This is a genomic window from Burkholderia sp. Cy-637, assembly GCF_011753175.1.
In the GTDB taxonomy this organism is placed as follows: Bacteria; Pseudomonadota; Gammaproteobacteria; order Burkholderiales; family Burkholderiaceae; genus Burkholderia; species Burkholderia gladioli.
Genome location: NZ_VWWC01000021.1, coordinates 1 through 55,483, shown reverse-complemented (window position 1 = coordinate 55,483; position 55,483 = coordinate 1). Strand labels below are relative to the sequence as shown.

Sequence of the window (55,483 nt, the reverse complement as noted above, 5' to 3'; positions counted from 1 at the left end):
TCGAGGCGCGTTTCGGCGAGCAGTACAGCATCCCGGCCTCGAACGTGTCGCCGTGGCGTCGCACCGTGTGCGGCAACCTGACCAGCGCCTTCGACTTCCGCGATCCGGACGCGCGCCTGCCGCAACTGCCGGACACCAGCGGCTACGCGCCGCCCGATCGCAACACGCACCCGAGCTACACGCCGATCCCGCCGAGCACGCAGGCGGTGCCGAAGCAGGAATCGGGGCTGCGTCCGGCGCGCGCCCTGCCCTACGAGCTGTTCGTGTTCGGTCGCGTCGATTCCACCACCGGCAAGTTCAAGCTGTGGTTCGCCAACACCGGCCGCGCCGGCGCGGCGTTCCAGGTGCAGGCCGCCAATCGCACCGACGGCCCCTGGGCCTACACGGTCGACGCCTATCGTCGCTTGTCGGACAGCTGGAGCACCGCCGCCACGCTCGGCCTCTACGACCTGTCGGTGTATGGCCCGAACGGCTTCTTCTGCCAGTTCCGCGGCACCACCTCGGCCGGCGAGGGCCGCACGCCGAACCCGGAAGCGCTGTACGGCTACGACGTGATCAACGGCAACCTCACGCTGCGCCTGTCGAACCGCGGCCGCACGGCGGTGCGCCTGACCGTGTCGAACGGCTATGGCGGCCATACGCGCACCTACGAGCTGTTCCCGGGCCAGCGCATCGACGACTACTGGGACCTGCGCGGCAGCCACGGCTGGTACGACCTGACGGTCAGCGACGGCACCTCGGCGGGTTTCCTGCGCCGCTTCGCCGGCCACGTCGAGACCGGCCGCGCGAGCACCAGCGATCCGGCGATCGCCACGCTGTAAACGGCGACGGCGAGCGTCGCGTGATGCGAGGCTCGCCGTCTGCCGGGTCTCTCGCGCCGCCGCGGCGATCGTGCTGTCGATCGATCGCCGCGAGCGCCGCCCCGCTGCCCCGCCGGCCCATCGATGGCCGCCGGGGCAGCGGCTTTTCCGCGGTCCTTACCGGGTGATCTTCGGCTCGCCCATCGGCTCGCCGACCACGAAGGCGCCGCCCTGGTAGCGCTGCGCCGGATCGTCGAGATTGCGGTCCGGGCCGCTGGCGGGGAACAGGTGCTCGAACGGCGCCGAGCTGTCCTGCGGACGGAAGCCGAGGAATTGCGCCTTGCCGTTGTCGATCCACTTGGTGCGGTTGTCCGACACGCCGTAGACGATCGCATGGCCGACGCGGTTGGTCATCAGCGAGCAGCGCACCAGCTCGATGAAGTCGCGGAAGCTCAGGAAGGTCACCAGCATGCGCGGGTTCTTCGGCACGTCGAACGAGGAGCCGATCCGCAGGCACACCGTCTCCAGGCCGAAGCGGTCGTAGTAATAGCGCGACAGCGATTCGCCGAAGCACTTGGTGACGCCGTAGAGCGAGTCGGGGCGCATCGGCGAATCGATGTCGACCACCTCGGTGACGGGGTGGAAGCCCACCACATGGTTCGAGCTGGCGTAGACCACGCGGCGCACGCCGAACTGGTGGGCGGCGGCGTAGAGGTTGTAGACGCCGCGGATGTTGGCTTCGATCAGCGCATCGAAGGGCGCGTCGACCGAGATGCCGCCGAGGTGGATGATCGCGTCGACGCCCTCCACCAGCGCGTTGACGGCCGCGCGATCGGCCAGGTCCGCCACCATCGCTTCCTCGTGCGGGGCCGCGTCGCCGAGCGGGGCGATGTCGCTGACGCGGACGATGTCGGCCCAGTCGCCGAGCGCGGCGCGCAGTTGGCGACCGAGATTGCCCGCCGCGCCGGTCAGCAGCAGGCGGCGGAACGGCTTGGCGGTCGTGGAAGTCGGCGAAGTCACGGCGGGATCCTCTCTGAAGGTCGGTGTCGATACGGTGGCAAGGCGGGCGCGAACGCAGCCGAAGGCCAGAACCGCGATCTTATACGATGACTGACGTTTTGGACACTGAGCGAGAACCCGTAGCCGGAACCGCGGCCGGCAATGGCCGCCCGCGGTTCACGTCAGCGGCGGCTTCCGGGCGACGCCGCGACAACCACGGCGCCGCCAGCCGGCTTATTCGTGGCCGTCGCGGCCGGCTTCCGCCGCTTCGTGCGCGCGGCGCAGGCGCTCGCGGCTGTTGGTCAGGTGGGTGCGCATCGCCGCGCGCGCCGCTTCCGGGTCGCGTCGCGCGATCGCCTCGAAGATCGCCTCGTGCTCGTGGTTCAGACGTCCGACGTAGCGCTCCAGGTCGTCCCCGGCGAAGCGCGCCGAATTCACCCGCGCGCGCGGGATGATCGAGGTGCCGAGCTGGGTCATGATGTCGACGAAATAGCGGTTGCCGGTGGCTTGCGCGATCTGCAGGTGGAAGTGGAAATCGAGCTGGGCGGTGTCGCGCCCGCTCGAGGCGCTCTGCGCGATCGCGTCGAGCGCGCGGCGCAGCGCGACCAGATCGGCCTCGTTGGCGCGCTGGGCGGCCAGGCTGGCGCATTCGCTCTCCAGGCTGATGCGCAGCTCGAGCACGGCGAGCACGTCGCGCAGCGTGGTGATGGTGGCCGGGTCGATGCCGAGCGCGCGGCGGCGCTCCGGTGCCAGCACGAAGCTGCCGATGCCATGGCGCGTCTCGATCAGGCCGCTGGCCTGCATCCGCGAGATCGCCTCGCGCACCACGGTGCGGCTCACGCCCTGGCTGGCCATCACCTCGGTCTCGGTCGGCAGCTTGTCGCCGGGCCGCAGGGTGCCGTTCTCGATCTGCGACGTCAGTGCGTCGACGACGTCTTGCGCGAGGCTGCGAGCGCGGCGACGCGGGGGCACGGGAAGCGCGGGCACGGACATGGGGCCTGTATCCTTAAAATGATGATCCGATCGTGAGCGGATGAGGTCGAATTGGCGCGGCCATTATACTGCCTCGCTAGTCATCCGATGACTGATGTTTCCCCCAATCCTTTATCGGCGGGGATCTGGCGGGATCGCGCTGCACGCGGTCGGATGTCGAATCATCGCACTTCTGGAGCGGCCCATACAAGCCAGTCTCGGGAACGTGCCGTGCTCATCAGCGGGCTTGAACCGCGGCGTGGCAGAAGCGAGCGCAACGCCATCGCGCAGCCCGAATGGAAAGCCCGTCGAAAGAATCGTCGACCTGCCTCGTCGCGGCTCAGCCCGCGAACACGCCGCGCGCCATGCCGGCCGCCGCGAACACGATGACGATGATCAACGCAGCCTGCGCGTGGCAGATCCGCGAATAGCCATGGGCGCGCGAAACGTCGGGCACGCCGCCGCGTGCCACCGCGCCGCGCCAGCGGATCAGCGCCAGCATCGGTCGGATCTCCAGCAGCAGGATGATCACCAGGGCCGTCATCTTCAGGTGAAACAGGGGCGCGTGCAGATAGTAGGCGCTGCCCTTCTCGAAACCGCCGAAGGCACGCATCAGGCCCGTGACGATCAGCACCAGGGCCGTCAGCCCCCAGCCCGTGTCGGCCCGGAACAGCGCGCGCAGGTCGGCGACCTGCGGCGAGTCGGCCGCCGCGATGCGCTTGAAGGCGCGGTTGCGCGTGGCGATCGCGGCCAGGGCCAGGCCGAATGCGCTGAGATGGATCGCGGCCAGCAGCCAGTGGGTGATCATGCTCGTCTCCTCGGGGCCGGCGCGAACGCGCTCAGACGAACTGCCTGAGCGTGGCGTCCAGCGCGCGGGCGGCCGCCCGATCGCCTTCGGTGGCGAGCGGCGCGCGCATCACGCTCTTGCGGTTGTGGCCGACCGCCGCCGGCGAATTCCACAGCAGCTCGACCTTGGGCCGCGAGAACGGCCGGCCGCGCGGGATATCGCCGGCCAGCGGCACGCCGGGGCGGCCATAGGCGGCCTGGGAGTTGGGCGGCGTCGCGGCAGTGTCGGCGCTTGGGGCCGAGGCGGAAACGTCGGTCGAAGCGGTATCGATCGGAAGATCGGGCTGCGCCGAGGCGGCCTCGATGGTTGCGGCCGGCGCGGAGGTGTCGACGCCGGCGGGCTGGTCGATCGGCAGCGCCTGCTCCGTCGCGGAAGAATCGATCGCGGGCGCGGCAGGGGCTTGCGGCGCGATCGCGCCCGGCTCCGGCTGGATCGCCGAGGACGCGTCCAGCGGCACCGCAGTCGAAACCGCGGCCTGGGCCGCCGTTGCGGGCGGCTCGGCGGATTCCGCCCGCGCCCCGCCCTCGCTCAACGCGCTCAACGGCGACTCGGCCGGAAGCACCGCCTCGGCTGCCATCGCCGAATCAGCCACCGGCACGGCGGTACTGACCGCCGCACCACGATCGCTCGCCCCCGCCGGCATGCCCGGCGCGAACGGCTCGGCCGCGCCCGCCGGGGCCGGCACGAAAGCCGCGGCAGGCGGCAACATCGTGCCGCGCGGCCAGCGCACCGCCAGCTCGCGCGCGTCGTACTGGCCGACCTTGCGGCTCTCCATCCAGACCACCACGGTGCGCGTCAGCACGTCGATCGAGATCGCGTAGCGGCCGATCGCGAAACGGCGCGCGGCGATATTGGTACGCCACAGCGGCTGCGGCCGGCAGATCCAGACCACCGCCGCATACAGCAGCGGCGCCGCGACCAGCCAGCCGTTGCTGGCCACCACGGCATGCATGCCGCGACGCCAGCCGGCGAACCAGATGAAGGCGCCGACCGACCAGGCGGCGAACAGGAAACCGAGCAGGGCGAACAGGCGCAAGGCCTGGCGCAGCCATTGCGGCAGCGGATGGGCGGGCCGCTCGGCGCGCGCGACGGCGCCGGGCAGGGTCAGCAGCAGGAACAGGAATACCAGGTTGACGCAGGCCCAGGGCGAGGACGCCATGGTCGAGACCGTCGACCAGTCCATCTGCGCCATCGCGTGCAGCCAGCGAACGAGCAGCACGAGACCGATCGCGCGCAACGCGAAGATGACGCCGGCACCGGGGGCCGGACTTGCGCGCGTGGTTTTCGTTCTCGCCAAAACAACTCTCCTGTCGATCTACCTGCGGGTGCCGGATTTTACGGCACGGCCATTATAGGGGCATGACCTGCCCGCCCACGCGGAAACCCCGCGGCACGACGGCGTTTCGCCGGGGCGCGCGGCGCGGATACAACACCGCCGGCACCGGTGCGGGCGGGGTGCCCCGCCCGGCGCCGGCGTGGCCCGAAGGCAGGCACCGGGCGAGTCTTGCGCCCGCGCCCGCTCCCGCCGCCGCCGTGCGCAGGCCGCCCAAAAACACGACGCCCCGCAGGGCAAACCCTGCGGGGCGTCGAGACCGGCGTAGAAAAGCGCGCTTAGTTGGCGTTGACTTCGCGCAGCACCGTGCGACGGCTCTGGCGCAGCAGCTCTTCGTAGACCTTGATGTAGTTGGCGGCCATCACCTTCGACGAGAAGCGCGATTCGAACGCACCGCGAACCCCTTCGCGCGGCAGCGTGTGCAGGCGCTTGACGGCGGCCACGGCCGAGATCTCGTCCTCGACCACGAAGCCCGACACGCCGTTGTCGATCACTTCCGGCACCGAACCGCGCTTGAACGCGATCACCGGCGTGCCGCAGGCCATCGCCTCGATCATCACCAGGCCGAAGGGCTCCGGCCAGTCGATCGGGAACAGCAGCGCGTGCGCGTTGCCGAGGAACTCGGCCTTCTGCGATTCGTTGATCTCGCCGATGTACTCGACGTGCGGCAGCGCGAACAGCGGCTTGATCTTCTCTTCGTAATAGGCGCGGTCGGCCTTGTCCAGCTTGGCCGCGATCTTGATCGGCAGGCCGGCCTGCTCGGCGATGCGGATGGCCGTGTCGACGCGCTTTTCCGGCGAGATGCGGCCCAGGAAGGCCAGGTAGCTCGGCTTGGCGTCCTTCGGCGGCGTCAGCAGGTTTTCCGGCAGGCCGTGGTAGACGGTCGGCTGCCAGTTCGCCTGCGGCAGCGGGATGCGCTGGTTGTCCGAGATCGACACCACCGGCACGGTGTTGAAGGTATTGAAGATCGGCTGCAGTTCCGGCAAGTCCAGGCGGCCGTGCATGGTCGTGACATGCGGCACCGGCTGGCGCGAGAACAGCGAGAACGGGTAATAGTCGATGTGGAAGTGCAGCACGTCGAACTCGTCGGCGCGGCGGCGCACTTCTTCCAGCAGCAGCATGTGGGGCGCCATCACGTCGCGGATGGTCGGATCCAGGCGCAGCGCCTGCGGCCAGAAGGCTTCGAGCTTCGCCGAGGTCTGCGAATCGCCGCTCGCGAACAGCGTCACGTCATGGCCCATCTCGACCAGTGCCTCGGTCAGGTAGGACACCACGCGTTCGGTGCCGCCGTAGAGCTTGGGGGGAACCGCCTCGTGCAACGGAGCGATTTGAGCGATTCGCATCTGGGAAACTCCTAAAAAATCAGGCTAAGTGGGCCGTAAGCCCTGCCGTCCGGCGAGCCGGACATGGTTCAAAAAGTGGGAAGACCCACCACCGGCTCGCGGCATCGAGGCACCATCGGCTGACGGCGCACTTGCATTCAACGGATCTCGACGTACCGCGTTGACAGCATCCCGTAAAAATTCCTGCGTGATCCGGAACCGCTGCCGGGCCGCCCTGTAAAAATGACTCAGGGTTAGCCCGAGGCGCATTATCGGACCGAAAGCTGGGTCCGGCGCGGAACATTTCAAAGAATTTACCTTGTTACAAAGGCGCAACATTTTGCAACCCTTGGATTTTCAAGGCGGAATTAGAGTAGGACCATCACGGGCGGCGCTGCGGCACCATTAGGGTCGGCGTCGCCTTTCGTTTTGCCGACTGACCGACGTCCGCGCAAGCCGCGCGGAAAGAGTGCGAGCCGACGGATTTTATCCCAAAATGCAGCGCGGACTGCAGATCGGATGCGATCCGGTGCGGCACAAACGTCGGGCTTGTTTACAATGCCGGCTTTCGTCCGCATCGCGGACCATCGCGGCGCGCGACGCACCCACGCCCCGCTCAACCTCCGTTCGACCACACGCACACATTTTGGAAGCTCTCACACCTGCCCAGCGCAACGCCCACAACGCGAAGCTCTCGAGCTATGCGAGCCGTCCCCTTGCGTTTCTGTTCCGCTATATCCGCAAGCATCCCGTCGCCCACCTGATCGTGCTGGCCAGCGTGCTGGCCGCGGTCGGCTGCGCGCTCGGCTCGCAATACGCGATCAAGCACCTGATCGACGTGCTGGCCGGCGGCCGCCATCATCCGGGCCCGCTGTGGGGCGCGTTCGCGCTGCTGGTCGGCCTGATCGCGGCCGACAACCTGCTCTGGCGCGTCGGCGGCTGGTTCGCCGCGCATACCTTCGTGGCGGTCACCGGCGACCTGCGCCGCGACCTGTTCCAGTACCTGAGCGGCCACTCGCCCACCTACTACGCGGAGAAACAGCCGGGCACGCTCGCCAGTCGCATCACCGCCACCTCGAACGCGGTCTACACGTCCGAGAACACCATGGCCTGGAACGTGCTGCCGCCGTGTATCGCGGTGGTGGGCGCGATCGTGATGATCATCGTGGTCAACCCGCTGATGGCGCTGGGCCTGTTCACCGCCTCGGCGATCCTGGCCGTGGTGCTGTTCAAGCTGGCCGGGCGCGGCTCGGCGCGCCACCACACGTTCGCCACCAAGGCCGCGGCGGTGGACGGCGAGTTGGTCGACGTGATCGGCAACATGGCCCTGGTGCGCGCCTTCGGCATGACGCTGCGCGAGCAGAAGCGCTTCGGCCAGACCGTCAAGGCCGAGATGGACGCGCGCCAGCAGAGCCTGCTCTACCTGGAGAAGCTGCGCCTGCTGCACGCGGTGATCACCGCCATGCTGTCGGCCGGCCTGCTGGGCTGGGCGCTGCTGCTCTGGGACCAGGGCAAGGCCACCTCGGGCGACATCGTGCTGGTCAGCTCGCTCGGCTTCACCATCCTGCACGGCACGCGCGACCTGGCGGTGGCGCTGGTGGACGTGACCCAGCACATCGCGCGCCTGGCCGAGGCGGTGCAGACCATCCTCGAGCCGCACGGCATGCCGGACCGCTCGGATGCCGTCGAGCTGAAGTCGCGCGGCGGGCGCGTCGAATTCGACCGCGTCACCTTCGCCTACCCGCATCGCCGCCCGATCCTCGACCACTTCGACCTGCGCATCGAGGCCGGCCAGCGGGTCGGCCTGATCGGCAAGTCGGGCGCCGGCAAGTCGACCGTGCTGGCGCTGCTGCAGCGCTTCTACGACGTGCAGGACGGCGCGATCAAGATCGACGGCCAGGACATCGCCGCGATCACCCAGGACAGCCTGCGCCAGCAGATCGCCCTGGTGCCGCAGGACATCTCGCTGCTGCACCGCTCGATCTACGAGAACATCGCCTACGGCCGCCCCGAGGCGAGCCGCGAGCAGGTGCTGGCCGCGGCGCGCGACGCGCGCTGCAGCGAGTTCATCGAGGCCATGCCGGACGGTTACGACACCGTGGTCGGCGACCGCGGCGTGAAGCTCTCGGGCGGCCAGCGCCAGCGCATCGCGATCGCGCGCGCGATCCTCAAGGACGCGCCGATCCTTTTGCTCGACGAAGCCACCTCGGCGCTCGACAGCGCCTCCGAGGAAGCGATCCAGGCCGCGCTCGACCGGTTGATGGTGGGCCGCACCGTGATCGCGATCGCGCACCGGCTCTCGACGCTGCGCAACTTCGACCGGATCATCGCGATGAGCACCGGCAAGGTGATCGACGACGGCTCGCCCGAGGAACTGCGCAACCGCCCGGGCCTCTATCGCGACCTGCTCGCCAAGCAGCACGGCCGCGACCTGATCGACGACGACGGCGACGACGAATCGCGCAGCGACGAGCGCGTGGCCTGAGCGCCCCTGCCCCTCGCCCCCAAAGAAAAACCGCCGGCTGGACCGGCGGTTTTTTCATGTCTGCCCGAGGCTCGCGGCAACGCGGGCCGATGTTTCAGTGCGTGCCGCCGCCCGCCTGCTGCAGATCGCGCAGGAAGTTGTCGCGCCACACCGAGACATTGTTCTCGCGCAGTTGCGCGATCATGTCCTCGTAGCGCGCGCGCCGCTCGGCCACCGGCATCGACAGCGCGCGGGCCAGCGCCTCGGCCATCCCGTCGATGTCCATCGGATTGACGATCAGCGCGCCGGTCAGCTCGCGCGCGGCGCCGGCGAAGCGCGACAGCACCAGCACGCCCGGATCCTCGGGATCCTGCGCCGACACGTATTCCTTGGCGACCAGGTTCATGCCGTCGCGCAGCGGCGTGACGAACCCGACGCGCGCGAGCCGGTACAGCGCGGCCAGCAGCGGACGCTCGTATTGCCGATGGATGTAGAGGATCGGCGCCCAGTCGAGTTCGGCGTAGCGGCCGTTGATGCGCCCGGACTCGCCCTCGAGCTGCAGGCGGATGTCCTGGTAGGCGCGCAGGTCGGCGCGCGTGGACGGCGCGATCTGCAGGAAGGACACGCGGTTGCGGTAGGCAGCCTCGTGTTCGAGCAGCTTCTCGAAGGCCCGGAAGCGCTCGACCAGGCCCTTCGAATAGTCGAGCCGGTCGACGCTCATCACCAGCTGGCGGCCATGCAGCGAGGTGGCGAGGGTGCGCACCGCGCGGCCGTTGGCGCCGGCCTGCGCGAGCGAGGCGATCTCGTCGGGATAGATGCCGATCGGATAGGCATGCGCGCGCAGCCGGCGACCGAAGGCCTCGATGGTGGCCGGGCCGCCGCCCTCGCGCCGCGCCGTGCCGCCCGCCTCGGCGTCGATGTAGTCGCAGAAGGCGCGCAGGTCGGGATCGGTCTGGAAGCCGAGCAGGTCGTAGGAACACAGCGCCTCGACCAGCTCGCGATGCGGCGGCACGTTGACCAGCACCTGCGCGGCGGGAAACGGGATGTGCAGGAAGAAGCCGATGCGGTTCTTCACGCCGGCCGCGCGCAGGGCCTGCGCGAACGGGATCAGGTGGTAGTCGTGGACCCAGATCACGTCGTCGTCGCGCAGCAGCGGCACCAATTGCTGCGCGAGCCAGACGTTGACGCGCGCGTAACCCTCGAATTCGTGGCGGTCGTACTGGATCAGGTCGGTGCGGTAGTGGAAGGCCGGCCACAGCGTGGCGTTCGAGAAGCCGCGGTAATACTGGTCGTAGTCGCGGCGCGCCAGGCCGATGGTGGCGAAGGTGACGGGCCCGCGCTCCTCGACGCGGATCTGCGGCGCGCCCGAGGCCACCACTTCCCCGCTCCAGCCGAACCACATGCCGCCGGTTTCCTTCAGCGCGTCGTAGACGCCGATCGCGAGACCGCCCGCCGCCGGTTCGCCCTCGGAAATCGGCGCGACCCGATTCGATACGATGATCAGTCGGCTCATGCCTGCGCGCGCCCCGCCGCGATCCATTGCGCGATCTGCGCGCGCATCGCCTCGACCGAATCGAGGCGCGTCTTCGCCGAGGTATCGCCGGCGCCGATCTTGATCGACAGCCCGCCCGCCGCGTCGACCACCGCGAAGCCCTTCTCGTCGGTCAGGTCGTCGCCGGCGAACACCGGGCGGCGCCCCGCGAAGGGCGGCTCGCCGAGGAAGGCGCTGATCGCGCGGCCCTTGTCGACGCCCTTGGGCTTGATCTCGAACACCATCTTGCCGGGCTGCAGCACATAGGCATCGGGATACTCGGCCACCAGCCGCTCGGCCGCCTCGCGCGCCACGCCCTCGCGTTCGGGCGCATTGCGGAAATGCAGCGCGACGGCCGCGCCCTTGATCTCGAGCAGGGTGCCGGGATTGCGCTCGACCACCGCGGCCAGTTCGCGCTCGATGCGCAGCAGGCGTTCGTCGTTGAAGCCGACGCGCATCGTGTCGCCGTTGGCGTCGCGCCGCTCCGCGCCGTGCAGGCCCGCCACCGGCAGGTCGGCCAGGCCGAGGAAGCTGTCGATGCTGTCGATGCCGCGCCCCGAGACGATCGCCACCGCGCCGCGCGCGAGCGTGCGCAGCTCGCTGAGCATGGCGGGCAGCGAATCGGGTACGTGGATGCCGTCGGGGGTGGGCGCGAGATCGACCAGCGTGCCGTCGAAGTCGAAGAAAAAGGCGGTGTCGGTCAGGGGGAGGGAAGCCGGGACAGGTTGCATCGGTTCTCTGATGAGGGTGGCGGCTGGCGGCAATCTTGCCGAAAGAATGTGCGCATCTTACCGCGCCCGCGCGGCCGAGCGCAAAAGGCGCCGGCCGGCTGCGCGTGCATGGATAAGGGTTCGCATGGAGGCGGACGGTGCGGCCGGGATGATTTTGTCGGCCGATTGCAAGCCCGCCGCGCGCGGCTATCGCCGGCATGCGGCGGTGCACATCCCTCGTATGAGGAATTGCGCTACAGTCGGCGCGTTCAGGTGCGGCCGCGGGATTGCCGGATCCGCCGCCGCGACACCGGATCGAACGCCCTGCCGACGAGCCGATCGATGCCCTTCCCGTTCTCCTTCCCCTTGCCCGCCGCCGCGCGCCGCGCCTGGCCCCAGCCGCGCCTCACCGCGCCGCCAAGACCGCTCGCCCGCCTGGCGAACCTGCTGGCCGCCGGCGCGGCCGTCCTCGCGCTGGCCGGCTGCGCGCCGCATGGCGGCCCCTACACGCTGACCGACGTGAGCGGCCACCTGCCCGACCTGGCCTTCTCGCTGACCGGCGAGGACGGCCGGCCGATCGACGCCGCGGCGTTCCGCGGGCGCCTCGCGCTGGTCTATTTCGGGTACACGCATTGCCCCGACGTCTGCCCCGAGACCATGGCGCGGCTGATGCAGGTGCTGGCCCGGCTCGGCCCCGAGGCCAGCCGGGTGCGCATCCTGTTCGTCTCGGTCGACCCGGCCCGCGATACGCCGGCGCTGATGCGCGCCTATGTCGGCGCCTTCGATGCCGAGCACGCGATCGGCCTGACCGGCAGCCAGGGCGAGATCGAATCGCTGGCCAAGCGCTATCGCGTCGCCTACCAGATGGAGCAGCGCGATGCGAGCGGCGGCTACGAGGTCACCCACAGTTCGGCCGTCTATGTGTTCGACGCCGGCGGCCATGCCCGGCTGCTCGCCACCGAGCAGGACCGGCCCGAGGCGATCGCCGCCGACCTGCGCCGGCTGATCGAGGCCGGGCCCGCCTGAGCCCGCCGCCGCGCATCCCTTCATTCGCCGATATCCGACCATGAACCCGCTCTACTGGCTCGATCCCTGGGAACCCTCGCCGACCGTGGTGATCGCGATCCTGGCCGCCGCCGTGCTGTTCCTGCGCGGCGCCCGCAAGGCGCGCGTCACGCCGCTGCGGCGCCTGTCGTTCTGGTTCGGGCTCGGCGCGCTCTACGTGGCGCTGCATACCCGGCTCGACTACTACTTCGAGCACGAGTTCTTCATGCATCGCGCCCAGCACCTGGTGCTGCATCACCTGGGGCCCTTCTTCATCGCGCTGTCCTATCCCGGCGCGGCGCTGCGCGCCGGCATCCCGTTCGCCTGGCGGCGGCGCTGGCTGCGCCCCCTGCTCGCCGCCGCGCCGCTGCGCCTGACGCTGCGCGTGCTGTTCCATCCGGTGGTGGCGGTGCTGCTGTTCGTCGGGCTGATCTATTTCTGGCTGCTCTCGCCGATCCACTTCGTCGCGATGCTCGACTGGCGCCTCTATCGCGTCATGAACTGGAGCATGGTGATCGACGGGCTGCTGTTCTGGTGGCTGGTGCTCGACCCGCGCCCCGCGCCGCCGGCACGGCTCGCGCCGGGGCGCCGGATCCTGGTCGCGATCGCCGCGATCCCGCCGCAGATCCTGCTCGGCGCGCTGATCTTCTTCACCTCGCACGAGCTCTATCCGATCTACTCGATCTGCGGGCGCGCCTTCACCTGGCTGAGCCCGATGCGCGACCAGCAGATCGGCGGGCTGCTGCTGTGGATTCCCGGTTCGATGATGAGCGTGATCGGCGCGCTGGTCGCGTTGCGTCACTGGATGCGGCTGTCGGCGCGTGGCCGGCTGCGCGAGCGGGCACGGCCCGGGCCGCGGCGCGCGGCCTCGCCGGCCGAGGTCGCGGCGCGCCAGGCCGCGCGGGGGGAAGCTGCGGGGAATTAGGCCGAGCGCATCCAGATGTGCGGGATGCCGTCGTCGTCGTGGACCTCGGAGCTCGGCGAGAAGCCGAAGGCACCGTAGTACTTCTGCAGGTGCGCCTGCGCATGCAGGCTGATCGGCGTACCCGGCCACTGGGCGCGGATCCGTTCGAGCGCCTGGGCCAGCAGCGCGTTGCCCAGGCCGATGCCGCGAAACGGCGCGGTGGTCAGCACGCGGCCGATGCGGATATCGGGCGAGCCGGCATCGGGCAACAGCACGCGCAGATATCCGGCGAGCCGGCCATCGGCATGATGCGCGCCGAGATGCCAGGCATCCTGGTCGGCATCGTCGATGTCCTTGTAGACGCATTGCTGCTCGACCACGAACACGGCGCAGCGCGCTTCCAGGATCGCGTAGAGATCGTGTGTGGACAGCGCCTCGAAGGCGCGCCAGCGCCAGTCGAGTTCGGCGAGGGAAACCGGCGAGGACGCGGCGGAGGCGGAACCGGAAGCGGTGGAAGGCGTGACAGACATGCGGCGGGCCCGAATCAAACGCGCGCCCGGGCGGGCGCGCTCAATCCGGACATTATGCCCGCCGCGCGGCTGCCTGGGCAGGCCGCGCGGCGGAACCGGGCTCAGGCGGGCATGCCGCCGAAACGGCCGCTGTTGAAGTCGTCCACGGCCTGGCGGATCTCGTCCTCGCTGTTCATCACGAACGGGCCATAACCGACCACCGGCTCGTCGATCGGCTCGCCGCTCAGCACCAGCAGGGTGGCGTCGTTGTTCGCCTCGATCTCGACGCCGCTGCCCTCGCGCGCCAGGTGCACGACCTGCGCCTCGCGCGCCACCTCCTTGCCGTTCACCAGCACCGTGCCGTGCAGCACCGCCAGGGCCAGCGTGCGGCCTTCGGCGATCTCGAAGCGCGCCTGGCCGCCCGCCGCGAGGCGCACGTCCCACACGTCGATCGGCGTGAAGGTGCGCGCCGGGCCACGATGGCCGTCGAACTCGCCCGCGATCACGCGCACCCGGCCGGCGCCATCCGGCAGCGGCACCGAGGGAATCTCGGCATCGCGCAGCGTCTGGTAGCCCGGCTCGGCGAGCTTGTCCTTGGCGGGCAGGTTCACCCACAGCTGGACCATCTCCAGCGCGCCGCCGCGCCGCGCGAACGCATCCGAGTGGAATTCCTCGTGCAGGATCCCGCCCGCGGCCGTCATCCACTGCACGTCGCCGGGGCCGATATGGCCGCCCGCGCCGGTCGAGTCGCGATGGTCGACCTCGCCGTCGTAGACGATCGTCACGGTCTCGAAGCCGCGATGCGGATGCTGGCCCACCCCGCGCCGCTGCGTGGTCGGCTCGAAGCGGGCCGGGCCGGCATAGTCGAGCAGCAGGAACGGGCTCAGGTGCGAGCCGGTGCTGTGATAGCTGAACAGCGAGCGGACCGGGAAGCCGTCCCCGACCCAGTGGGAACGCGGTGCGCTGTAGGTGCCGACGATCTGCTTCATCTCGATTCTCCTGATCTGCTTGCCCGAACCGAAACGTCCGGGGCGATAGGAAGTAGCATAGTTGCGCAACGATAACGGCGGTAGTGTGTGAAAATCACACTCAGCGTTCTATCTGGTGAACGATGATGCGAGATCTGAACGACCTTTATTTCTTCGTGCAGGTGGTGGACCACGGCGGTTTCGCGCCGGCCGGGCGCGCCCTGAACCTGCCGAAATCGCGCCTGAGCCGGCGCATCGCCGAGCTCGAGGAGCGGCTCGGGATGCGGCTGATCCAGCGCTCGACGCGCCGCTTCGCGCTGACCGAGATCGGCGCCACCTATTACGCGCATTGCCGCGCGATGCTGGTGGAGGCCGACGCGGCCGACGAGGCAGTCGCGCTGCTGCATGCCGAGCCGCGCGGGATCGTGCGCGTGACCTGCCCGATCGCCCTGCTCGACGCCGAGGTCGGCCAGATGCTGGCGGCCTTCATGGCGCAATGCCCGCATGTCGAGATCCACCTGGAGGAAACCAACCGGCGCGTGGACGTGGTCGGCGAAGGCGTCGACGTGGCGCTGCGCGTCAGGCCGCCGCCGCTCGAGGACAGCGAGCTGGTGCTGCGGCCGCTGGCCGAGCGCGGCCAGTGCCTGGTCGCGAGCCCCTCGCTGCTGGCCGGCCACGCGGCGCCGCGCGTGCCGGCCGACCTGGCCGCGCTGCCGAGCCTCGCGCTCGGCGCGCCGCAGGACGACCATGTCTGGAACCTGCGCGGCCCGGCGGGCGCCAAGGCGGTGATCCCGCATCGGCCGCGCCTGGTCACGCGCGGCATGTTCGCGCTGCGCGCGGCCGCGATCGCCGGGGTCGGCGTGGTGCAGTTGCCGACCATGATGGTCCGCGAGGCGATCGAGCGCGGCGCATTGCAGGTGGTGCTGGCCGACTGGGCGCCGCGCCGCGAGGTCGTGCATGCCGTGTATGCCTCCCGCCGGGGGCTGATGCCGGCGGTCCGCGCCCTGCTCGATTTTCGCGCGGCGCGCTTCGCCGAGCGAGGGGCCGATTGAGGCTCGCGCCGCCCGGCCATGGCCGTTCCGGCCATTGAAACCGCTCGGACAGCCGGATCGAGCACCGCGCGCCGATTTCTTTTAGACTGCCGGGACTTCTCGCGGCCCGCGCCGCTTCTCCGATTCCAGTGCAAGCGATCATGTTCGAACTCTCCACTTCCCCGGCCGCCACCAAATCCGAGCTTTACGAGACGCTGGTCGCGCAAGCGCGCTCGCTGATCGAATCGGAAACCGACCTGGTCGCCAACGCGGCGAATTTCTCCTCGCTCGTCTATCACTCGCTCGAAGGCCTGAACTGGGCCGGGTTCTACCTGTTCGACGGTGCCGAGCTGGTGGTTGGCCCGTTCCAGGGCAAGCCGGCCTGCGTGCGGATTCCGCTCGGCAAGGGCGTGTGCGGCACGGCCGCCCGGACGCGCGAGACCCAGGTGGTGCGCGACGTGCACGAATTCCCGGGCCATATCGCCTGCGATTCGGCCTCGCAATCGGAAATCGTGGTGCCGCTGGTGGCGGACGACGGCGCGCTGATCGGCGTGTGGGACGTCGACAGCCCCGAACTTGCGCGCTTCGACGACGAGGACCGGCGCGGCATGGAAGCGCTCTGCCGCGTATTCGTCGAGCTGGCCTGGGCGCGACGCGCCACGCGCTGAATCGAGGGCCGGTTCGCCGGCCCTGGCTCCCTGCTGCCCCGAACAGCCCCGTCCACGACGGGGCTGTTTCGTTTCCGCCTTCCCTTCCCCGGCGCGATTTCCTCATATCAGACGCCGCCCCTCTCGATCGACGCGACCGTTTTTCGTTGACGCGCCACAATATCCGCCCGCGCCGTTCGTCTTCAGGCGCATGGACTCGCCAACGAACCCGGACCCGATGACCGACCGAGACCGCGACATGAGCGCGACGATCTCGCGCGAACGCACCAAGCTCGGAAACTTCATCCGGCGCCGGGTGCGCGACCCGAGCGACGCCGAGGACATCCTGCAGGATGTCTTCCACGACTTCGTGCAGGCCTACCGGCTGCCCGCGCCGATCGAGCAGGCCAGCGCCTGGCTGTTCCGCGCCGCGCGCAACCGCATCATCGACCGCTTCCGCAAGAAGAAGGAACAGCCGCTGGCCGAGCTCGTCGACCAGGGCGAGGACGGCGACGACTATCGGCTCGACCTCGCCCTGCCCGCCCACGACGCCGGCCCGGAAGCGCTGTATGCGCGCGGCGTGGTGCTCAAGGCCCTGCAGCAAGCGCTCGACGAATTGCCGGCCAACCAGCGCGAGGTGTTCATCGCGCACGAACTCGAAGGACTCAGCTTCAAGGCCATGGCCGCCGACAGCGGCGTGGCCGTCAACACCTTGCTGGCGCGCAAGCGCTACGCGGTCCTGCATCTGCGCGCGCGGCTGCAGGCCACCTATGACGAACTCGATATCTAGGAGTGGAAGGATGAATTGTCGAATCAGATGGATTGCCAAGGCCGTGTTCGCGCTGGTGGCGATCGTCGTGCTCGGCTGGGCCGTGATGATGTTGTGGAACTGGGTGATGCCGGCGCTGTTCGTCGGTGCGCGCAGCATCGACCTTGCACATGCGCTTGGCCTGCTGGTGCTGAGCCGCATCCTGTTCGGCGGCTTTCGCGGCCATGGCGGCTGGCACCGCCGGCGCCACTGGCGCAAATGGGAAGCCATGACCCCCGAGGAACGCGAGCGCTTCCGCTCGGCCTGGCATGCGCGCCGCAGCCCGCGCGCGAACGAGGGAGAGTGAGCATGCGCGATACCTTGAAGGTCGTCTGCAAACAGGAGCCGGGCGTGATCGTGCCGGTGGTCGACCTGCGCCGCTGCGAGGGCAAGGGCGATTGCCTCGATGTCTGCCCCGAGGACGTGTTCGAGATCCGGCGCATCGACGAGGCCGATTATCGCGGGCTCGGCATGCTGAATCGCTTCAAGCTGCGTGTGCACGGCATGAAGGTGGCCTATACGCCCAATGCCGATGCCTGCCGCGCCTGCGGACGCTGCGTGGAGGCCTGCCCGGAACACGCGATCAAGCTGGCCCGGGCGCGCTGAGCGCCGGCTGCCCGGCGGCGTGCTATTTCGATACGAGGGATGGAGATGACGACATCGAGCCATGTGCTGCTGCAACGCCTGCACGAACAGAATCGCGCCGAGTTGATCGGCCGTGCCCGCGCCCAGTTTCTCGGCGACAGCGCCACGTTCCTGGATCTCGTCAGCCAGTACGAGGCGCTGGCGCCGCGGCTGAAGGGGCAGTTCCTCAGCGATTACGGTTTGTCGGGGGACGACGACAGCGAGCGCTCGCGCGGCACGAGTCTGTCGCTGGCGATTTCCGCCGAGCTGGGCAGCCTGCTGCGCAATCTGGTGCTCTCGCACCGGCCGATGCGGATCCTCGAGCTCGGCAGTTCCTACGGCGTATCGACGCTGTATTTCGCCGATGCGCTGCGCACGCTCGGGCGCGGCACCGTGATCGCCACCGAGCGCGACGCGATGAAGTGCGCGCGCCTGCGCGATCATCTCGCGACGGCCGAGGTCGAGCGATATGTCGAGTTGCGGGAGGGCGATGCGTTCGAGACCCTTGAGCAGCTCGACGGCCCGTTCGACATCGTGTTCATCGACGTCTGGGCCGATCTCTATCTGCGCCTGTTTCAGCGCGTCGAACCGCTGCTGCGGCCCGGCTCGATCGTGCTGGCCGACAATATGTACACGGCCGGCGAGGCGGTGCAGCCGTTCAAGCGCTATCTCGATGCGCATCCGCGCATCTCGAGCACCACGCTCGATTTCGAATCGGGGCTGGAGTTCGCGGTGGTGACGGGGTGATGCGGCGCGGAGAAGGTGCCTGGGTTAAATGTCGGTGAAGCGTGGCAGCAGATCCATGGAAATGAGCCGCACCTCGATATCGTGCGCCGCTACCAGGTGGGCTTCGTTGTCGATCGAGAACGGCTCGTCCTTGATGCTGACGATGATCGTGCCAAGGCGTCGCTCGCCATCGGGCGAGAGGACCGGAATCAGTTCCCGTGCCTCCGGAATCTGTTGCGCAGTCAGCTCGACGGGGAGGTACAGCATCCAGCCCACGCCGGGACGATCGTCGAATGCCTGCTGCTCCTCATAACCTTTCGGCGTCGCTGAAATTGCCGTTGGCATGAATTCCAGCGCGGCTCTCGTCACGATGGCCACGACAGCATCCTTCTTTGCGTCGACAAACGCCCCCCGAACCTCGATCGTGACTGTGTCGGGAAAATCCCCACCGCACGCCAGAACTTCGATCGACGCACCGAATTCCTGATTGACCTGGCCACCCCATATAGCAAGCGACGCTATCGATTCATCGGCACGCTCGCGCCGCAACGTCTCAATTGCTGTCGAGCTCGGTGCGCCACCTGCCTCGTAGACCTCCCTGCTTTGCGCCGCTTCGAGCGAATAGCCCTTCATCCGCCAGGACGATCGCGACAGCTGCGGCTCACTGGTCGCGATAACGTCGATGATCGCACCGACCTTGTTCAAGAGCATGAAGAAGTCTGTCAGCGGAATTCCACCGCGCTTTATCGTGCATTCGAGTTTCATGAAGGGCGCTCAAGGAAAGTATTCAGATTCAACATGAAGCTTCCTCAGGCCGGCGGACAGTTTCTGATAAGTCAAACGTCCTTGAAAGTAGTACCGCAGCCTCGTAGGCGGGTTCGCTTGCACACGGCGCGAGCGGATCGTTGCAATGTCCATCATCGCGCGGAAACCCATGAAGAATTCATCTGCGCCGGGAATCGACCCGTCCAGGAATTGATCATAGTTCCCCTTCGCCTCCTGCAGCAGGCACTCCCCCGGCCTGAAACCATCGTAGTCGGTCCCCTGCCAAGTCCACTCGTCGCTCCAGCGGCAGGCTTCCGTGTCGAAGGCGAAGCCGGTCACTCGTGCCTGATATTCATAGGCCGGCCAATTCACGCCGTGATTATTTCGGACCTTCGTGCCGCTCGTCGCGGGCGGACACGATTTGCAGGATTCCCGAGAGTCGACGATCGTCCTTGACGCGGCTTGTGCATCGTCCTTCGTTCGCGCCGTACTCCCCCCAATACTAGCCACGCCTGCCGCCACCGAGCCGCCCAACAAGGCGCCGCCAATAGCCGACAAGACCGGGCCGGCTTCCACCGCTGCGACTGCCAGCAAGGGGATCAATGGAAGCGCCATGCCGGACTCCTTTCAGACTATCTGGATGCTTGGATCGCCAGGTGATTTCCTGGACGTAGACGTGAAAGCGCTCGTCGGCGCTTCGACCTGGCTTGGACAGCCAGGCCCGCGTTGCAGGTTTGTCGTAAAAGCCATCACGCGAATACGCCTCGATCGCCAGAAACCGGACGAGATGTTCGCTGTCTTGAATGCCGAGTGTCCGGGCTGCTCGATACGCATGCCGAAGACGGCTATCGAGATCAATGTCCCGCTCCAAGGCGGGATCGTCCCTGATCAGGTCTCGACGCACGCCATCGACGAAGTTGCGGGCTTCGCCTTCAGCCAGTGCCGATAGATGTGCCGGCGTGAGCTCAAGCGGCATGAGGATGTGCCCTGGACAACTTCCCGTCGATCTCGATCAACCAGTCGAACGTCGGGGAGAAGAACATCGTCCCTTCGCTCGAACCGAGCGCCGGCGCGAGATATCGCATGACGCGGGCATCGTAGTAGCGGAGCATGGCGTGTCTGCCGTCCGGCAAGGTCGCGTCCAGGCGCTGGCGAAGCTCCGATGCAAGCTGTCGCACCTGATACGCGCTGACAATCCAGCTGACGCCATATTCGCTCTGCGCGAGCCTTGCCAACGCGGCTTGCGTATCGCTGTCGATCCGTTCGCAGTCGAACATCCACGGGCCGGCATCCGCAGGTGATGCATCAGGCGTCGCATCGAGCAAGGCCATGGTCGAGTCCCCGGTGCGATTCGGGAATACGCCTGACACTTCGGAATACAGCAGGCCGTCGGCGAGCCCGAACAGACGTACCGGCAAACGCGCGCGCTCCCGCCATGCCTCGAAAACGATCCGAATGCTCATGGTCGATCACTGCCGCACGATCATCGACGCGGCACACCTGGCGGCGACAAGCATGCAGGAGAGGCAGATACCGCTGGAAGGCTGGGCAAGCTCGGGATCGAGCACCCGTTGAAGGCCCGGTGAAGTGAAACCCATGCGGCGCAGTTCGTTCGACTCGAACGATTGAAACATCGAGCATTGCGACGCGACCATCGTCGGGCGCGGATCACATCCGCATGCGACCTCATCACCTTCCAGCGCTGCCTGGCGGCCCATCAAGTCATCCGCCCAGCGCGGCCCCGCGGCAACGATGATGCCGGACTGGCGGCACGCCGGGCAGTTGACCCCGGCGCCCACATAGGTCAGTTCGACACCGTCGCAAGTCATGGACGGAATGCCGTCGACAACCCTCCCGCCGCTGGTCGAACAATCGCCCACCCGGAGATAGTTTCGCTTCACTTGCTGGCCCCTCGGTTGCTGAGGATCCGATTAATAACCGAGGAAGAATGGAGCGTCGAGCGACGTAAGGTTGCAGGCGCCCGTTGTGGAGACGTGGCCGATTGTCCCTCTCGCGAGAAACCGGCAGGCTCGTCGACCATCGAGCCGTCCAGGCAAACGGACTATTAGGATGCAGCCGTTTCCCGCTGGCGTGCAGATAAGAGATGAGCGCCGGAAAAACGAAAAGCCCCGCAAACGCGGGGCTTTTTCTGGAGGCGCGAGCCGGAGTCGAACCGGCCTACACGGCTTTGCAGGCCGCTGCATAACCGCTTTGCTATCGCGCCATAAGCGGACTGACGACCGTCGCGATACCGATGCAACGACCGCAGATTTTTATCTGGCAAACCCGGCAAGCCGGAAAATTCGCCAAACAAAAAGGGAAGCCTGGCTTCCCCTTGTTTTGGAGCGGGAGACGAGTCTCGAACTCGCGACCTCAACCTTGGCAAGGTTGCGCTCTACCAACTGAGCTACTCCCGCATGTCCTGCAAAATCCAGCCCTTGCCGAACCACTACCGCTTCAACAAAACGCTGCTTGAATCTGGAGCGGGAGACGAGTCTCGAACTCGCGACCTCAACCTTGGCAAGGTTGCGCTCTACCAACTGAGCTACTCCCGCGTTTTGCTTCCTGCTGCCATCGCCACATTACTTGCTGGCATCTCCGCGCTTTTGCTTCGTTCGCTGCTGCGTTCGTTTCAGTGCAGCGGAGAAATGAGATTATGTAGAAGCTGTTTCAGTGTGTCAAGCGTTTTTCGCACCCTTTTTCTCGACACCTGAAAAATCTCACATCGCACCGCCTCGCTCGCGGATCTGCGGCCAGGCCAGCTTCATGTAGTACAGCATCGACCAGATCGTCAGCACCGTCGCGAGGTAGATGAGCCAGAGCCCCCATACGCGGGTGTCGATCGCGATACCGCCCCCAATCGGCAGCGCGCCATAGTACAGCAACATCGGGATCGCGACCATCTGGCAGGCGGTCTTGAACTTGCCGAGCGAATTGACCGCCACGCTCTTCGAGGCGCCGATCTGCGCCATCCATTCGCGCAGCGCCGAGATCGCGATCTCGCGACCGATGATCACCAGGGCGATCGCCGCGTCGATGCGCGCGAGCTGCACCAGGATCAGCAGCGCGGCCGTCACCATCAGCTTGTCCGCCACCGGGTCGAGGAAGGCGCCGAACGCCGAGGTCTGGTTCCACTTGCGCGCCAGGAAACCGTCGAACCAGTCGGTCAGCGCGGCCAGCACGAATACCAGCGCGGCCGCGAGGTTGCGATGCTCGACGCTCATCATCACGTCCGGCAGGTAGAACAGGCCGACGACGAGCGGAATTAGCACGATTCGCACCCAAGTCAGGAAAATCGGGAAATTGAACGGCATGACGGGCTGGACGTGTAAAGGATGTGCAATTGTGCCGCGCCGCCCGGCCTGCCACAAGCCGAGCGGAATCCGCGGCCCGAAGGCCCCGCGCCGCCTCAGTGCAACTGGCGGTAGATCTGCTCGGCCAGCGCGTGCGAGATGCCCTCCACGCTGGCCAGTTCCTCCACGCTCGCGGCCACCACGCCGCGCAAGCCGCCGAAGCGCGCCAGCAGGCGCTGGCGCCGCTTCGCGCCGACCCCTTCGAGCTCCTCCAGCCGCGAGGTCTGGCGCGTCTTGGCACGCTTGGCGCGCATGCCGGTGATGGCGAAGCGATGTGCCTCGTCGCGAATCTGCGCGACCAGCATCAGGGCCGCGCTTTCCTTGCCGAGCTCGAGCGAGGGGCGGCCGTCGACGAACACCAGCGTCTCCAGGCCGACCTTGCGCCCCTCGCCCTTGGCCACGCCCACCAGCATCGACACGTCGAGCCCAAGTTCGGTGAACACCTGGCGCGCCACCTCCACCTGCCCCTTGCCGCCGTCGATCAACACGATGTTCGGCAGCAGCGCGGCGGCGGCGCTGGCGCGCGTCGCGTCGCCGTCGATGCCGGCGGCCGCATCGGCGGCTGCCGTCTGAGCCGCCTGCTCGACCATCTTCTCGTAGCGGCGCGTGAGCACCTGGCGCATCGCCGCGTAGTCGTCGCCGGGCGTGATGCCGGTGATGTTGTAGCGGCGATACTCGCCCGACTGCATCTTGTGGTGATGGAACACCACGCAGGAAGCCTGCGTCGCCTCGCCCATGGTGTGGCTGATATCGAAACACTCGATGCGCAACTGGGCCAGGTCCTCGGCCTCGAAACCGAGCACCTCGGCCAGCGCGCGCGTGCGCGCCTGCTGCGAACCCTGCTCGGACAACAGCCGCGCCAGCGCGAGCCGCGCATTCTGCTCGGCCATCGACAGCCAGGCACGCTTCTGGCCTTGCGGCTGGCGCAGCACCGCCACCTTGTGGCCGGCCTGCTCGACCAGCAGGTCGATCAGCTCGCGATTGGCCGGCGCGTGGCTGACCACCAGCACGGGCGGCACGCGGTTGCCGAGATAGTGCTGGGCGATGAAGGCCTCGAGCACCTCGGTCTCGATCGAGATGCCGGCCGGATCGGCTTCCGCTTCGGTTGCTTCGGCTGCCTCGGTCAATTCTTCGGCCGGAACAGCGGCATCGTCACCGGCCGCCAAGGACGCCGGCAGCTCGACGGACGGCGCCGCGCCCGCCGCATCGGCTTCGGGCGCGGCCGCCTGCGCATCGACATCGCCGGGCAAGGTGCCGACCGCCGCCGCCAGATCCTCGACGATCGCAGCCTCCTCGTCGGCATCTTCCGCCTGCTCGTCGCGCCCCGCCGCCAGCGCGATCGCGCTGTCGGCATGCGCCGGGAAATAGGCCTTGTCGCCGAGATGCCGGCCGCCGCGCACCATCGCCAGGTTCACGCAGACGCGCCCGCCATGCGCCACCACGGCCAGGATATCGACGTCGCTCTCGCTGCCGACCTCGATGGCCTGCTGGTGCAGCACGGTCGACAGCGAGCTCATCTGGTTGCGCACCGCCGCGGCCTGCTCGAACTTCAGCTCGGCCGCGAAGGCGTGCATCTTCTGCTCGAGCTCCTTCATCACTTCGTTCTGCCGACCGAGCAGGAAGCGCGAGGCGTTCGAGACGTCGCGCGCGTAATCCTCCGCCTCGATCGCGCCGACGCAGGGCGCCGTGCAGCGGCCGATCTGGTGCAGCAGGCAGGGCCGCGTGCGATTGTTGAACACCGAATCCTCGCAGGTGCGCAACTGGAACACCCGCTGCAGGATCTGGATGCTCTCGCGCACCGCCCAGGCGCTCGGGAACGGCCCGAAATACTGGTTCTTGCGATCGACGGCGCCGCGGTAATAGGCCATGCGCGGAAACGCATGGCCGGTCAGCTTCAGGTAGGGATAGGACTTGTCGTCGCGAAACAGGATGTTGTAGCGCGGCGCCAGGGCCTTGATGAGGTTGTTCTCGAGCAGCAGCGCCTCGGCTTCCGAGCGCGTCACGGTGGTCTCGATCTTGCGGATGCGCGTGACCATCATCGCGATGCGCGGCGACAACTGGGTCTTGTTGAAGTAGCTCGAGACGCGCTTCTTCAGGTTGCGCGCCTTGCCGACATAGAGCACCGCGCCGCCGGCGTCGTAGTAGCGATAGACGCCTGGCAGGTGCGGCAATTGCGCGAGGATCGGCTTCGGCTCGAACGGCACGTCGGCCGGGGCGGGCACGGGCGGCGATTCGGACTGGCTGGGCGAGGAGGACGGGTCGGACTGATCGGGGGCTGTCATGCGTGATCCGGGCGCCGTGGCGCGCGAACAGGTCATTTAGAATCGCCAGTTTAGAGCATTCACCCCGGTTTCTTCGATGCCCCCGATCCCTGACGCTGCCGCCCTTCCCGAGCCGATCGCCTGCGATATCTTCTGCACCGTGGTCGACAACTTCGGCGACATCGGCGTGTGCTGGCGCCTGGCCACCCAGCTCGCGCGCGAGCACGGCTGGCAGTTGCGCCTGATCGTCGACGACCTGCATACCTTCGCGCGCCTGGCGCCGGCGGTCGATCCCGCCGCCAGGCGCCAGCATGTCGAGGGCATCGCCATCGAACACTGGGGCGAGCCCGTCCATGCCGGCGACACGCTGGCGATCGCCGACGTGGTGATCGAGGCCTTCGGCTGCGAACTGCCGGCCGAGTACGTGGCCGCGATGGCGCGCCGCGAACGCGCGCCGGCCTGGATCAACCTCGAATACCTGAGCGCCGAGGACTGGGTCGCCGATTTCCACCAGCGCCCCTCGCCGCATCCGCGCCACGCCTTGTTGAAGAGCTTCTTCTTCCCCGGGCTCGGCCCCGGCACCGGCGGCGTGCTCAAGGAAGCCGGCCTGGATGCGCGCCGCGAGGCCTTCGAGGCCTCGGCCGAGGCGCGCGAGGCCTGGTGGCGGCGCGCCACCGGCGCTTCGGCGCCGGCGCGCGAGGCCTGCGTGATCTCGCTGTTCGCCTACGAGAATCCCGCCTTGGGTCCGCTGCTGGAACAATGGCGCGACGGCGAACTGCCGATCGTGCTGCTGGTGCCGGAGGGCCGGATCTGCCCGGAAATCGCCGCCTTCTTCGGCCTGGCGCGCTTCGGCGCCGGCAGCCGGGCCACGGCGGGCAGGCTCAGCGCCCACGGCCTGGCCTTCGTCGCCCAGCCCGACTACGACGCCCTGCTCTGGGCCAGCGACCTGAACTTCGTGCGCGGCGAGGATTCCTTCGTGCGCGCGCAATGGGCGCGCAAGCCATTCGTCTGGCATATCTATCCACAGGGCGACGACGCGCACCTGCCCAAGCTCGACGCCGCGCTCGCCCATCTCGCCGCCGGCCTGCCCGAGCCCGCGCGCGAGGCCGCCGCGCGCTTCTGGCACGCCTGGAACGGCGCGGGCACGCCGGATTGGGCCGATTTCATCGCCCATCGCGCCGCCTTCGAGGCGCGCGCCGGCGCCTGGGCGGAGGAACTGGCGGCGGTCGGCGATCTCGCTGGAAATCTGGCGGAATTCACAAAAACTCAGTTAAAATAAGCGGTTATCCAACGGCGGACCACGCAAGCGCGTTCCGGCCCCGGCGCCTCGAGCTACCCGGCGCTACCCGGGCCGGATCGGTCAAGCCCGGGCCCCACCGCCCTCGCTTGCGTTGTCGGCCGTTGCGCAACGTCAGGACAAATTTTTTGCACAGGACAGTTTTGATATGAAAACCGCACAGGAACTCCGCGTAGGCAACGTCGTGATGGTCGGCAGTGACGCGTGGGTCGTCGCGAAGGCCGAATACAACAAGTCGGGCCGCAATTCCGCCGTCGTCAAGATGAAGCTGAAGAACCTGCTGACCAACGCAGGCCAGGAATCGGTCTACAAGGCAGACGACAAGTTCGACGTGGTGGTGCTCGACCGCAAGGAAGTGAGCTACTCGTACTTCGCCGATCCGATGTACGTGTTCATGGACGCCGACTACAACCAGTACGAAGTCGAAGCGGAAATGATGGGCGACGCGCTGAACTACCTCGAAGACGGCATGGCTTGCGAAGTCGTGTTCTACAACGAGAAGGCCATCTCGGTCGACCTGCCGACCGTCATCGTGCGCGAGATCACGTACACGGAACCGGCCGTCAAGGGCGATACCTCGTCGGGCAAGGTGCTGAAGAACGCCAAGATCGCCACCGGCTACGAGCTGCAAGTGCCGCTCTTTTGCAACACCGGCGACAAGATCGAAATCGACACGCGCACCAACGAATACCGCAGCCGCGCATAAGTTCGCGCAAACGGCTTGAAAAAGCGCCCTTCGGGGCGCTTTTTCTTTTCCGGAGCCAGATTATTGCGCCAAAGCCGCGATGCACAAAAGCCGATGCGTCGTCATACAGAAAAGGCATCAATTTGTATCTTCGGTAACTCTTTTGCTTTCAACCGCAAATACCGTACGCTAGCGGCGCCGAGGGACATAAAATTCCGACTCTAATCGAACAATAGGGCGCACACGCCCGTCACGTACGGCCGGCCCTTTGAACATTCCGCACACCATGCCACACGCCCTCATAGTCGAAGACGATCCCAACAGCTTGTCCGGCCTGACGGCGCTGCTCGCCGCGGACGGCTTCACGGTCGACACGGCCACCTCGCTCGCCGAGGCCCGCGCCGCGCTGGCGCGGACCATCCCCGACGTGGTGCTGGTCGACCTGAACCTGCCGGACGGCAGCGGCTTCGACCTGCTCCAGCACCTGCCCCAGCCGCAGCAGCCGAACGGCGGCCTGCCGGTGATCGTGCTGACCGGCAATGCCACGGTCGAGAGCGCGATCGAGGGGCTGCGGCATGGCATCTGGGATTACCTGCTCAAGCCCGTCAACATCCCGCGGCTGCGCAGCCTGCTGGCGCGGATCCCGCGCCCCTACGAGCTGATCGAGGAAGTGCAGTCGCTGCGCACCACGTTGCGCCGGCTCGGCCGCTTCGGCCCGCTGATCGGCCGCAGCGACGCGATCCAGCACACCTACGACATGATCGAGCGCAATGCGCGCAGCGAGGCCGCGGTGCTGCTGTGGGGCGAGGCCGGCACCGGCAAGGAAGCCGCCGCCCGCGCGCTGCACGACCTGAGCCGGCGCCGCAAGGGCCCGTTCATCAAGTTCGACTGCCGCGCCGCGCTGCAACTGCCGCGCGTGCTCGAACTCGGCAGCATCGTGATCGAGAGCATGCTGTTCGGCCGCGAACGCGGCACCTACGGCGGTGCCGAGCGACGCGAGCCGGGCCTGTTCGAGCAGGCCAGCGGCGGCACCCTGCTGCTCAAGGACATCACCTCGCTGCCGCTGTCGATCCAGGAAGCGCTGCTGCGCGCGCTCGACTCGCAGGCCTTCATGCGCATCGGCGGCTCGGCCGAGATCGCGACCGACTTCCGGCTGATCGCCACCTCGCGCCGCCCGGCTCGCGAGGCGCTCGACAACGGCACGCTGCGCGAGGACCTGTGGCTGCGTCTGGACGCCACCTCGATCGCGCTGCCGCCGCTGCGCGAACGCGACGACGACATGCTGCAGATCGCCGAATCCTTCGTCGACGATCTCAACCGCGAAGCACGCCAGGCCGGCCTGGGCGCGGTCGACAAGCGCATCGCGCCCGACTTCGTGCGCGAATGCCTGGCCTACGAATGGCCCGGCAACGTGCGCGAGCTGCGCGAACGCGTGCGGCTGGCCTACGAGGCCTCGGGCGATTTCATCGAGACGCTGCGCGCCAACGACGGCGTGTTCGTGCCGGGCGCCGCACTCAACGGCAGCAGCGTGCAGGTGCGCGTCGGCACGCCGCTGTCGGACGTCGAGGACCTGCTGATCCGCGCCACGCTCGACGCGGTCGGCGGCACGCGGCACCGCGCCGCCGCCCTGCTCGGCATCAGCCCGAAGACGCTCTATAACAAGCTGCAGCGCATGAAGATGAATTGAGCGAACCGGGCGGGAACACTGCCCCGTGCTGCTGGTTAACGACAAAGGCCGCGCCTAGCGCGGCCTTTGTCGTTGATGACCCGAGGCGAGACCAATCAGCCGAGCGTCTCGCGCAGCAGGGCCGAGGCACGCTGGTACTCGGGCCGGCGCATCAGCTTGTCCCAGCTGGCGGGCTTGCCGCGCGGGCGCAGGCGGCGGATACGGCGCGCCGACTCGGCCGAAACCTCCGCCTGCATCTCGTCGAGCACCTTCTCGGCCTGCTCGGGCTGGTTGCAGACCAGCACCATGTCGCAGCCGGCCTCGAGCGCCGCGTCGGCAGCCTGCGCGAGCGTGCCGCCGGCGCGCGCCGCCTCCATCGAGAGATCGTCGCTGAACACCGCGCCGGTGAAGCCGAGCCGCTCGCGCAGCACGCGCTGCAGCCAGATCGACGAGAAACCGGCCGGGCGCGCATCGACCTGTGTATAGATCACATGCGCCGGGATCACCGCCGACAACGACAGGCCGAGCCAGTCATAAGGCGCCGCGTCGAGCTTGAGGATCTGCTCGAGCGGGCGATCGTCGGTCGGCAACGCGACGTGGGAATCGGCTTCGGCAAAACCGTGGCCGGGGAAATGCTTGCCGCAGTTCGCCATGCCGGCCAGCGCGAGCCCGTGGTTGAGACTCTTGGCCAGCAGCGTGACCACCCGCGGGTCGCGATGGAAGGCGCGATCGCCGATCACCTTCGAGCGGCCGTAGTCGAGATCGAGCACCGGCGTGAAGCTCAGGTCGATGCCGCAGGCGCGCAACTCGGCGGCCAGCACGTAGCCCACCGCGGTGGCGAGCTTGGTGGCGTGCAGCACGTCCTTGTCCCACAGCTCGCCCAGGCGCCGCATCGCCGGCAGCACCGTGAAGCCGTCGGTGCGAAAGCGCTGCACGCGGCCGCCTTCGTGGTCGACCGCGATCAGGATGTCCTCGCGCACCGCGCGGATCGCGTCGGTCAGCGCGCAGAGCTGGGCACGGTTCTCGAAGTGGCGCGCGAACAGGATCACGCCGCCCGTGCGCGGATGCGCGAGGCGGCGCGCGTCGTCGCGCGTGAGCGTGGTGCCCACCACATCGAGCATGACGGGGCCGGGAGTCGGTTTCATCGAATCGGGTCCGTGGAAAAAGGAAGTTCAGTCGCGGGCGGCGACGGCGGCAGGCGCGCCGTCGTCGGGCACCTCGGCGACCACGAAGGACACCGCGTAGTCGCGTTCGTCGCTGACCGTCACGCGGGCCGTGATGCGCCGCTCGGCCAGCCACGCGGCGAGCTCGCCGGAAGCCAGCACATAGGGTTGGCCGCTCGCTTCGTTGAGGGTCTGCAGGGCGCGCCAGGTCATCGGCCAGCGCATGCCGAGGCCGATCGCCTTCGAGAACGCCTCCTTCGCCGAGAAACGCGTGGCGAGGAAGGCGATGCCGCGCGCCTCGGAGCGCTTGCGGCGCGCCGCGAACACGCGCAGCTCGTCGGGGCCGAGCACCTTCTCGGCGAAGCGCCCGCCGGTGCGTTCGAGCACCGCCGCGATCCGGCTCACCTGGACGATGTCGGTGCCGATGCCGTAGATGGCCATGAGCGCGGCCCGGGCTCAGCGGCCGCCGTGACGCGCGGCCACGCGCGCGGCGACCATGATCGCCTTCATCTCGCGCACCGCGTTGTCCCAGCCGGTGAAGATCGACTGCGCGACGATCGCGTGGCCGATGTTCAGCTCGACGATGCCGTCGATCGCGGCGATCGCCTGCACGTTGGTGTAATGCAGGCCGTGACCCGCGTTGACCTTCAGGCCCAGCGCGACGCCGGCGTCCACGCCGGCCACCACGCGCTCGAATTCGCGCTGCTGGCCGGCCGCGTCGTGCGCCTCGGCGTAGGCGCCGGTATGCAGCTCGATCACCGGCGCGCCGGCCTCGTGCGCGGCACGGATCTGCTCGGCATCGGGATCAATGAACAGCGACACGCGCACGCCCGCCTCGGCGAGCTGCCGGCAGGCGGCACGCACGCTCTCGAAATGGCCGGCCACGTCGAGGCCACCCTCGGTGGTCAGCTCCTCGCGCTTCTCGGGCACCAGGCAGGCGTCGTGCGGCTGCACCTCGCAGGTGATGTCGAGCATCTCCTGGGTGATCGCGCATTCGAGGTTCATGCGCGTGGTGAGCAGCGGGCGCAGCGCGCGCACGTCGGCGTCGCGGATGTGGCGGCGATCCTCGCGCAGGTGCAGCGTGATCGCGTCGGCGCCGGCCTGCTCGGCGGCCAGCGCGGCGCGGATCGGGTCGGGATAGGCGGTGCCGCGCACGTTGCGCAGCGTCGCGACGTGATCGATGTTGACGCCGAGATCGATGACGGTCGGCGCGGTCAGGAAGAAGCTCATAGGTTTTGCAGGTCGATCAGGATCTGGCGCGTGGCGAGCGGCGTGCCGCCCAGATAGGTGTTGAGCAGGAAGCGCATCAGCGTCTTGCTTTGCGCGACGGTCTGGGCACGATGGTAATCGTCCTCCTCCATGTCGAGCAATGTCTGGCCCGCGACCACCGGCCAGTGGGCCGGCAATTCGTCGCTGGCCTCGCGCACGCCGCGCTCGGGGTCGAACACGTAGCGCCCCTCGGGCTGCACCGCGCGCCGCGCCGTGGTGCGGTTCAGCGCGCGCGCATAACCGGTCTCGCGCAGCAGCACGCGCTCGAACGAGCGCAGCACCTGCACGGCCGGCTCGTCGTGCGCGAGCCGCGCCAGCGTCACGAGGTAATGCTGGAACAGCGGCGGGAACGGATCCTCGCGCGCGCAGAACTTCACCAGCAGTTCGTTGACGTAGAAGCCGCAGAGCAGCGCGTCGCCGCCCAGCGGCAGCATGCCGCCGACCCACTCGGCGCCGGTCAGGGTGCGCATCTCGGACTTGCCGGACCAGGACAGCGAGAGCGGCTGGAAGGTCTGCAGCACGCCGCGCAGCGCCGAATGCGGGCGCTTGGCGCCCTTCGCGACCAGCGCAACGCGGCCGTGGTCGCGCGTCAGCACGTCGATGATCAGGCTGGTTTCGCGATAGGGATAGCTGTGCAGCACGAAGCCGGGCTGCTCGGAGACGCGGAAGTCGGAAGCGCGCGCGGAAGGACGGCGCGGCTTGCGCGCCGGCGCCGGCTCGGCGGCCGGGGCGGGAGCAGCGGAAGCGGCCGGCGCGGAGGAAGCCGCCGACGCTAACGGCGGCGCCGGATCGACGACGGACACGGGAAGCTCGTCGGCGCCGTGCGTGTCCTCATTCGTACCCATAGGCACGGAGCCCTGCTTCGTTGTCGGCCCAGCCGCTCTTCACCTTGATGAAGGTTTCGAGATAGACCGGTCCATCGAACAGCTTCTCCATGTCGAGCCGCGCCTCGGTGCTGATCTGCTTGAGCTTGGCGCCCTTCTTGCCGATCACCATCGCCTTGTGCGAATCGCGCTCGACCAGGATGGTGGCGAACACGCGCGTCAGGCGCCCTTCCTCCTCGAACTTGTCGATGATCACGGTGCTGGTGTACGGCAGCTCGTCGCCGGTCCAGCGGAACACCTTCTCGCGCAGGATCTCGGCGGCGAGGAAGCGCGAGCTGCGATCGGTCAGGTCGTCCTCGCCGTAGATCGGCTCGCCTTCCGGCAGGTAGGGCTTGACCGTTTCCATCAGGCGGCTGATGTCGTCGACATGCTTGGCCGACAGGGGCACCACCTCGGCGAACTCGCGCAGCTCGCCCATCTGCTTCAGGAACGGGAACAGCGAGCTCTTGTCGGTGATCCGGTCGAGCTTGTTGAGGATCAGCAGGGTCGGCACGCTCTTCGGGATCAGGTCGAGCACCTTCTGGTCGTCGGGACCGAAGCGGCCCGCCTCGATCACGAACAGGATCGCGTCGACGCTGGTCAGCGTCGAGGTGACGGTGCGATTCAGCGAGCGGTTCAGCGCGGTGCTGTGGCGGGTCTGGAAACCGGGCGTGTCGACGAAGATGTACTGCGCGTCGGGCAGCGTGTGGATGCCGGTGATGCGGTGGCGCGTGGTCTGCGCCTTGCGCGAGGTGATGCTGATCTTCTGGCCGACCAGCGCGTTCATCAGCGTCGACTTGCCGACGTTGGGCCGGCCGACGATGGCGATCATGCCGCAACGGAAACCGGCGGGAGTGGCGGGTGCGTTCATATCAGGCTGCTGCAATTCGGGGCGGGCCGCACGACGCGGCTCGCGGATGGATCAGGGATTCAATGGCCGGCATCGGCCACGCGCAGGGGCGCGGCGGCGAGATCGGCGTCCGGCTCGCCGGACGGCGTCGCGGCGGTGTCGCGTGCACGCAACGTCCGATCCGGGGCGCCGGCGCCGCGCGAGGCGGCTTCGGGCTTGTCGGCGGCCGGCGCGGTCTTGTCGCCGGCGGGTTTTTCCGTGGATTTCTCGGCGGGCTTGTCAGCAGGCTTGTCGGCGGGTTTGTCGCTGGCGACCAGCTTCTCGGCCACGGCCGGCGCCGGCTTGTCGGCAGGTCTTACCGCACGTTCCGCGCGCTCGACCTTGTCGGCGCCAGCTTCGGCATGCGCGCCGGCACGGATCACGGCCACCGGCGCGCCACGCTCGGCAGCCGTTTCCGCCGGTGCCTTGGCGGCCTCGCCCGGCGCGGCAGCGGCGCGCTCCTTGCGTTCCGGCGTCGAGCGCAGGTCCAGCGCTTCCTGCACACCCTTCACGCCCGGCACGATCTCCGGCTCGGCCTTGGAGGCCCGCGCGCTCTTCGAGCGCTTCGGCTTGGCGGCCGCCATCGGCCGCGCCATCACCTCGTCGAGCGCCTTCTTCGCGGCGGCCTGCTCGGCCGCGCGGCGGCTCGCGCCCGAACCCGACACCTTGATATCGAGCTTGGGCACCGTGCACTCGACCTCGAACTGCTGGTTGTGCGCCGCACCATGCGTGGCCACCACGGTATAGGTGGGCAGCGCGATCTTGTGGCCCTGCAGATACTCCTGCAGCAGCGTCTTGGCGTCCTTGCCCAGCGTGCGCGGATCGATGTGGTCGAGGATCGGGATATAGAGGCGCTTGATCACCCCCTGGGCGGCTTCGAAGCCGCCATCGAGGAAGACCGCCCCGATGATGGCTTCGAACGCGTCCGCGAGGATCGACGGGCGGCGGAAGCCGCCGCTGCGCAGCTCGCCCTCGCCGAGCCGCAGGCCTTCGGAGATATTGAGGGCCTGAGCGATCTCGTACAGCGACTGCTGCTTGACGAGATTGGCCCGCACGCGCGACAGGTCGCCTTCGTCCAGCTTGCTGAAGCGCTGGAACAAAAGGGCGGCCACCGCGCAATTGAGAACGGAATCGCCGAGAAACTCGAGCCGTTCGTTATGCGTGGCGCTGTGGCTACGATGGGTCAAAGCCTGACGCAGCAATTCCGCATTGCGAAATTCGTAGCGCAGCCGGCTTTCCAACTGGGACTGAGGCATGTGCAGGAGTATAACGCGGGCGCCGGTGCCGTCGAGTGACGGATGCCGGGCACGAAAAGGCGTGTGGCAGCGGTGTTACCGCCGGTTCTTGAAGTGATTTGCCAGCATTGCGCCCGGCCATGGCGCAATGCTGGCGAGGATTGCGACGTTCAGTGGAACAAGCCGATGCGCTTGAGATCGCTGAAGTTCATCCAGATGAAGAAGGCGCGGCCGACCAGGTCCTTGTCGGGCACGAAACCCCAGTAGCGGCTGTCCGCGCTGTTGTCGCGGTTGTCGCCCATCATGAAGTAGTGGCCCGGCGGCACCTTGCAGGTCACGCCGTGCTCGTTGTACTCGCAGTTGCTCTTGTAGGGAAAGTCGTCGGCGCCCATCACGAAGGGCGGCACGGCCGGGTTGTTGAGGATCGCGTTCTTGCGGCCGTCGATGCTCTCCTCGTACTGCTTCGCGTAGTTCATGCGCTCTTCGTCGAAGTAGTCGGCCAGCGGCGTTTCCGGCACGGGCTGGCCGTTGATGGTCAGCTTCTTGTCGTAGTACTGGACGGTGTCGCCGGGCAGGCCGATCACGCGCTTGATGTAGTCGACCGACTCGTCCTTCGGATAGCGGAACACCACCACGTCGCCACGCGCCAGCGGCCGGCCGGCGGTGATCTTCTGGTTGGTGATCGGCAGGCGCAGGCCGTAGTCGAACTTGTTGACGAGGATGAAGTCGCCCACCAGCAGGGTGGGCACCATCGAGCCCGAGGGGATCTTGAACGGCTCGACCACGAAGGAACGCACCACGAACACCGCCAGGATCACCGGGAAGAAGCTCGCCGTGTATTCGAGCCACCACGGCTGGCGCAGCTTATCGTCGCGCAGCTTGGCGCGCGTCTCGGCGGCGTTCTCGTCGGCGAAGCGCTCGCCGACACGCGCCTGCTGGCGGTCGAATTCGGCGGCGGCCTCGTCGGCGGCCTTGCGACGGCCCGGCAGGAACACCAGCTTGTCCAGCACCCACGCAATACCCGTCAAGACGACGAGCACAAAAAGAATCAATGCGAAATTCATAAAAGGATCAGTCCTGTTATTTGTCTTCGACACGCAAGATCGCGAGGAACGCTTCCTGCGGGATCTCGACCGAACCCACCTGCTTCATGCGCTTCTTGCCGGCCTTCTGCTTTTCGAGCAGCTTCTTCTTTCGCGAGATGTCGCCGCCATAGCACTTGGCCAGCACGTTCTTGCGCAGCGCCTTGATGTTCTCGCGCGCCACGATGTTCGCACCGATCGCGGCCTGGATCGCCACGTCGTACATCTGGCGCGGGATGATCTCGCGCATCTTGGCCGCCACCTCGCGGCCGCGGTACTGCGACTGCGAACGGTGCACGATGATCGACAGCGCATCGACCTTGTCGCCGTTGATCAGCATGTCGACCTTGACCACGTCCGAGGCGCGGTATTCCTTGAACTCGTAGTCCATCGAGGCATAACCGCGCGACACCGACTTCAGGCGATCGAAGAAGTCGAGCACGATCTCCGCCATCGGGATTTCGTAGGTCAGTTGAACCTGGCGGCCGTGGTACTGCATGTTGATCTGCGAGCCGCGTTTCTGCTCGCACAGCGTGATGACCGAGCCGACGTAGTCCTGCGGCATGTACAGGTTGACCGTGACGATCGGCTCGCGGACTTCCTCGATGCGGCCCGGATCCGGCATCTTGGCCGGGTTCTCGACCACGAGGGTTTCGCCGTTGCTCTGCACCACCTGGTAGACCACGGTGGGGGCCGTGGTGATCAGGTCCATGTCGAACTCGCGCTCGAGACGTTCCTGCACGATCTCCATGTGCAGCAGGCCGAGGAAGCCGCAGCGGAAGCCGAAGCCAAGCGCCTGCGAGACTTCCGGCTCGTATTGCAGCGCGGCGTCGTTGAGCTTGAGCTTCTCGAGCGATTCGCGCAGCGCGTCGTACTGGTTCGCCTCGACCGGATAGAGGCCGGCGAACACCTGCGGCTTCACTTCCTTGAAGCCCGGCAGCGGCTCGGGCGCGGCCTTGGCCGCGTGCGTGACGGTGTCGCCCACCTTGGCGGCCGTCAGCTCCTTGATGCCGGCGATGATGAAGCCCACCTGGCCGGCCGACAGCGATTCGAGATTGCGCGACTTCGGCGTGAACACGCCGATATGCTCGACCGGGTACTGCGCGCCGGTCGCCATCAGCTTGATCTTTTCCTTGGGACGCAGGGTGCCGTTGACGATGCGCACCAGCATCACCACGCCGACGTAGCTGTCGAACCAGGAATCGATGATGAGCGCCTGCAGCGGCGCGTCGACATCGCCCTTGGGCGCCGGCACCTTGGCGATCAGCGACTCCAGCACGTCCTCGACACCGAGGCCGGTCTTGGCGCTGCAGCGCGTCGCGTCGGTCGCGTCGATGCCGATCACGTCCTCGATTTCCTCGATCGCGTTCTCGGGGTTGGCGGCGGGCAGGTCGATCTTGTTCAGGACCGGCACCACCTCGACGCCGAGCTCGATCGCCATGTAGCAGTTCGCGACCGTCTGCGCCTCGACGCCCTGGCTGGCGTCGACCACCAGCAGCGCGCCCTCGCAGGCCGACAGCGAACGGCTGACTTCATAGGAAAAGTCGACGTGCCCCGGGGTATCGATCAGGTTCAGGTTGTAGACCTTGCCGTCGCGCGCGCGGTACGACAGCGCGGCGGTCTGCGCCTTGATCGTGATGCCGCGCTCGCGCTCGAGATCCATCGAGTCGAGCACCTGGGCTTCCATCTCGCGGTCGGTCAAGCCGCCGCATACCTGGATGATGCGATCCGCGAGCGTCGACTTGCCGTGGTCGATGTGCGCGATGATCGAGAAATTGCGAATATGATCCATTCAGTGCCGATCAAGCGAAAAAGGCGCGCTCGACGACTGCGGAGCACGCCTTGTGTAAGTCGGTGAAAAAACAGCCTATTTTAGCCGAAAAGGCCTGGCCGGGGCGGCATTTTGGCGGGCTTGCCGCGCCAACGGCACGAAACCTGCTGGGCCGGCCGCGACGGCCTTGCTTTCCGGGCCCCGGCGCCCGGGGCCCGATCGGGCCGCGCCCAGCCGGCATCAAGCGCCCGAGCCGGCCGGCCGCCGCGACAGCGCGGTGCGCACCGCGCCTTCGTCGAAGCGATGCCGGCACACTTCCACGCCATCCAGCAGCAGCACCGGCACGTCCTCGTCGTAACGCTCGACCAGCGCGGGATCGGTGTCGATGTCGATCACCGTCACCGGCAGATGGAACTCGGCCGCGACGAGCGCCAGCGCGACCTGCATCTCGTCGCACAGATGGCACCAGCCGCGGCCGTAGAGCGTGAAGGCCACGCGCGCCCTACTTCTGGGCCGCGCGCGGACGCAGCGGGATGAATTGCGTGTTGTCGCCGCGCCGCACCAGCACCGCGACCATCTTCTGCGGGTCCAGCTTCGAGGTGACCTCGACGAATTGCTTGGCGCTGGTGATGTCGGTATCGCCGACGCGCACCACGATGTCGTCGCGCTTCAAGCCCGCGCGCGCGGCCGGGCCGTCGGCGGCGTCGACATGTACGCCGTTGGGCACCTTGGCCGCCTTCAACTGCTCGGCCGTCAGGTCGCTCACGGTCAGCCCCAGCGCATTGCTCTGGCGCGGCTTGGCGGGCTGGCTCGGCTTGCCGCCGTCGGCGCGGGCATTGCCCTTCTCGGCCGGCACCTCGGCGATCGTGATCGGCAGCTCGCGCGCCGCGCCCTTGCGCCAGATCGTGATGGTGGCCTTGCTGCCCGGCTTGGTGTCGCCCACCATGCGCGGCAAGTCGGTGGCCTCGTCCACGTCGCGGCCGTTGAACTTCAGGATGATGTCGCCCGGCTGCACACCGGCCTTGTCCGCCGGGCCGCCCGCCTCGACGCTGCTGACCAGCGCGCCTTCCGCGCGCGGCAGCCCGATCGAGTCGGCGACGTCCTTGGTGACCTCGCCGATCGCCACCGCGATGCGCCCGCGCGTGACCTTGCCGCTGGCCTTGAGCTGCTCGGCCACGCGCATCGCCTCGTCGATCGGGATCGCGAACGAGATGCCCATGAAACCGCCGGTGCGGCTGTAGATCTGCGAATTGATGCCGATCACCTCGCCGTTCATGTTGATCAGCGGGCCGCCGGAGTTGCCCGGGTTGACGGCCACGTCGGTCTGGATGAACGGCAGGTAGTCGCCGGTGTTGCGCCCCTTGGCGCTGACGATGCCGGCCGTGACGGTGTTGTCGAGCCCGAACGGCGAGCCGATCGCGACCACCCACTCGCCCACCCGCACCTTGTTCGAATCGCCGATCGCCACGGTCGGCAGGTTGGTGGCGTTGATCTTGACGATCGCGATGTCGGTGCGCTCGTCGATACCGATCAGCCTGGCCTTGAACTCGCGCTTGTCGGTCAGCGTCACGTAGATCGTGTCGGCATCGTCGACCACGTGCGCATTGGTCATCACGTAGCCGTCCTGGGACAGGATGAAGCCCGAGCCGACGCCGCGGTTCTGTTCCGTGTCGGGCGCATCGGGCTGCGCGTTCTTGGGCGCGCCCGGCGCCTGCGGCAGCGGGATGCCGAAGAAGCGGCGGAAGAATTCCGACATGTCGCCGTCGTCCGGGCCTTGCGGGAAGACGCCGCGCGGATCGGCCGGCACCGTCGCCGTGGTGCGGATGTTGACCACCGCCGGGCCCGCCTTCTCAACCAGGTCGGCGAAGTCGGGCAACGCGGCGCGTGCCGCCGGCGCCGAGGGCGGCGCCACGGGCACCGAGGCGGCGGCCGGCGCGGAGGCGCCCGGCACGATCGAAGCGGGTTGCGCGGCGAGCGACGCGAGCGGCAGGCAGGCCGTCAGCGCCACCGCGGCCATCCAGGTAGGCAGCGTGGTGGTGGTCATGTCGAGGAACCGGAGCTTACTTCGAAGGCTTGTATTCTATGGCAGCCGCGAACTGCTGCAAGGTGGCCGGCGGGACTTCGCCGAGCAGGGTGATCCAGAAATCGCCGCGGCGCTTCACCAGCACGTGGGTGGCGCCGGTGCTGCCCGCCCCTTCCTTGCGCGAGCCCTTCTCGACCGGCTCGAGGAACACCGAGACGGTGGCCAGCCCGTCGGTGAAGACGGCCTGGTCGACGGCGATCGGCGGCTCTCCCGGATCGCGCGCGGCCATCGGGCGGCGCACCTCGCGAATCTTGCGGAAGCCCGCCACGCTCGGCCCCAGCTTCCAGCCCTGCCCCTCGATGTCGACGCTCGCCACCGGCGGACGCACCACCGTGCAGTCTGCGGGATTGCGCACGCCATTGGCGATGGTGGTCTTCAGGGTGGGGTTCGCCGTGCCGATCTGCAACTGCGAGAAGGCAACCTGCTCGAGCACGTGATCGTCGGCGTCGAGCGTCTGCGTGCGCAGCAGCAGGCCGGTCCTGGCATCGGTCCAGAGCTTGTAGGCGTAGCGGTAGCCATCCTTAGGCACCAGCTCGACCACTTGCGCGTCGATGCCGGCCACCCGGTCCTGCCCGAGCGGCTTGGCGTCATAGACCGACAGCACCTGCTCGCCGCTCGCGCCGAGCAGCGACGGGAAGGCATCGCGGTTCTGGCGCCGCTCGACCACGCAGAGATGCCGCTCCGGCACCAGCGTGACGAGATCGTCGTTATGGCGCAGCAGCTTGCGCGGCTTGCCGTCGAGGCTCTCGATCTGTTCGAATTCGCCGCCCTTGGCGGCGATGTGGGTGATCCGCGAGGACTGCACGTAGGTGCCGCGCTGGAACACGAAGGTGCCGTCGTAGCTTTGCTGCTGGGCGGCCTGCTGGATCCGGTCGAGCCAGGCGGCCGCGGCCTGCGGGCCGGCGGCCGGGTCGACCGGCTGCTGCGCGATCGCACGCGATTGAACGGAAATCAGGGCGGCCGCGCAGAGCACGAGCGCAGGCAGCCGCGTCCAGCCGGAGGTGGCGCGATTCAACAGCAGTGTCCGCATCGAGTTTATTGGCCTTGCGTCGCGACGGCAGTCCGAATGAGCGGCATCGAGCCCGACACCACGGGCTGCTGCGCGAATTGCTGGTGAGCTTCGAGGTATTGGTCGAGGCTCGCGTCGCGGATGATGTTGAGATCCTGGTGGGACGAGGCGGCCACGCGCTGCAGGTCCTGCGGCGCGACCGAGGCGACCTGCACCGGTGAGACGCCGGGCTGGCCGGCCGTGCCCTGCAGTTGCGGGACCACGATCCAGGTCAGGGTGGCGGCCGCGGCGGCCACCGCCAGTGCCGGCACGAAGCGGCGGCGCAGCGCGCGCTTGAGCGGCGAAGCCGGGCTGTTCGCCGCGACGGTGATCGCGGCCGGGGCGATCAGGTGGGGCTCGGCTGCGAAGGCAGCGGAAAACCGGGCCGTGAAGGCCTGGCTGACGGCCGGTTCGATCGCGAGTTCGTCGGAACGCAGCGCGTCGCCGATCGCGTGAAATTCGGACCAGGCACGCCGTTCCGTGTCGCCGAAACCGGCCAGGATCTGAGCGAACGGCAGGCCGTCAGGCGACTCGCCGTCGATCAGTGCAGACAGACGCTCGCGTTGCGAGCTCGGTTGCGATTGCGTAGAGACCGACCCCATGATGCTCCCCATCTTCGATACCCCGTCGTGACACACGACTCTATCTGTAACTAGACCCCGTGCCGCTTCCGAACGCCGGCCAGGCTCACCAGCGCCTGCCTTCCGGCGTGTCCAGAAGCGGACGCAACTTGTTCGCAATCGCCTCGCGGGCCCGGAAAATACGGGAACGGACGGTGCCGATCGGGCAATCCATCATTTCCGCGATTTCCTCGTAGCTCAGACCCTCGATTTCCCGCAGTGTGATGGCCGTGCGCAATTCCTCGGGCAACAGCGCCATCGCCGCGTTCACCGTTTCGGCGATCTGCTTGCTCATCAACATCGACTCGGGCGTGTTGATATCCCTTAGTTGGTCCGCGTCGGAGAAAGTTTCAGCCTCTTCGGCATCCGCTTCAGTCGAGGTCGGCGCGCGGCGTCCCTGGGTCGCAAGGTAGTTCTTTGCCGTATTCACGGCAATCCGGTACAACCACGTGTAGAAGGCCGATTCGCCGCGAAACTGCGGCAGCGCGCGGTAGGCCTTGATGAAGGCGTCCTGGGCCACGTCCTCGACCTCGGCGGGATCCCGCACGAGGCGCGAGATCAGCCGGATGATCTTGCGGTGGTATTTGGAGACCAGGAGTTCGAACGCTGCCTTGTCGCCTTTCTGTACGCGCTCGACCAGGGCCTGATCGATTTCTTTTTCACTCACCTGACAAATCCGTTAACTAGGGATGCAACGCGGAGCGCCATTGTAGCAACGCCCTGCGACCTGCCGCGAAACCGCGCGGCGCGCGCCCTCAGCCTCGTCCGGTCCGCCGCGGGCGCCTGCCGAGCACCGACAGGGCGCGGAACGCCGCCATGTCGAGCGCATCGGCCGGCACCAGCAGCGCCACCGGGGCGCCGCGCTCGCGAGCGATCGCCAGCACCAGCAGCCGGTCCGCCCAATGCGTGCAGCGGACCACGGCACCGTGCGCCACCCGCCGGCCCGCGTGATCATAGGCGGCGAGCGTGCCGGTGGCCGGCTCGATGCGCAGCGCGGCCGGGATCCGGCGCGCGCAGGTTTCACGCGCGACCGACGCGAGACTCGCGGCGGTCAGCAACCCGACGAACACCGCTCCGATCTTCCCGGCGAACTGGCCGTCGGCCAGTTGCAGCGCGACACCGCCAGCCGCCGCCGCGCATAGCGCGACGAAGGCCGCCAGCACGACGCGCAGCGTCGCCGAGGCACGCAGCGCGACGGGCTGCGTGCCGGAGGAAGACAGGAGGGAGGGACCCGTCAAGCGATCCCGCTTCAGGCGCGCTTGAAAACCAGCGTGCCGTTAGTCCCGCCAAAGCCGAAGGAGTTCTTCAGCGCGACGTCGATCTTCATGTCCCGCGCTTCGTTCGCGCAGTAATCGAGATCACATTCGGGATCCTGATTGAAGATGTTGATGGTCGGCGGCGAGACCTGGTTGTGCACGGCCAGCACCGTGAACACCGACTCGAGGCCGCCCGCGCCACCGAGCAGGTGGCCCGTCATCGACTTGGTCGAGTTGACCACCATCTGCTTGGCGCGATCGCCGAAGGCGCGCTTGATGCCGATCGTCTCGGCCAGGTCGCCGAGCGGCGTCGAGGTGCCGTGCGCGTTCAGGTAGTTGACCTCGTCGGGATTGACACCGGCGTTGCGCAGCGCGGCCAGCATGCAGCGGCGCGCGCCGTCGCCATCCTCGACCGGGGCGGTCATGTGATAGGCGTCGGCGCTCATGCCGTAGCCGGACACTTCGGCGTAGATCTTCGCGCCGCGTGCCTTGGCATGCTCGTACTCCTCGAGCACCATCACGCCGGCGCCCTCGCCCAGCACGAAACCGTCGCGGTCCTTGTCCCACGGACGGCTGGCGGTGGCCGGGTCGTCGTTGCGCTGCGACAGCGCGCGGGCGGCCGCGAAACCGCCGATGCCCAGCGGCGAGACGGTCGCCTCGGCGCCGCCCGCGATCATCAGGTCGGCGTCGCCGTACTCGATCAGGCGCGCGGCCTCGCCGATGCAGTGCAGGCCGGTGGTGCAGGCCGTCACGATCGCGAGGTTCGGGCCCTTCAGGCCGAACTTGATCGACAGGTGACCGGAGATCATGTTGATGATCGAAGCCGGCACGAAGAACGGCGAAATGCGGCGCGGGCCGCGATTCAGCAGTTCGGTCTGCGTGACCTCGATCATCGGCAGGCCACCGATGCCGGAGCCGACGACCACGCCGAAGCGCTCCGCGTTCTCCTCGGTGACCTCGATGCCCGAATCCTTCATGGCCTGCATGCCCGCCGCGATGCCGTAATGGATGAAGGTATCCATGTGGCGCGCTTCCTTCGCGGGCAGGTATTCCTCGACATTGAAGCCCTTCACCTCGCCCGCGAAGCGGGTCGAGTAGTTCGTTGCGTCGAACTTGGTGATGTTGGCGATGCCGGATCGACCGGCGACCAGATTGGCCCAACCGTCGGCAACATTATTGCCAACAGGCGAAATCAGCCCAAGGCCTGTAACGACAACTCGACGGCGGCTCACGGTACCCTCTTTTCCATTGGATGACAAAAACAAAAGCCACAGGGGCCGCAGGTACCAGCCCTGCGAGCCCTGTGGCTGTTAGCGCGGCCGGCAACGAAGCCGGCGGCGAGATCTGGCGCCCACGCAGCGTTCCGAAAAACGTTGCTGACGGCGTGCCGGGTCTTAGGCCTTGACGTTCGCGCGAGCGTAGTCGATCGCTTGCTGAACGGTCGTGATCTTCTCGGCCTCTTCGTCCGGGATTTCCATGCCGAACTCGTCTTCGAGCGCCATGACCAGCTCGACCGTGTCGAGCGAGTCGGCGCCGAGGTCGTTCACGAACGAGGCTTCGTTCTTGATTTCGCCTTCGGCGACGCCCAGTTGCTCGGCGACGATCTTCTTGACACGTTGTTCGATGTTGTCCATTACCCCTCCGAGGGAAAGTTCAGATTTACAAGTGCGCGCATTTTATCAGGTTTGATGCCGCCAAAAATGCGCGCCGGCGTTGCGGTTCGAGAGGCGCTCGAGGCGCCTCCATCCGACGTACGGCGCGGATGGTAAACGAATTCCGTTACGACATGTACATGCCGCCGTTCACATGCAGCGTCGTGCCAGTGATATACCCGGCAAGCGGCGAGGCGAGGAACGCGACGGCGTGAGCGATATCGTCGGTGCTGCCGAGGCGCCCGAGCGGAATCTGGGTTTTCAGCGCGGCCTGTTGCTCCTCGGGCAGCGACTTGGTCATGTCGGTGTCGATGAAGCCGGGGGCCACGCAGTTGACGGTGATGCCGCGGCTGCCGATCTCGCGCGCCAGCGCGCGGGTGAGGCCCGCCACGCCGGCCTTGGCGGCCGCGTAGTTGGCCTGGCCCGGATTGCCGAGCGAGCCGACCACCGAGGTGATGTTGATGATGCGCCCGCCGCGGGCCTTCATCATCGGGCGCAGCACGCCGCGGGAAAGGCGGAACACCGACTTCAGGTTGGTGTCGATCACCGCGTCCCAGTCGTCGTCCTTCATGCGCATCGCGAGCTGATCCTGCGTGATGCCGGCGTTATTGACGAGGATGTCGAGACGGCCGAATTCCTTGACGGTCGAATCGATCAGCGCCTCGGCCGAGGCCGCGTCGTTGACGTCGAGCACCGCGCCGCGGCCGGCCAGGCCGGCTTCGGCCAGCGCCGCGCCGATGCCCTGGGCACCCGCTTCGCTGGTCGCCGTGCCGATCACCGTGGCGCCCTGGCGCGCGAGTTCGAGCGCGATCGCCCGGCCGATGCCGCGCGAGGCGCCGGTCACGATCGCCACCTGTTTGTCGAGAGTCTTGTCCATGTTGGTCCGTGAGTCGGATGAATCGTGGCTCGCCGCGGCGCCGAGGCACCGCGCGGCCGCTCAGGCCGTGACGAGCTTGAGCACGTCGTCGAGCGTGGCCGGGTCGTACACGGCCGCGCCCGCCAGTTCGCCGTCGATGCGCTTGGTCAGGCCGGTGAGCACCTTGCCCGGGCCGCATTCGACCAGTTGCGTGACGCCGGTGCCGGCGATATGACGCACGCATTCGACCCAGCGCACCGGGCCGGCGGCCTGGCGAACCAGCGCGTCCTTGATCGCGGCGGGGTCCGACACGACCGCCACGTCGATGTTGTTGACCACCGGGATGCGCGGCGCATCGATCGTGACCGTCGCCAGGTAGTCGCGCAGTTGATCGGAAGCCGGCTTGAGCAGCGAGGAATGGAACGGCGCCGACACCGGCAGCGGCAGCGCGCGCTTGGCGCCCTTCGCCTTGGCGATCTCGCAGGCCTTCTCGACCGCGGCCTTGGCGCCGGCGATCACCACCTGCGCGGGCGCATTGAAGTTGACCGCCTCGACCACGCCGGCCGCCGCAGCTTCCGCGCAGACCGCGCGCACCGTGTCGTCGTCCAGGCCGAGGATCGCGGCCATGCCGCCTTCGCCGACCGGCACCGCGTTCTGCATCGCCTGGGCGCGGAATCGCACCAGCGGCACCGCATCGCGGAAGGCCAGCGCGCCGGCCGCCACCAGCGCCGTGTATTCGCCCAGGCTGTGGCCCGCGACGATCGACGGCGCCGAGCCGCCCGCCTCTTGCCAGGCGCGATAGCAGGCGTAGGCGGCGGTCAGCATCACCGGCTGCGTGTTGGTGGTCAGGTTGAGTTCTTCGGCCGGCCCCTCGGCGATCAGCTTGCCGAGATCCTGGCCCAGTGCATCGGACGCCTCCTGCACGGTCTCGCGCACCACGGCGAGCTCGGCGAATGCGTTGAGCATGCCGACCGCCTGCGAACCCTGCCCGGGGAAAACAAATGCGAATTTCATCTCGTCCTCTTGTGAAACGTTCAGACGGCGCGCCGATCGGGCGCGCCTGCCGGCAAGGCGCGGCCGCTCAGAAGCGGAATACCGACGCGCCCCACGTGAAGCCGCCGCCGACACCTTCGATCAGCACGGTCTGGCCGCGCTGGATGCGGCCGTCGCGCACCGCCACGTCGAGCGCGAGCGGGATCGAGGCGGCCGAGGTGTTGCCGTGCTCGCCGACGGTGACGACCATGCGCTCCTGCGGCAGCCCGAGCTTGCGGCAGGTGCTGGTCATGATACGGATATTGGCCTGGTGCGGAATCAGCCAATCGACCTGGTCGGCCGCGAGGCCGGCCTTCTCCAGCGCCTCGACAGCGACCTTCTCCAGCACGTTCACGGCGAGCTTGAACACCGCCTGGCCGTCCATGTGCAGGAAGGCGCTGCCCGCGATCACGCCGCCGTTGACGTTGCCCGGCGTGCAGAGGATGTGCGAGTAGCTGCCGTCGGCATGCAGCGCGCTGCCCAGGATGCCGGGCTCCTCGGAGGCCGACAGCACCACCGCGCCGGCGCCGTCGCCGAACAGCACGCAAGTGGTCCGATCCTTGAAATCGAGGATGCGCGAGAAGGTTTCCGCCCCGATCACCAGCGCGTTGCGATGCTGGCCGCTGCGGATGAAGCTGTCGGCCGTGGCGATCGCGTAGGCGAAGCCCGAGCAGACCGCCTGCACGTCGAACGCGGCACCGCCGTTGCGGATGCCGAGCTTATTCTGCAGCAGGCAGGCAGTGCTGGGGAAAACGAAATCAGGGGTGGACGTGGCGACAATGATCAGATCGATCGACTGCGGATCGATGTCGGCCGCCTCGATGGCGCGCTGCGCGGCGATCAGCGCGAGATCGCTGGTGGTCACGTCGGGATCGGCGAAATGGCGCGCATGAATGCCGGTGCGCGCCACGATCCATTCGTCGCTGGTTTCGATGCCGTCCTTCGCGAGACGCTCGGCGAGCGCCTGGTTCGTGACTCGGTTGGGCGGCAGGTAGCTGCCCGTGCCGAGCACGCGGGAATAGAGAGTCGATTGGGCCATTTAAGCTTTAGAGGATAAAGCGGCAGAAGGCTCGGCCTGCTGGCCTGCAGACGGACCTGCCTGACCGGCACCGCCCGCGTCGTGACCGCTTTCGCCAAGCGGCATCGCGTTTTCCGCCATGGCCCGGGAAAGGCGCTCCAGCACGCCATTTTTGACCGCATCATACCCGCGTTTGATGGCCCACTCAAACGCGTAGGCATCGGCCGAACCGTGGCTCTTGATCACCAGGCTGCGCAGGCCCAGCAAGGCCGCGCCGTTGTACTGGCGGTGATCGACGCGGCGCTTGAAGCGCAGCAGCACCGGCAGCGCGAGCACGGCCATCAGCTTGCTCATCAGCGAGCGGCTGAACTCTTCCTTGATGATGTTCGCGAGCATCTGCGCCAGGCCTTCCGAGGTCTTGAGCGCGACATTGCCGACAAAGCCGTCGCAGACGATCACGTCCACGGTGCCCTTGTAGATGTCGTCGCCTTCGACGTTGCCGCGGAAGTTCAGCGTGCTGGCGCGCAGCAGTTCGCCCGCGCGCTTGATCGTGTCGTTGCCCTTGATCATCTCCTCGCCGATGTTGAGCAGGCCGATCGTCGGACGATCCTTGCCCTCCAGGGCCGCGACCAGCGCATGCCCCATCTCGGCGAACTGCAGCAGATGCTGAGGCTCGCAATCGACGTTGGCGCCGAGGTCGAGCATCATCGTGTAGCCGGTCGGATTCGGCAGCGCGAACGCGATCGCCGGCCGCTCGATGCCGGGCAGCGTCTTGAGCACGTAGCGCGACACGGCCATCAGGGCGCCGGTGTTGCCGGCCGAGACGCAGGCCTGCGCCTCGCCGTCCTTGACGTGGTTCAGCGCGACGCGCATCGAGGAATCTTTCTTCCGGCGCAGCGCGACCTCGACGGAATCGTCCATCGCGACGACTTCCGTGGCCGGAACAATCGACAGCGAGGGATCGTCGAGCGCCTTGAGTTTCTTGAGCTGGGCGCGGATCGCGGTATCGATGCCGACCAGCATCAGGTGCGCATCGGGATGCGCACGCACAAACTTGACTGCCGCGGGAACGGTCACGGACGGGCCGTGGTCGCCTCCCATGCAATCGATCGTGAGCTTTACTGTCATGGAGTGCGACGAATTTCAGGCACAAAAAAGCGGCAGTTGAATGCCGCCTTCTTGTTGAGCCAGGAAAGTGTCAAGCGAACCGGTCGTCACGCTGGATGAGCCCGAAAGCATGCGGGCGAGCGCGACGAAACGTGCTTAGTCGTTCTTCGTCTTGACGACTTTCTTGCCGCGATAGTAGCCGTTCGGGCTGATGTGGTGACGCATATGCACTTCACCCGTGCTCGGCTCGACGGCCAGCGGGGTGGTCGTCAGGAAATCGTGCGAACGGTGCATGCCGCGCTTGGACGGCGACTTCTTGTTTTGCTGAACTGCCATGACTAACTCCTAAAAATTTTCCGGATTCTAACACAGCCCGATCCGGCGCCATCCTACCCGGGCACTGCCGCCCGACGCCTTCCCGTGCTCCAACCTACCTCAGTGTTTCTTGTCGCCGTCCCGCTTGAGCGCCTCGAGCGCCGCGAACGGGTTGGGGCGCGCTTCGCCGCTTGCTTCACCGCCCGCCTCGTCGCCGGCCGGCTCCTCGGCTTCATCGAAGGCCTCGGCATCGGCGGCGGGACCGCTGACCCCCGATGTCAGGCTTTCGTGGACCGAGGGACAGACCTCGTGCTTCGGTACCAGCGGCAGCGAGAGCAACAACTCCTCTTCGATCAAGTCGACGAGATCGAACTGGCGCGAGCCCACGATCACATCGACTTCATCGTTCTCGTCGAGGGGAATCGCTTCCGCTTCCTCTTCGGTCGCGACGATCCGATACACCATGTCGATATCGAAGGCCTGCTGGTACGGCGTCATGCAGCGCTGGCATTCGAGCCACGCGGCGCCGTGCAGCGCGAGCCGCAGATACGGCTGCTGACCTTCGCTCCCGTCATCCTGCAATTCGGACTGGGTCGACCCTTCCGCCTGCCACGTAAACGTGGCGTCGCGATCTGGCGCGTCGGCCGGCACTTCGTTTAACATGCGCGGCAGTTGCGAGAGCCGCACCGCGCCTGCCGATTGCCGGGCACTGCGGGCGAATTCGAACAGGTCGACCAGATGCGGATCCAGCGATACCGCAGGTTTGCCAGAAGAAGGATTCATGTGCGCTCCTGCGTGTGATTCAGCACCCGGTTCCACTACCCGGCATTACTCGACTACTCGGCACCGCCCGGTTTTCGCCGCACCGACCGCCAGTACCGGGCCGTCGGGCCCCGTGCGCCGGGGTGGAGCCCCGGCTTGGCCGGCCTGCAAGGGTCTTGCGGGCCTTTCGACGAAGCATCGGCGTCGCTGCCGATGAAAAGCGCAAAACTATATCCGTTTTATCTTTTCGAGTCAATTACTTAACCGGCGGCGTCGCGCCGAGCCGCGACGCCCCTCCCGACACCTCGCCATGACCACGTTTTCCCGTCCGCCCAGGCTGATCCTGGCGTCCAGTTCCCGCTATCGGCGCGAGTTGCTCGAGCGCCTGCGGCTCGCCTTCGAGGTCGTCACGCCCGATCTCGACGAAACCCCGCTGGCCGGCGAATCGCCGGCCGACACCGCGCTGCGCCTGGCCGCCGCCAAGGCGCGCGCGGTCGCGGCCCGGATCGAGGCTCCCGAGGGCGCCGTGGTGATCGGCTCCGACCAGGTCGCGACCTTCGACGGCCGCCAGGTCGGCAAGCCCGGCACCCACCAGCGCGCGCTCGAGCAGTTGCAGGCGATGCGCGGCCGCGAGGTCGAATTCCACAGCGCGCTGTGCGTCTACGACAGCCGCAGCGACCTTGCCCAGGTCGAGGACGTGGTCACGCGCGTGCGGTTCCGCTGCCTGTCCGACGCCGACCTGGACGCCTACCTGCGCGCCGAAACGCCTTACGACGTGGCCGGCAGCGCGAAATCCGAGGGGCTCGGCATCGCCCTGCTGGAGGCGATCGAATCGAACGATCCGACCGCGCTGGTCGGCCTGCCGCTGATCGCGCTCACCCGCATGCTGGCCGAGGCCGGCATCTCGCCGTTCGCCACGGAGGCACGCGCATGAAGGCCGGCACGCTCTACCTGATCCCCAATACGCTCGGCGAGGGCGAGGCCGCGATGCTGGCCGCCGTGCTGCCGGCCGCCGTGCAGGCGCGCGCCGCCTCGCTCGGCTACTACATCGGCGAAAACGCCAAGACCACGCGCGCCTTCCTGAAGAAGGTCGGCACCGAACGGCCGATCCAGGAGATCGAGATCCGCGAGCTGAACGTGAAGACGCCGTCGGGCGAGATCGACCGGCTGCTGGCGCCGATCCTGGCCGGCGCCGACGGCGGCCTGGTATCCGAGGCGGGCTGCCCGGCGGTGGCCGATCCGGGCGCCCTGCTGGTGCGCCGCGCCCACGAGCGCGGCGTGAAGGTGGTGCCGCTGGTGGGCCCGAGCTCGATCCTGCTGGCGCTGATGGCCTCCGGCCTGAACGGCCAGACCTTCGCCTTCCACGGCTACCTGCCGGTGGACCCGGCGGCCCGCGCCAAGCGCCTGCGCGAACTGGAGCAGCAGTCGCGCAAGGCCCGCGAGACGGAAATCTTCATCGAGACGCCGTATCGCAACCAGGCGATGCTGGAGACGCTGGTGGCGACCTGCGCGCCGTCCACGCTGATCTGCGTGGCGGCCGACCTGACGCTCGAGACCGAGACCATCCTCAGTCGCAGCGCGGCCGACTGGAAAAAGGCGCCGGCGCCGAACCTGCAGAAGCGCCCGGCGATCTTCCTGCTGCTGGCCAACTGAGGCCGGCAGCACGGACCAGGGCGGGAAATGAAAAACGGGGCGCCGCTGGCGCCCCGCTCGCTCAGTGCAACCTGACCCCGCTTTCCGACAAGGCCGACTTCACCGCGCCGCCACCGATTGCCGCGCCGAAGCGCCGCGCCACGCGATTGCTGAGGCTTTCCTTGACCGTGTAGTCGACGATGTCGGGCGCCTTCAGCACGTCGCGCGCCACCGTGTCGGTGGTGCCAAAGCCGTCGGCCAGCCCCAGCTCGACGCTCTTCGCGCCGGTCCAGAACAGCCCCGAGAAGATCTCCGGCGACTCGTGCAGGCGCTTGCCGCGGCCGTCCTTGACGGCCTGGATGAACTGCGCGTGGATCTCGTCGAGCATGGCCTGCGCGTGCTCGTCCATCTTCGGCGTTTCCGGCGAGAAGGGATCGAAGAAACCCTTGTTCTCGCCCGAGGTATGCAGCCGGCGCTGGACGCCGAGCTTGTCCATCAGCCCGGTGAAGCCGAAACCGTCCATCAGCACGCCGATCGAACCGACGATGCTGGCCTGGTTCACGTAGATCTTGTCGGCCGCCGAGGCGATGTAGTAGCCGCCCGAGGCGCACATGTCGCTGACCACCACGTAGAGCGGCTTGGACGGGTACTTCTTGCGCAGCCGGCGGATCTCGTCGTAGACGATGCCGGCCTGCACCGGGCTGCCGCCCGGGCTGTTGATGCGCAGCACCACGCCCACCGTGCCGGAATCCTCGAAGGCATCGTCGAGCGCGGAGTTGATGTCCTCGGCATTGGCATTGGTGCCGGCCGCGATCTCGCCGTCGATCGTCACCAGCGCCGTGTGGCGGCTGCTCGAGAGCTTGCCGTCGCCGGAGAAATCGAAGATCGCGAACACCAGCACCACGAACACGATCAGCCACAGGAAGCGGAAGGCGATCCGCCAGCGGCGCGCGGCGCGCTGCTCGACGATCGCCGCCATCGCGATCCGCTCGAGCGCGGCGCGCTCCCAGTTGGGTTCGCGGCCGGCTTGCGGCGCGGCCGGCGGGTTCGACTCGCGCTCGGCGCCGGTTGAATCGGGAGAAGTCGGTTGGTCGGACATGCGAAGGCCAGTGAGGAGGAGGAGAAACGGATCAGGCCGCCTGCGGGACCAGGTCCGCGTCGGGCAGCCAGTAGACGGCGCGGCCGTCCGGCGTGTCGCGCTCGTCCACCTCGACGGCGCGCAGGCGCGCGCCGCGGCACGGGCCGCCGACGCACTTGCCGGTATCGGGCGCGTAGATCGCGCCGTGCGTCGCGCACATCAGGTAGAGGCCGGAGGATTCGAAGAACTGGCCCTCGTTCCAGTCCAGTTCCATCGGCACGTGGGCGCAACGGTTCAGGTAGCCGTAGGCACGGCCGTCGTAGCGCACGAAGAACACCACCACCTCCTCGCCGCGCAGCGTCGCGGCGCGACGGATGCCGGCGCCGCCGTCGACCAGCGCCTCGGCGGCGCAGACGAACACCGGCTCGCTCATGCGTGCTCGCGCAGCCAGCCGGCCAGCGCCTCCACGTCGGCGGCGATGTAGCGCGGCTCGAGCGTGGCCAGCGATTCGGACGAATGCGCGCCGTAGGCCACGCCCACGCCGGCCGCGCCGGCGCTGGCCGCCATCTGCAGGTCGTGGGTGGTGTCGCCGATCATCACGGTGCGCGCCAGATCCTGCCCCAGTTCCCGGCTCAGCTCGTGGAGCATGGCCGGATGCGGCTTGGAGAAGGTTTCGTCGGCGCAGCGCGTGCCGTCGAAAAAGCGCGTCAGCTTGGTTTCGTCGAGCGCGCGATTCAGGCCGACGCGCCCCTTGCCGGTGGCCACCGCCAGCAGGTAGCCGGTATCGCGCAGCTCCTCGAGCATCTCGCGCACGCCGGCGAACAGCTCGATCAACTGGTCTTTCACCAGGTAATGGAAGCGGTAGCGCTCGGCGAGCTTGGCGTAGTCGGCGGGATCGAGCGAGGGCGCGGCGATCGCCAGCGCGTCGCGCAAGCCCAGGCCGATCACGTAGCGCGAGGCCTCGTCGGAAGGCGTGGGCAGGCCGAGGTCGCGGCAGGCCGCCTGGATGCTGCGCGCGATGTGCGCGGTCGAATCCATCAGCGTGCCGTCCCAGTCGAAAACGATCAGGTCAAATTGCTGTCGGGCCATGCGGTTCACGCGCCGGACGCGCGCAGTTCGTTGAGTTGATCGAGGAAGCGCCGGCATTCGTCGGGCAGCGGCGCGTCGAACTGCAGCGTCTCGCCCGACAGCGGATGCGCGAGCTTCAGGCGATACGCGTGCAGGAACATCCGTTTCAGCGACGGGCGCGCGTTCGCGCGGGCCAGCGCCTTGTTCAGGGCGAAATCGCCGTACTTCGCGTCACCGACGATCGGCAGCCCGAGATGCGCCAAGTGTACGCGTATCTGATGGGTCCGACCCGTTTTGAGTTCCGCCTCCAGGAATGCGTAGTCGCTCCAGCGGTCGATCAGGTTGAAGACGGTATGCGAGGGCAGCCCGTCGTCCTGGACCCGCACGCGGCGCTCGCCGTCGGGGGTCGAATACTTGAACAGCGGCACCTTGACGGCACGCCGGCGGCCCCAGTCGGCGGCCCACTCGCCATGCACGGCGGCGTAGTAGCGCTTGTCCATGCGGTTGTCGCGGATCTGCTCGTGCAGCCCGACCAGGGCCGAGCGCTTCTTGGCGATCATCAGGATGCCCGAGGTCTCGCGGTCGAGGCGGTGCACCAGTTCCAGGAAGCGCGCCTCGGGCCGGGCCTCGCGCAATTGCTCGATGACGCCGAACGACACCCCGCTGCCGCCATGCACGGCCACGCCGGCCGGCTTGTTGATGACCAGCATCGCCTCGTCCTCGAACACCACCGCGAACTCGGCGGCCGGCACCGGCACGGACTCGCGCGAGGGATCCGCGGCGGCGATCCGGATCGGCGGGATGCGCACCACGTCGCCATAGGCGAGCCGGTACTGGGCATCGATCCGCCCCTTGTTCACACGGACTTCGCCGCTGCGCAGGATGCGATAGATGTGACTTTTTGGCACGCCCTTGCAGACGCGCAGGAGGAAATTGTCGATGCGTTGACCGGCGGCTTCCTCGCCGACCTCGACCATGGAAACCTGACCGCTTGCGACCGTTTTCTGAGAAATTTTGCCTAACTCATTCATACTGAATATAATTTTGCCCAGCATACCGCTGCGGGCGGCCGGATCGGCCAGGTTCGGGCGGATTGCATGAGGCGCAAGCGCAAACCGCTATTTTACTTGCGCCGGGGGGCTGCTGCTCACCCCTGCACAAAAGAGAGGCAGCAAGTTGCACGCACGGCACTCGCGCCGGCAAGGATCGCGCCCACAGGCGGATTCGGTCGGCGGCATGCCGCGGTAACGGAAAGTTGGACAAAAAGAATTCAATTGGCAGCGGCGGTACGGCACGAGGTGTGCCGCCCGCGCTGTCGGTTGCGAATATGACGGCGTGCGCCCGGCACGGTTTCGCGAAACGTGCGAAGCCGGAGGCGACGTCAAACCAAGGTAGAACACCCCAGGCGGGAAAGTCGGGCTGGATTCGATACTCCCCGCTGCGGCCAGGCCGCAGCACATGCCACTCAGCGACGTCGCGCGCATCCTGCGCCGCGCGCTGCGGCATTGCCCGGTAACAGGCTTAGCGCGCCGCATGGCGCGCGGAGTGAACCATCCGTGCTTTGAAGCCGCGTTCGCAGGTGCCCATGGCAGCCGGCCGGTCGTATCGGTGCGCGCCTCTTCAGGCAATTCTCCCGCCAGCCTTCCCGCTCCAGCGTGCTTGTGACAACACAACAAGGCGCGGCCTGCCTTCGTCCGCGTTCCGCCTGACAAACGGAACGCGCCGCCGGTAGGGCCGCCTGGAGTCGTTCAATGAAACGCATGCTGTTCAATGCGACACAGCAGGAAGAACTGCGTGTCGCCATCGTCGATGGGCAGAAACTCATCGACATCGATATCGAAACCGCCGGCCGCGAACAGCGCAAAGGCAATATCTACAAGGGCGTGGTCACCCGCATCGAGCCCTCGCTCGAAGCCTGCTTCGTCAACTACGGCGAAGACCGCCACGGCTTCCTGCCGTTCAAGGAAGTCGCCCGCCAATACTTCCGCGACGGCGTCGACATGCGCTCCGCGCGCATCCAGGATGCGCTGCGCGAGGGCCAGGAGCTGATCGTCCAGGTCGAGAAGGAAGAGCGCGGCAACAAGGGCGCCGCCCTGACCACCTTCATCTCGCTGGCCGGCCGCTACCTGGTGCTGATGCCGAACAACCCGCGCGGCGGCGGCGTGTCGCGCCGCATCGAGGGCGACGAGCGCCAGGAACTGCGCGAGACCATGGCGCAGCTCGAGATCCCGGAAGGCATGAGCATGATCGCCCGCACCGCGGGCATCGGCCGCAGCGCCGAGGAACTCCAGTGGGACCTGAACTACCTGCTGCAGCTCTGGCACGCCATCGAGGCCGCCTCGAAGAGCGGCCACAACGGCCAGCCGATGCTGATCTACCTGGAATCGAGCCTGGTGATCCGCGCGATCCGGGACTATTTCCAGCCCGACATCGGCGAAATCCTCATCGACACCACCGAGATCCACGACCAGGCGCGAGCCTTCATGGACATCGTGATGCCCGACAATGTCGGCAAGGTGAAGCGCTACCACGACGACGTTCCCCTGTTCTCGCGTTTCCAGATCGAGCACCAGATCGAGACGGCCTACTCGCGCACGGTGCCGCTGCCCTCGGGCGGCGCGATCGTGATCGATCACACCGAGGCGCTGGTCGCGATCGACGTGAACTCCGCGCGCGCCACCAAGGGCGCCGACATCGAGGAAACCGCCACCCGCACCAACCTGGAAGCCGCCGACGAAGTGGCGCGCCAGTTGCGCCTGCGCGACCTGGGCGGCCTGATCGTGATCGATTTCATCGACATGGAATCGGCCAAGAGCCAACGCGAGGTCGAGCAGCGCCTGAAGGACGCGCTCAAGCATGACCGCGCCCGCGTGCAGATGGGCAAGATCTCGCGCTTCGGCCTGATGGAGCTGTCGCGCCAGCGCCTGCGCCCGGCCCTCTCCGAAGGCAGCCACGTGACCTGCCCGCGCTGCAACGGCACCGGCCACATCCGCGATACGGAATCCTCGGCGCTGCAGGTGCTGCGGATCATCCAGGAAGAGGCGATGAAGGAGAACACCGCGGCGATCCATTGCCAGGTGCCGGTCGAGGTCACCGCCTTCCTGCTGAACGAAAAGCGCCAGGAAATCAACAAGATCGAGTCGCGCTTCAAGGTCGGCATCGTGCTGATCCCGAACAAGCACCTCGATACGCCGCATTACAAGCTCGAGCGCCTGCGTCACGACGATGCCCGTCTCGACGATCCGCGCGCCTCCTGGAAGATGGCCGAGGAAGCCGCCCGCGAGCTCGAATCGGAAACCGGTTACAGCAAGCGCGCCGCCGACGCGAAGCCGAAGCAGGAAGCGGCCGTCAAGGGCATCACGCCGGCCAGCCCGGCACCGAGCGCCGCACCGCAGCGCGAGGCGGCCCCCGCCCCGGA

Annotated in this window: 58 protein-coding genes and 3 tRNA genes (1 of these 61 cut by a window edge); 16 read left to right on the top strand and 45 right to left on the bottom strand. The window is 67.6% G+C overall.

The features are described 5' to 3' along the window. On the top strand, positions 1-821 hold the 3' portion of the coding sequence (locus F3J10_RS09070; RefSeq protein ID WP_025098871.1) for a phospholipase C, phosphocholine-specific. 1,276 nt of this gene lie to the left of the window's left edge; 821 of the gene's 2,097 nt are visible here — the last part of the coding sequence; the start codon falls outside the window, past its left edge; it ends in the stop codon at positions 819-821. A 156-nt stretch (positions 822-977) separates the two neighbouring features. Here F3J10_RS09070 and F3J10_RS09065 read toward each other — a convergent pair whose 3' ends face one another. The 5 genes from F3J10_RS09065 to F3J10_RS09045 all read right to left on the bottom strand — a co-directional run bounded on the left by F3J10_RS09065 (position 978) and on the right by F3J10_RS09045 (position 6,294). Continuing rightward, positions 978-1,820 carry an NAD(P)-dependent oxidoreductase gene (locus F3J10_RS09065; protein ID WP_167241917.1) on the bottom strand — a complete coding sequence of 281 codons (843 nt, stop codon included), beginning with the start codon at positions 1,818-1,820 and terminating at the stop codon, positions 978-980. A 213-nt stretch (positions 1,821-2,033) separates the two neighbouring features. Next, entirely contained in the window at positions 2,034-2,792 is a 759-nt protein-coding gene (locus tag F3J10_RS09060; protein WP_013697162.1) for a FadR/GntR family transcriptional regulator, read from the bottom strand. A 319-nt stretch (positions 2,793-3,111) separates the two neighbouring features. Then, positions 3,112-3,579: a DUF2214 family protein gene (locus F3J10_RS09055; protein WP_025098869.1), complete on the bottom strand. Its 468-nt coding sequence runs from the start codon at positions 3,577-3,579 to the stop codon at positions 3,112-3,114. Positions 3,580-3,610: 31 nt separating this feature from the next. After that, on the bottom strand, positions 3,611-4,837 hold the full coding sequence (locus F3J10_RS36630) for a hypothetical protein (protein WP_345791196.1): 1,227 nt from the start codon (positions 4,835-4,837) through the stop codon (positions 3,611-3,613). A 392-nt stretch (positions 4,838-5,229) separates the two neighbouring features. Next, complete coding sequence (locus F3J10_RS09045; protein ID WP_025098867.1) at positions 5,230-6,294, bottom strand: glycosyltransferase family 4 protein; 1,065 nt, start codon at positions 6,292-6,294, stop codon at positions 5,230-5,232. Between the two features lie 625 nt (positions 6,295-6,919). Between F3J10_RS09045 and F3J10_RS09040 the strand changes: the two genes are divergently transcribed. Beyond that, entirely contained in the window at positions 6,920-8,758 is a 1,839-nt protein-coding gene (locus F3J10_RS09040) for an ABC transporter ATP-binding protein (protein ID WP_166911379.1), read from the top strand. 94 nt (positions 8,759-8,852) lie between these two features. Here the strand turns inward: F3J10_RS09040 and otsA are convergent, their stop codons facing one another. Both otsA and otsB read right to left on the bottom strand, forming a co-directional pair. Beyond that, entirely contained in the window at positions 8,853-10,250 is a 1,398-nt protein-coding gene (gene otsA / locus F3J10_RS09035) for an alpha,alpha-trehalose-phosphate synthase (UDP-forming) (protein ID WP_036053658.1), read from the bottom strand. Beyond that, the gene (gene otsB / locus F3J10_RS09030; protein ID WP_167241915.1) at positions 10,247-10,999 is read right to left on the bottom strand and encodes a trehalose-phosphatase; all 753 of its coding nucleotides are present in this window, start codon (positions 10,997-10,999) and stop codon (positions 10,247-10,249) included. The genes otsA and otsB overlap by 4 nt, the downstream gene beginning before the upstream one ends. Before the next feature lie 321 nt (positions 11,000-11,320). Here otsB and F3J10_RS09025 point away from each other — a divergent pair, with 321 nt between their 5' ends. Further along, positions 11,321-12,004 (top strand): SCO family protein, encoded by a 684-nt coding sequence (locus F3J10_RS09025; RefSeq protein ID WP_025098864.1) that lies wholly within the window; start codon positions 11,321-11,323, stop codon positions 12,002-12,004. A 40-nt stretch (positions 12,005-12,044) separates the two neighbouring features. After that, positions 12,045-12,947 carry a cytochrome c oxidase assembly protein gene (locus tag F3J10_RS09020; RefSeq protein ID WP_240155500.1) on the top strand — a complete coding sequence of 301 codons (903 nt, stop codon included), beginning with the start codon at positions 12,045-12,047 and terminating at the stop codon, positions 12,945-12,947. On the opposite strand, the gene F3J10_RS09015 is transcribed toward F3J10_RS09020, so the two are convergent. Together F3J10_RS09015 and F3J10_RS09010 are read right to left on the bottom strand one after the other, a co-directional pair. Next, positions 12,944-13,456, bottom strand: a complete 513-nt coding sequence (locus F3J10_RS09015) for a GNAT family N-acetyltransferase (RefSeq protein WP_166911377.1) — start codon at positions 13,454-13,456, stop codon at positions 12,944-12,946. The genes F3J10_RS09020 and F3J10_RS09015 overlap by 4 nt on opposite strands. A 101-nt stretch (positions 13,457-13,557) precedes the next feature. Then, positions 13,558-14,424 carry a pirin family protein gene (locus F3J10_RS09010; protein ID WP_025098861.1) on the bottom strand — a complete coding sequence of 289 codons (867 nt, stop codon included), beginning with the start codon at positions 14,422-14,424 and terminating at the stop codon, positions 13,558-13,560. A 125-nt stretch (positions 14,425-14,549) separates the two neighbouring features. On the opposite strand from F3J10_RS09010, the gene F3J10_RS09005 reads away from it, so the two are divergent. The 6 genes from F3J10_RS09005 to F3J10_RS08980 all read left to right on the top strand — a co-directional run bounded on the left by F3J10_RS09005 (position 14,550) and on the right by F3J10_RS08980 (position 18,260). Continuing rightward, complete coding sequence (locus tag F3J10_RS09005) at positions 14,550-15,455, top strand: LysR family transcriptional regulator (protein ID WP_167241922.1); 906 nt, start codon at positions 14,550-14,552, stop codon at positions 15,453-15,455. A 140-nt stretch (positions 15,456-15,595) separates the two neighbouring features. After that, positions 15,596-16,102 carry a GAF domain-containing protein gene (locus F3J10_RS09000; RefSeq protein ID WP_013697151.1) on the top strand — a complete coding sequence of 169 codons (507 nt, stop codon included), beginning with the start codon at positions 15,596-15,598 and terminating at the stop codon, positions 16,100-16,102. Between the two features lie 217 nt (positions 16,103-16,319). Further along, entirely contained in the window at positions 16,320-16,871 is a 552-nt protein-coding gene (locus tag F3J10_RS08995) for a sigma-70 family RNA polymerase sigma factor (RefSeq protein ID WP_085963591.1), read from the top strand. Between the two features lie 10 nt (positions 16,872-16,881). After that, on the top strand, positions 16,882-17,196 hold the full coding sequence (locus F3J10_RS08990) for a hypothetical protein (protein WP_013697149.1): 315 nt from the start codon (positions 16,882-16,884) through the stop codon (positions 17,194-17,196). Positions 17,197-17,198: 2 nt separating this feature from the next. Beyond that, entirely contained in the window at positions 17,199-17,495 is a 297-nt protein-coding gene (locus F3J10_RS08985; RefSeq protein WP_025098859.1) for a 4Fe-4S dicluster domain-containing protein, read from the top strand. A 45-nt stretch (positions 17,496-17,540) separates the two neighbouring features. Next, positions 17,541-18,260, top strand: coding sequence for a class I SAM-dependent methyltransferase (locus F3J10_RS08980; RefSeq protein ID WP_167241914.1), 720 nt, complete (start codon positions 17,541-17,543; stop codon positions 18,258-18,260). Between the two features lie 24 nt (positions 18,261-18,284). Here F3J10_RS08980 and F3J10_RS08975 read toward each other — a convergent pair whose 3' ends face one another. The 10 genes from F3J10_RS08975 to uvrC form a co-directional block, all read right to left on the bottom strand. Continuing rightward, positions 18,285-19,004: an Imm52 family immunity protein gene (locus tag F3J10_RS08975; RefSeq protein ID WP_167241913.1), complete on the bottom strand. Its 720-nt coding sequence runs from the start codon at positions 19,002-19,004 to the stop codon at positions 18,285-18,287. A 9-nt stretch (positions 19,005-19,013) separates the two neighbouring features. Next, positions 19,014-19,619, bottom strand: a complete 606-nt coding sequence (locus F3J10_RS08970) for a restriction endonuclease fold toxin 5 domain-containing protein (RefSeq protein WP_167241912.1) — start codon at positions 19,617-19,619, stop codon at positions 19,014-19,016. Continuing rightward, a complete protein-coding gene (locus F3J10_RS36625) occupies positions 19,507-19,980 on the bottom strand; it encodes a hypothetical protein (protein WP_345791195.1) in 474 nt (157 codons plus the stop codon). Before F3J10_RS36625 ends, F3J10_RS08970 begins: the two co-directional genes overlap by 113 nt. Continuing rightward, positions 19,970-20,467, bottom strand: a complete 498-nt coding sequence (locus F3J10_RS08960; RefSeq protein WP_167241910.1) for a DUF4123 domain-containing protein — start codon at positions 20,465-20,467, stop codon at positions 19,970-19,972. The genes F3J10_RS36625 and F3J10_RS08960 overlap by 11 nt, the downstream gene beginning before the upstream one ends. A 6-nt stretch (positions 20,468-20,473) precedes the next feature. Continuing rightward, on the bottom strand, positions 20,474-20,905 hold the full coding sequence (locus tag F3J10_RS08955; protein ID WP_167241909.1) for a PAAR domain-containing protein: 432 nt from the start codon (positions 20,903-20,905) through the stop codon (positions 20,474-20,476). Between the two features lie 249 nt (positions 20,906-21,154). Beyond that, positions 21,155-21,228, bottom strand: a tRNA-Cys gene (locus F3J10_RS08950). A 117-nt stretch (positions 21,229-21,345) separates the two neighbouring features. Next, positions 21,346-21,421, bottom strand: a tRNA-Gly gene (locus F3J10_RS08945). Positions 21,422-21,483: 62 nt separating this feature from the next. Further along, positions 21,484-21,559 (bottom strand) — tRNA-Gly (locus F3J10_RS08940). A 165-nt stretch (positions 21,560-21,724) separates the two neighbouring features. Further along, entirely contained in the window at positions 21,725-22,318 is a 594-nt protein-coding gene (gene pgsA / locus F3J10_RS08935) for a CDP-diacylglycerol--glycerol-3-phosphate 3-phosphatidyltransferase (RefSeq protein ID WP_013697096.1), read from the bottom strand. A gap of 95 nt (positions 22,319-22,413) precedes the next feature. Continuing rightward, positions 22,414-24,639 (bottom strand): excinuclease ABC subunit UvrC, encoded by a 2,226-nt coding sequence (gene uvrC, locus F3J10_RS08930; protein WP_205200220.1) that lies wholly within the window; start codon positions 24,637-24,639, stop codon positions 22,414-22,416. A gap of 76 nt (positions 24,640-24,715) precedes the next feature. Between uvrC and earP the strand changes: the two genes are divergently transcribed. The 3 genes from earP to F3J10_RS08915 all read left to right on the top strand — a co-directional run bounded on the left by earP (position 24,716) and on the right by F3J10_RS08915 (position 28,287). After that, the gene (earP, locus tag F3J10_RS08925) at positions 24,716-25,897 is read left to right on the top strand and encodes an elongation factor P maturation arginine rhamnosyltransferase EarP (protein ID WP_167241908.1); all 1,182 of its coding nucleotides are present in this window, start codon (positions 24,716-24,718) and stop codon (positions 25,895-25,897) included. A 166-nt stretch (positions 25,898-26,063) separates the two neighbouring features. Further along, positions 26,064-26,621 carry an elongation factor P gene (gene efp / locus F3J10_RS08920; RefSeq protein WP_025098850.1) on the top strand — a complete coding sequence of 186 codons (558 nt, stop codon included), beginning with the start codon at positions 26,064-26,066 and terminating at the stop codon, positions 26,619-26,621. 265 nt (positions 26,622-26,886) lie between these two features. Then, positions 26,887-28,287 (top strand): sigma-54 dependent transcriptional regulator, encoded by a 1,401-nt coding sequence (locus F3J10_RS08915; protein WP_025098849.1) that lies wholly within the window; start codon positions 26,887-26,889, stop codon positions 28,285-28,287. Between the two features lie 95 nt (positions 28,288-28,382). Here the strand turns inward: F3J10_RS08915 and nagZ are convergent, their stop codons facing one another. From nagZ to F3J10_RS08805, 22 genes are all read right to left on the bottom strand, one after another. Next, positions 28,383-29,411 carry a beta-N-acetylhexosaminidase gene (nagZ, locus tag F3J10_RS08910; RefSeq protein ID WP_013697091.1) on the bottom strand — a complete coding sequence of 343 codons (1,029 nt, stop codon included), beginning with the start codon at positions 29,409-29,411 and terminating at the stop codon, positions 28,383-28,385. Between the two features lie 27 nt (positions 29,412-29,438). Further along, positions 29,439-29,870 (bottom strand): holo-ACP synthase, encoded by a 432-nt coding sequence (gene acpS, locus F3J10_RS08905; protein ID WP_025098848.1) that lies wholly within the window; start codon positions 29,868-29,870, stop codon positions 29,439-29,441. A 15-nt stretch (positions 29,871-29,885) separates the two neighbouring features. Then, positions 29,886-30,659 carry a pyridoxine 5'-phosphate synthase gene (gene pdxJ / locus F3J10_RS08900; RefSeq protein WP_036052296.1) on the bottom strand — a complete coding sequence of 258 codons (774 nt, stop codon included), beginning with the start codon at positions 30,657-30,659 and terminating at the stop codon, positions 29,886-29,888. Beyond that, positions 30,656-31,543, bottom strand: a complete 888-nt coding sequence (recO, locus tag F3J10_RS08895; RefSeq protein WP_025098846.1) for a DNA repair protein RecO — start codon at positions 31,541-31,543, stop codon at positions 30,656-30,658. Before recO ends, pdxJ begins: the two co-directional genes overlap by 4 nt. Beyond that, positions 31,530-32,432 (bottom strand): GTPase Era, encoded by a 903-nt coding sequence (gene era / locus F3J10_RS08890; RefSeq protein WP_013697087.1) that lies wholly within the window; start codon positions 32,430-32,432, stop codon positions 31,530-31,532. The genes recO and era overlap by 14 nt, the downstream gene beginning before the upstream one ends. 59 nt (positions 32,433-32,491) lie before the next feature. Further along, the gene (gene rnc, locus F3J10_RS08885) at positions 32,492-33,706 is read right to left on the bottom strand and encodes a ribonuclease III (RefSeq protein ID WP_167241907.1); all 1,215 of its coding nucleotides are present in this window, start codon (positions 33,704-33,706) and stop codon (positions 32,492-32,494) included. 149 nt (positions 33,707-33,855) lie between these two features. Further along, the gene (lepB, locus tag F3J10_RS08880) at positions 33,856-34,749 is read right to left on the bottom strand and encodes a signal peptidase I (protein ID WP_013697085.1); all 894 of its coding nucleotides are present in this window, start codon (positions 34,747-34,749) and stop codon (positions 33,856-33,858) included. Between the two features lie 16 nt (positions 34,750-34,765). Beyond that, a complete protein-coding gene (lepA, locus tag F3J10_RS08875) occupies positions 34,766-36,559 on the bottom strand; it encodes a translation elongation factor 4 (RefSeq protein ID WP_013697084.1) in 1,794 nt (597 codons plus the stop codon). 219 nt (positions 36,560-36,778) lie between these two features. After that, complete coding sequence (locus F3J10_RS08870) at positions 36,779-37,033, bottom strand: glutaredoxin family protein (RefSeq protein ID WP_167241906.1); 255 nt, start codon at positions 37,031-37,033, stop codon at positions 36,779-36,781. A 7-nt stretch (positions 37,034-37,040) separates the two neighbouring features. After that, positions 37,041-38,582 carry a DegQ family serine endoprotease gene (locus tag F3J10_RS08865; RefSeq protein WP_025098842.1) on the bottom strand — a complete coding sequence of 514 codons (1,542 nt, stop codon included), beginning with the start codon at positions 38,580-38,582 and terminating at the stop codon, positions 37,041-37,043. 16 nt (positions 38,583-38,598) lie between these two features. Then, entirely contained in the window at positions 38,599-39,651 is a 1,053-nt protein-coding gene (locus F3J10_RS08860; RefSeq protein ID WP_025098841.1) for a MucB/RseB C-terminal domain-containing protein, read from the bottom strand. A gap of 5 nt (positions 39,652-39,656) precedes the next feature. Further along, positions 39,657-40,271, bottom strand: coding sequence for an RseA family anti-sigma factor (locus F3J10_RS08855; RefSeq protein WP_013697080.1), 615 nt, complete (start codon positions 40,269-40,271; stop codon positions 39,657-39,659). A gap of 85 nt (positions 40,272-40,356) precedes the next feature. Then, positions 40,357-40,956: an RNA polymerase sigma factor RpoE gene (gene rpoE / locus F3J10_RS08850; protein ID WP_013697079.1), complete on the bottom strand. Its 600-nt coding sequence runs from the start codon at positions 40,954-40,956 to the stop codon at positions 40,357-40,359. 88 nt (positions 40,957-41,044) lie between these two features. Beyond that, complete coding sequence (locus tag F3J10_RS08845) at positions 41,045-41,527, bottom strand: RNA polymerase subunit sigma (RefSeq protein ID WP_167241905.1); 483 nt, start codon at positions 41,525-41,527, stop codon at positions 41,045-41,047. A gap of 11 nt (positions 41,528-41,538) precedes the next feature. Next, entirely contained in the window at positions 41,539-42,777 is a 1,239-nt protein-coding gene (fabF, locus tag F3J10_RS08840) for a beta-ketoacyl-ACP synthase II (protein ID WP_013697077.1), read from the bottom strand. A 162-nt stretch (positions 42,778-42,939) separates the two neighbouring features. Beyond that, positions 42,940-43,179 (bottom strand): acyl carrier protein, encoded by a 240-nt coding sequence (acpP, locus tag F3J10_RS08835; protein ID WP_012735022.1) that lies wholly within the window; start codon positions 43,177-43,179, stop codon positions 42,940-42,942. Positions 43,180-43,324: 145 nt separating this feature from the next. Then, a complete protein-coding gene (gene fabG, locus F3J10_RS08830) occupies positions 43,325-44,074 on the bottom strand; it encodes a 3-oxoacyl-ACP reductase FabG (protein ID WP_013697076.1) in 750 nt (249 codons plus the stop codon). 60 nt (positions 44,075-44,134) lie between these two features. Then, a complete protein-coding gene (fabD, locus tag F3J10_RS08825; protein WP_167241904.1) occupies positions 44,135-45,067 on the bottom strand; it encodes an ACP S-malonyltransferase in 933 nt (310 codons plus the stop codon). A 67-nt stretch (positions 45,068-45,134) separates the two neighbouring features. Next, positions 45,135-46,124, bottom strand: coding sequence for a beta-ketoacyl-ACP synthase III (locus tag F3J10_RS08820; RefSeq protein ID WP_013697074.1), 990 nt, complete (start codon positions 46,122-46,124; stop codon positions 45,135-45,137). Beyond that, positions 46,125-47,231 (bottom strand): phosphate acyltransferase PlsX, encoded by a 1,107-nt coding sequence (plsX, locus tag F3J10_RS08815; protein ID WP_013697073.1) that lies wholly within the window; start codon positions 47,229-47,231, stop codon positions 46,125-46,127. A 135-nt stretch (positions 47,232-47,366) separates the two neighbouring features. After that, positions 47,367-47,546: a 50S ribosomal protein L32 gene (gene rpmF / locus F3J10_RS08810; RefSeq protein WP_010105341.1), complete on the bottom strand. Its 180-nt coding sequence runs from the start codon at positions 47,544-47,546 to the stop codon at positions 47,367-47,369. Between the two features lie 99 nt (positions 47,547-47,645). Next, a complete protein-coding gene (locus F3J10_RS08805) occupies positions 47,646-48,308 on the bottom strand; it encodes a DUF177 domain-containing protein (protein WP_167230664.1) in 663 nt (220 codons plus the stop codon). Positions 48,309-48,597: 289 nt separating this feature from the next. Here F3J10_RS08805 and F3J10_RS08800 point away from each other — a divergent pair, with 289 nt between their 5' ends. Both F3J10_RS08800 and F3J10_RS08795 read left to right on the top strand, forming a co-directional pair. Beyond that, positions 48,598-49,221, top strand: a complete 624-nt coding sequence (locus F3J10_RS08800) for a Maf-like protein (RefSeq protein WP_167241903.1) — start codon at positions 48,598-48,600, stop codon at positions 49,219-49,221. Beyond that, positions 49,218-49,940, top strand: coding sequence for an SAM-dependent methyltransferase (locus F3J10_RS08795; protein ID WP_013697070.1), 723 nt, complete (start codon positions 49,218-49,220; stop codon positions 49,938-49,940). Before F3J10_RS08800 ends, F3J10_RS08795 begins: the two co-directional genes overlap by 4 nt. A 61-nt stretch (positions 49,941-50,001) precedes the next feature. Here F3J10_RS08795 and F3J10_RS08790 read toward each other — a convergent pair whose 3' ends face one another. From F3J10_RS08790 to F3J10_RS08775, 4 genes are read right to left on the bottom strand one after another with little or no spacing between them, the layout of a single operon-like run. Beyond that, positions 50,002-51,018, bottom strand: a complete 1,017-nt coding sequence (locus tag F3J10_RS08790) for a S49 family peptidase (RefSeq protein ID WP_017918419.1) — start codon at positions 51,016-51,018, stop codon at positions 50,002-50,004. A 31-nt stretch (positions 51,019-51,049) separates the two neighbouring features. Beyond that, entirely contained in the window at positions 51,050-51,430 is a 381-nt protein-coding gene (locus F3J10_RS08785) for a Rieske 2Fe-2S domain-containing protein (RefSeq protein WP_029950333.1), read from the bottom strand. Continuing rightward, entirely contained in the window at positions 51,427-52,086 is a 660-nt protein-coding gene (locus F3J10_RS08780) for an HAD-IA family hydrolase (protein WP_036052314.1), read from the bottom strand. Before F3J10_RS08780 ends, F3J10_RS08785 begins: the two co-directional genes overlap by 4 nt. Before the next feature lie 5 nt (positions 52,087-52,091). Continuing rightward, on the bottom strand, positions 52,092-53,096 hold the full coding sequence (locus tag F3J10_RS08775; protein WP_025098834.1) for an RluA family pseudouridine synthase: 1,005 nt from the start codon (positions 53,094-53,096) through the stop codon (positions 52,092-52,094). A 720-nt stretch (positions 53,097-53,816) separates the two neighbouring features. Here F3J10_RS08775 and F3J10_RS08770 point away from each other — a divergent pair. After that, positions 53,817-55,483: Rne/Rng family ribonuclease (locus F3J10_RS08770; RefSeq protein WP_167241902.1), on the top strand; the 1,667-nt coding region annotated here is incomplete at its 3' end.

Coding starts and splice junctions, on each gene's coding strand:
- F3J10_RS09060 (WP_013697162.1), bottom strand. CDS start 2,792: ATGTCCGTGCCCGCGCTTCCCGTGCCCCCGCGTCGCCGCGCTCGCAGC.
- F3J10_RS09055 (WP_025098869.1), bottom strand. CDS start 3,579: ATGATCACCCACTGGCTGCTGGCCGCGATCCATCTCAGCGCATTCGGC.
- F3J10_RS09045 (WP_025098867.1), bottom strand. CDS start 6,294: ATGCGAATCGCTCAAATCGCTCCGTTGCACGAGGCGGTTCCCCCCAAG.
- otsA (WP_036053658.1), bottom strand. CDS start 10,250: ATGAGCCGACTGATCATCGTATCGAATCGGGTCGCGCCGATTTCCGAG.
- otsB (WP_167241915.1), bottom strand. CDS start 10,999: ATGCAACCTGTCCCGGCTTCCCTCCCCCTGACCGACACCGCCTTTTTC.
- F3J10_RS09025 (WP_025098864.1), top strand. CDS start 11,321: ATGCCCTTCCCGTTCTCCTTCCCCTTGCCCGCCGCCGCGCGCCGCGCC.
- F3J10_RS09020 (WP_240155500.1), top strand. CDS start 12,045: ATGAACCCGCTCTACTGGCTCGATCCCTGGGAACCCTCGCCGACCGTG.
- F3J10_RS09015 (WP_166911377.1), bottom strand. CDS start 13,456: ATGTCTGTCACGCCTTCCACCGCTTCCGGTTCCGCCTCCGCCGCGTCC.
- F3J10_RS09010 (WP_025098861.1), bottom strand. CDS start 14,424: ATGAAGCAGATCGTCGGCACCTACAGCGCACCGCGTTCCCACTGGGTC.
- F3J10_RS09005 (WP_167241922.1), top strand. CDS start 14,550: ATGCGAGATCTGAACGACCTTTATTTCTTCGTGCAGGTGGTGGACCAC.
- F3J10_RS09000 (WP_013697151.1), top strand. CDS start 15,596: ATGTTCGAACTCTCCACTTCCCCGGCCGCCACCAAATCCGAGCTTTAC.
- F3J10_RS08995 (WP_085963591.1), top strand. CDS start 16,320: ATGACCGACCGAGACCGCGACATGAGCGCGACGATCTCGCGCGAACGC.
- F3J10_RS08990 (WP_013697149.1), top strand. CDS start 16,882: ATGAATTGTCGAATCAGATGGATTGCCAAGGCCGTGTTCGCGCTGGTG.
- F3J10_RS08985 (WP_025098859.1), top strand. CDS start 17,199: ATGCGCGATACCTTGAAGGTCGTCTGCAAACAGGAGCCGGGCGTGATC.
- F3J10_RS08980 (WP_167241914.1), top strand. CDS start 17,541: ATGACGACATCGAGCCATGTGCTGCTGCAACGCCTGCACGAACAGAAT.
- F3J10_RS08975 (WP_167241913.1), bottom strand. CDS start 19,004: ATGAAACTCGAATGCACGATAAAGCGCGGTGGAATTCCGCTGACAGAC.
- F3J10_RS08970 (WP_167241912.1), bottom strand. CDS start 19,619: ATGGCGCTTCCATTGATCCCCTTGCTGGCAGTCGCAGCGGTGGAAGCC.
- F3J10_RS36625 (WP_345791195.1), bottom strand. CDS start 19,980: ATGCCGCTTGAGCTCACGCCGGCACATCTATCGGCACTGGCTGAAGGC.
- F3J10_RS08960 (WP_167241910.1), bottom strand. CDS start 20,467: ATGAGCATTCGGATCGTTTTCGAGGCATGGCGGGAGCGCGCGCGTTTG.
- pgsA (WP_013697096.1), bottom strand. CDS start 22,318: ATGCCGTTCAATTTCCCGATTTTCCTGACTTGGGTGCGAATCGTGCTA.
- uvrC (WP_205200220.1), bottom strand. CDS start 24,639: ATGACAGCCCCCGATCAGTCCGACCCGTCCTCCTCGCCCAGCCAGTCC.
- earP (WP_167241908.1), top strand. CDS start 24,716: ATGCCCCCGATCCCTGACGCTGCCGCCCTTCCCGAGCCGATCGCCTGC.
- efp (WP_025098850.1), top strand. CDS start 26,064: ATGAAAACCGCACAGGAACTCCGCGTAGGCAACGTCGTGATGGTCGGC.
- F3J10_RS08915 (WP_025098849.1), top strand. CDS start 26,887: ATGCCACACGCCCTCATAGTCGAAGACGATCCCAACAGCTTGTCCGGC.
- nagZ (WP_013697091.1), bottom strand. CDS start 29,411: ATGAAACCGACTCCCGGCCCCGTCATGCTCGATGTGGTGGGCACCACG.
- acpS (WP_025098848.1), bottom strand. CDS start 29,870: ATGGCCATCTACGGCATCGGCACCGACATCGTCCAGGTGAGCCGGATC.
- pdxJ (WP_036052296.1), bottom strand. CDS start 30,659: ATGAGCTTCTTCCTGACCGCGCCGACCGTCATCGATCTCGGCGTCAAC.
- recO (WP_025098846.1), bottom strand. CDS start 31,543: ATGGGTACGAATGAGGACACGCACGGCGCCGACGAGCTTCCCGTGTCC.
- era (WP_013697087.1), bottom strand. CDS start 32,432: ATGAACGCACCCGCCACTCCCGCCGGTTTCCGTTGCGGCATGATCGCC.
- rnc (WP_167241907.1), bottom strand. CDS start 33,706: ATGCCTCAGTCCCAGTTGGAAAGCCGGCTGCGCTACGAATTTCGCAAT.
- lepB (WP_013697085.1), bottom strand. CDS start 34,749: ATGAATTTCGCATTGATTCTTTTTGTGCTCGTCGTCTTGACGGGTATT.
- lepA (WP_013697084.1), bottom strand. CDS start 36,559: ATGGATCATATTCGCAATTTCTCGATCATCGCGCACATCGACCACGGC.
- F3J10_RS08865 (WP_025098842.1), bottom strand. CDS start 38,582: ATGACCACCACCACGCTGCCTACCTGGATGGCCGCGGTGGCGCTGACG.
- F3J10_RS08860 (WP_025098841.1), bottom strand. CDS start 39,651: ATGCGGACACTGCTGTTGAATCGCGCCACCTCCGGCTGGACGCGGCTG.
- F3J10_RS08855 (WP_013697080.1), bottom strand. CDS start 40,271: ATGGGGTCGGTCTCTACGCAATCGCAACCGAGCTCGCAACGCGAGCGT.
- acpP (WP_012735022.1), bottom strand. CDS start 43,179: ATGGACAACATCGAACAACGTGTCAAGAAGATCGTCGCCGAGCAACTG.
- fabG (WP_013697076.1), bottom strand. CDS start 44,074: ATGGACAAGACTCTCGACAAACAGGTGGCGATCGTGACCGGCGCCTCG.
- fabD (WP_167241904.1), bottom strand. CDS start 45,067: ATGAAATTCGCATTTGTTTTCCCCGGGCAGGGTTCGCAGGCGGTCGGC.
- F3J10_RS08820 (WP_013697074.1), bottom strand. CDS start 46,124: ATGGCCCAATCGACTCTCTATTCCCGCGTGCTCGGCACGGGCAGCTAC.
- plsX (WP_013697073.1), bottom strand. CDS start 47,231: ATGACAGTAAAGCTCACGATCGATTGCATGGGAGGCGACCACGGCCCG.
- rpmF (WP_010105341.1), bottom strand. CDS start 47,546: ATGGCAGTTCAGCAAAACAAGAAGTCGCCGTCCAAGCGCGGCATGCAC.
- F3J10_RS08805 (WP_167230664.1), bottom strand. CDS start 48,308: ATGAATCCTTCTTCTGGCAAACCTGCGGTATCGCTGGATCCGCATCTG.
- F3J10_RS08800 (WP_167241903.1), top strand. CDS start 48,598: ATGACCACGTTTTCCCGTCCGCCCAGGCTGATCCTGGCGTCCAGTTCC.
- F3J10_RS08795 (WP_013697070.1), top strand. CDS start 49,218: ATGAAGGCCGGCACGCTCTACCTGATCCCCAATACGCTCGGCGAGGGC.
- F3J10_RS08790 (WP_017918419.1), bottom strand. CDS start 51,018: ATGTCCGACCAACCGACTTCTCCCGATTCAACCGGCGCCGAGCGCGAG.
- F3J10_RS08785 (WP_029950333.1), bottom strand. CDS start 51,430: ATGAGCGAGCCGGTGTTCGTCTGCGCCGCCGAGGCGCTGGTCGACGGC.
- F3J10_RS08780 (WP_036052314.1), bottom strand. CDS start 52,086: ATGGCCCGACAGCAATTTGACCTGATCGTTTTCGACTGGGACGGCACG.
- F3J10_RS08775 (WP_025098834.1), bottom strand. CDS start 53,096: ATGAATGAGTTAGGCAAAATTTCTCAGAAAACGGTCGCAAGCGGTCAG.